This window comes from Nonlabens sp. Ci31 (genome assembly GCF_012974865.1).
GTDB lineage: Bacteria > Bacteroidota > Bacteroidia > Flavobacteriales > Flavobacteriaceae > Nonlabens.
This window is the reverse complement of record NZ_CP043633.1, coordinates 2,264,044-2,321,714: the sequence shown is the minus strand read 5'-3', so window position 1 is coordinate 2,321,714 and position 57,671 is coordinate 2,264,044. Positions and strand designations below refer to the sequence as shown.

Here is a 57,671-nt window from a genome sequence, read left to right as displayed (position 1 = left end):
CTCGCCTTTTCCACAGCAAGCTCGGCAGCAGTGATGCCCATTTCTATGAAAACAGCTGATGAAGAGTTAGGAGTATCTTCACATATCAGTGACTTTGTCGTCCCTATTGGCGCTACCATCAATATGGATGGAACGGCATTGTTCCAATGTGTGACCACTTTATTTATGGCGCAAGCCTATGGTATAGAATTGTCTGTGATGAGTCTTCTATTAATCACCTTTACAGTGGTAGCAGCTTCTATAGGGACACCTGCTATTCCTGGGGGTGGCGTTATTATTCTTGCATCTGTATTACAAAGCGCAGGCATTCCTATTGATGGCCTAATAATCATTATAGGTATTGATCGTATTTTAGGAATGTTTAGGACTGCTGTTAATGTAACCGGTGATTTGACAGCATGCGTGATATTTGACAAGTTTTACGGGACAAAATCAGATACCAACTAATATATATCAGGAACTGTTTTATAGATGTTCAAAATAATTCCTAACAAAAGCAACCTTCTTGTTCTCGGTCATTTTATCGGCCGCTTTAGTTTCTATTTTTATATGCTTAAAACGTAAATCGGCATTCACGTAATTATACAGTTCTGTTTTTGCATTGGTTGGACCAAATAAAAGCACGTGTTCAAATTTTAAAATAACAGCTGCAATTTTCTTGTAGTAAGCTTCATGCATTTGCTGTCTTTTGTTATGCATCAGGTTTTCACTTCTACTCAAGGCCTCTTCTTGTGTGTCAAAAGTAAAATCTGATACTATCGAATGATTGTCTTTTTTAGACTCTAAGTCTATCAAATTTGCAGTAGAATGATCCATCCAAATGCCTAATGTTTTTTGTTTTTTCATTATATAGATATTTAATTTTATACGGAGACATTATCGCTGCACACCTCACGCCTTTTAGGAGTTCGTCCGACTTGATTAGTCTGCGATTTATTTTTCTACAGAGGTGTTTCTAGAGGTGAATAAATAAGTCACATTGAAACGGTAGGAATCAACCCCTAGTTCTATATGCTACTTAGATGTATACTTTATTACTACTTCAACAAACTTCTACGGCCTAGAAATCGTCGTGTGACTAGATGGCTTTTCTTTATTTATAACAGCTCATCTGTAAAACTAGCTGTTACCTAAAGGAATACCAATGACTTAAATCATGAAATTTAAGATGATTCCTATGTATATAGGAGATGTGAAAAAATATGAACTCCTGTAGTATTGTTTGTCTGAACGCTTGGTTCTGTCGTCATAGCAGTGCTTGGTAATTATCTAATAGACTCATCAAAATAATTCCCTCCTGTGTGCAGGTCTTCACTTTCAAAGTAGTAATAAGCTTAGTTGCAATAGGACATAGCTGGAGTAAGAGGTCCATGTTTTTAGCTATTCACCAAATAACATTCTCTTTCCTAAATCTTTCAATGGCTTAAATACTAGGTAGCAGAGGATTGTTGTTTATATCAACATGGAACTACTCCTTATTATTTGTATCATTCAGATATTAAATAAAAACAATGGGAATCATAAAAGTTGAACTTACTACTGTAAAACAAGCTACATTCGTTTCAAATATTCCTTTAGAATTTTCAAATTATGGCAACATCATTTCGACAAAAAATAGCCGCTAAAGCAACGAGCTTTTTCAATTATTTGAAAAAGCATCCATTTAAGTCCCTAGGTTATTTGATGCTTGCAGGTGTTTCTTTTGTCGCGATTTTGTTTTTAGGTACTTATATGGGACTATTCGGTCATGTGCCCAATGAAAAGGAATTGGCCAAGCTTGAAAACCCAGTAACATCTACCGTTTATGGAAGTGATAAAAAGCCTATCGCCTATTTCTATCTTCAAAATCGCAGTAATATTGATTCCTTAGAATTAAATCCATATCTGATAAAGGCATTAGTAGCCACAGAAGATGTGCGATTTTACGATCATTCAGGTATCGACTATAAAAGTTATGCCCGAGTTTTTGTAAAGTCTATTTTAATGCAACAAGGAAAAGGCGGCGGTAGTACCATTACCCAGCAAATAGCAAAAAATATTTTTGGCCGCAAAGAAATGTGGCTATTGAGTACACCCATCAATAAGATGCGGGAACTTATTATAGCAAAACGTTTAGAGAAAATTTATACTAAAGAAGAACTGCTGTTACTGTATTTTAATACCGTATCCTTTGGTGAAAACCTTTACGGGATCGAGAAGTCTGCACAACGATTTTTCAGTAAGACCCCTTCAAATTTAAGCCTTTCAGAATGTGCCACACTGGTAGGAGTCCTCAAAGCACCCACCTATTACAATCCAAGAAAAAACCCTATCAACTCGACAAACCGTAGAAACGTTGTGCTGGCGCAAATGGTAAAAAATAGCGCCATTACTCAGAAAGAGGCTGATGTCGCTACAACGGAGTTGACACTTAGATACAGTCCAGCTCAAAAAAACTCTTCGCTTTCTGGATATTACAAAGATTACGTCAGAGCAGAATTTAACTCTTGGGCAGCAAATCATCCTGCTCCTAATGGAGAAATTTATGATCTAGAATTAGACGGTTTACAGGTTTACACTACGCTGCAACCTAATATTCAGAAATATGCAGAGCAATCCATGGAACGACAAATGCTCAGGTTGCAAAACTTGATGGATAAGAACTGGACCAGTAAAACCACTGAAGGTGGAAAGCAAGCCTTTATGTCAAACCTGATGTCCATTCAGCCAATTGTCAAAAAAATGCTTGCCGAAGGAAAAACAGAAAACGAAATCAACCAATACCTGCAAAAAACTCAAGCGAGAAGGTACTGGAAAATAGGAAAAGGATTTGAGCTGCGACAGCAGACTGTAGAAGACAGTATTATCAGTTCGTTAGTGCGTTTACACACGGGTATTCTCGCTATGAACAGCCGTAGTGGCGCCATTATGGGGTATTTAGGCGGTATTGATTACGGATTCTCACAAATAGATAACATAAAAGGTAAAAATCAGGTAGGCTCTACGTTCAAACCTATCACCTATCTCACGGCCTTAGAGCAAGGAGTTGATCCGTGCACTTATTACGACAACTCCCTTCGTAAGTATAGTAAATACGAAGACTGGCAACCCAAAAATAGCAACGGCACCTATGGAGGCAGCTACAGTTTACACGGTGCACTAGCTAATAGTGTAAATACCGTATCAGCAACATTGCAATTACAAGTAGGTGTTCCAAATACGATCAAAAAAGCAAAAAAAATGGGCATTACCTCTGATATTCCAGAGGTTCCTTCTATAGTTTTGGGAACAGCTCCTATTAGCTTAATGGAAATGGTAACCGCATACGCGAGCATTTCTAATGGTGGAAGTCTTATAAAACCCTACATGATTCAAACCATAACCGATCAAAAAGGAACTATTTTGTACCAAGCAAAGCCCAAATATGAAGGCAATGTGGCGAGTAGACACAGTGTGAAAAAACTTCAACAAATGATGGGAGAAGTTTTGACAAATGGAACTGGTGCTGGATTTAGCAATTATGAGATTCCTTATAACATCATAGGAAAAACAGGTACCACACAAAATAATGGAGACGGTTGGTTTATTGCTTGCTCCCCAGAAATAGTGATAGGTTCCTGGGTAGGCGCTCGAGATAAGCGAGTCCATTTTGAAAGCACTTACATGGGTAGTGGCGCTGGAACCGCAATGCCTATGGTAGCATCTATGTTTAAAAGTTTAAGCAGTTGGAAGAACCCCTTGTTGACTAATTTTGAATACGACCAACCCTACTTTTCCTGTCCTGAATACAGTGAGAAAAACGCTTTAGAGTCTACTAGCTATTATAAAAATGATAGTATATACTTAGAAAGTCTAAGAATCAGAGATTCCTTATTAGCAAATCCACCCATTAAGATAGACAGTGTTTTGATGGATAGCCTTGCGGTCCCTTTACCTGCCGTTGAACCTACTAAGGAGTTGTGATCGACTTTCTAAGAATTGTACCGCTGGATACCTTATAAGCTATTTTTTTACATTGAATAGTAATTTAATAAGTCCAACTGACACCAAATTGAGCATCAAATGTCGTTATAAATTGTTTCTTTTTTATTTTTCTATCGTTGAAAAATAGAACCGTGACAAAGGCTATGCTTGTATTTTTAGCCTTATTAAAACAAAAAAAAATCAATTTATTACACCGACATTTAAAATTCATAATGGTATTATACGGATATAAAAAGACACTTTTTATAGAGGACTAATTTGCTTGTCTGAACATATAATAGTTCCATTTCAGACGTTTAAAATTTATAAAACACTTAAATTTTCTAAGATTATACCCATCATAATTCTGACTGATTTAAATATTTTAAAATTAGTCAGGTTGGATTTTACATTATTCATTTATAATAAAATCAGTTAATTCTTATCTATAAATATCAATTATATTGCTAAATTAATATATTTATGCTAAATTAGTATATATGAAAATTCAAATATGTCCTAATTGCAATTCTGATAGAAACATTAAAAGTGGGATTGTAAATAACAGACAACGATACAAGTGTAAAGAATGTCAATACTTCTTCTCTGTCAATAAGATAGGAAAGAAAATTGATGATTATTACGTAAATAAATCACTTCAGTTATATTTAGAAGGCTTATCCTATCGCGAGATCGAGCGTATTCTAGGAATCTCCCATGTGAGTATCATGAATTGGGTAAAAAAATACAATATCAAACGTCCCTATAATTCTAATTACCATCCCACTTACAAGATCTTAAACGGTATCGAGTTAGGGGAGTATTTTACTAATACCATCAATATCAAAGGTGCTGGTGTTGTTGTTACCGAACTAGGAGATAAATTTATGCTCATAAAATGGGAGCGTTTCAAAGATTAACTATAGGTATTTACCAATTAAGTATATTGATTTTTAATTAACAGATTGTTTTTAGGAGTTTAGCGGTGCATACAAAACCAATTTAGTCATTCACTAAACCTTAAAACTTTATGAGAAAACAAACTTTAATACTGTTGGGATTATCTTTCCTATCCTATCAATTTATGATTGCCCAAGGCTCTCCTGATTATACAGGAGGGCTTACCTATAAATTCAATGAAGATGGATCAAAATACCTGCGTTTCATATCATGGGCACAAGTTCAAGCTAATTATAATACAGATGAGACAGTAGACTCCAATGGTAATGAAAACAGCAAGTTAAATTTTAATTTAAGGCGCGCTCGTGTTTTGATGTATGCACAAATCAACAAGAACTTTTTAATTTTAACTCATTTTGGCCTTAATAATGTAACCAGCTCCACCCTAAGTCCAACAGGAAAAGGAGATGGATCTCAACTCTTTTTTCATGATGTCTGGGCACAATATAGTTTAGGAACTGATCATACCGTAGGTGGTGGGTTACATTATTTTAATGGTATTTCAAGATTAAATAATCAAAGCACTTTAAACATGATGACGTTAGACAACCATCGTCAGTCATGGGCTACCATTGGGCTATCAGATCAATTTGCACGTCATTTAGGAGTGTTTGCAAAAGGTAAATTCGGTAAACTTCAATATAGAGTTGCTATAAATGATGCCGCTGTTTCTTCCTTAGACAGTCGTGTGGCAGCCGCTGGTGGTGATGCTGTTTATAACGGTAGAGCCTCATTGGGTTCAAAGGACGCAGGAAAAACATATTCAGGATATTTTGATTATCACTTTTTTGACTCAGAATCCAATGTTTTACCTTATAAAGTAGGAACCTATCTAGGTGGTAAAAAAATATTCAATGTTGGAGCTGGATTCTTTTTACATCCTAAAGGATCTGTCATCAACACAGGCTCTTTAACTACGCCTGAACTCCAAGGAGAAGATGTTTCCATTTTTGCAATAGATGCTTTTTATGACACTCCATTAAGTGATGACGGTAGTGCATTAACTGCGTACGCGGTTTTTCAATCTAATAATTATGGAAAAAACTATTTATTCAGTGCCTATGGAACTGGAAGTATGTTTTACGGCCACGTAGGCTATGTCTTCAAAGGTGATAAAGCATCAACAAGATACCAACCTTACGTAAGCTATGGTTCCCATAGTTATGACGCAGTAACTGATAATAGAAGCACTTTGGGCCTAGGTGTGAACGCTTATATGAGCGGTCATAATTCCAAACTAACATTAGAATATAAGACCGAAAACTTCGGTGCGATAGAAGATAATATTATTTCGCTTCAAGCGATGATTTATTTATAAAACAAAAACATTATGACTGATAAACAAAAAAACGCAACGGCTTACTGGAAGGAAAACCTGCGGTACTTAACCATATTACTAACCATCTGGTTCTTCGTCTCATTTGTCTGTGGAATTCTATTAGTAGATGAATTAAACTCCATACGGCTGGGCGGCTTCAAATTAGGATTCTGGTTTGCACAACAGGGATCTATTTATGTATTTGTTGTCCTGATATTCGTCTATATAAGATTGATGAATAAACTGGATAAAAAATACGGAGTTGACGAATAAAATAACTTAAAAAAATAAAAATATTATGGGAATATTAACTTGGACGTGGATACTCGTAGGAACCTCATTTGCACTCTATATAGGCATAGCCATATGGGCGAGAGCAGGATCATCAAAAGAATTTTATGTTGCTGGTGGTGGCGTTCACCCTATCGTTAACGGTATGGCAACAGCTGCTGACTGGATGTCTGCCGCATCATTTATATCACTAGCAGGAATTGTATCCTTTGGAGGTTATGATGGATCTGTATATTTAATGGGGTGGACTGGAGGATACGTGCTAATGGCCTTATTACTCGCTCCCTATCTCAGGAAATTTGGGAAATTTACAGTACCCGATTTTATTGGAGACAGATACTATTCTAACCTAGCACGTATAGTTGCTGTAATTGCAGCATTAATTGTCTCGTTTACTTATGTTGCTGGTCAGATGAGAGGTGTAGGAATTGTTTTTTCTAGATACCTAGAGGTAGAAATCGAAACTGGCGTTTACATAGGTATGGCGATTGTACTTTTTTATGCCGTTCTAGGTGGCATGAAAGGAATTACCTATACACAAGTAGCGCAATATTGCGTTCTTATTTTTGCTTTCATGGTACCTGCTATTTTTATATCTTTTGAAATGACCGGTAATGTCATTCCTCAAATAGGATTAGGTCAGGCAGGAGAAGATGGTACCTATCTTTTAGATAAATTAGACGGTTTGCACGCACAATTAGGCTTTAGTGAATATACAACAGGAAGCAAATCTACTATGGATATATTTGCCATAACACTTGCTTTAATGGCCGGTACAGCTGGACTACCGCACGTTATTGTTCGTTTCTTTACCGTTAAACGTGTAAAAGATGCGCGTAAGTCTGCAGGTTGGGCTTTATTATTCATTGCCATTATGTACACCACAATTCCAGCAGTTGCCGTATTTGCAAGAGTCAATTTAATAGAAACAGTAAGCAACAAGAACTACGCAGATTTACCAGAATGGTTTGGTAACTGGGAAAAGACGGGTCTTATAGAGTTTGAAGATAAAAATGGTGATGGCGTTATACAATACGTTGCAGATAAAAGCACGAATGAACTGACTATAGACCGCGATATTATGGTACTGGCAAATCCAGAGATTGCAAGATTGCCTAATTGGGTAATTGCTTTAGTAGGCGCAGGTGGTCTAGCCGCTGCATTATCCACTGCTGCAGGACTTTTATTAGTAATTGCTTCTTCTATCTCTCACGATTTATTCAAAAAAATCTTAACCCCTAAAATTTCTGAAAAAGGAGAACTTATCGCTGCGCGTGTCGCTGCTGCAGTAGCTGTTGTTATTGCTGGTTATTTTGGTATCAATCCGCCAGGATTTGTAGCTGCTGTCGTCGCACTAGCTTTTGGACTAGCCGCCGCCTCATTTTTTCCTGCAATTGTCTTAGGAATATTTGACAAACGCATGAATAAGGAGGGCGCTATTGCAGGTATGATCACAGGACTAACATTAATGCTTTTCTATATGTTGAAATTCAAATTTGGAATATTTGATGGTGGAAAAGAAGCTGTTGAAGGATTAAAATCTAGTTATTGGTTTGGTATTTCTCCAGAAGGGTTTGGAACCGTTGCCATGTTTGTAAACTTTGTAGTATCAATTGTTATTTCTAGAATGACTCCTGCTCCACCCATAAACGTTCAAGAAATAGTAGAAAATATAAGAATACCTTCTAACGCTGGAGAAGCATCTGGTCACTAAGAAACCGTATTTTTAATAGTTAGGAATCAGCATCGCAATATTTGTGATGCTGATTTTCTTAATTGAGCTCCAGCAGTTAAGGAGTTTGTAACATACGAATTGTTGTAGAGAACCTCACTTTCGCGAAAGCGAAACAAACATTCAAAATCTAGAGTCAAGAACTATATTTATCTAAATTAGTAGCCTATATTATACCTTATAAATGAAAAAACGCCACGAGCAAAAACTAATAGTCCTTTCGATAGCTTTATTTTTAGTATTCAATATACCCTTTGTTCTCATTTTTAATTTTGAAGGAGCTGTATGGGGCTTCCCTACCTTCTACTTTTCTGTTTTTTCTATCTGGCTTCTTTCTATAATTATTTCTGGTATTGTACTAAAAAGATATTATGAATAATTATGCACTCATAGTGATCATCGTCGCTTATCTAGCGGTGCTGTTCTTCATTGCGTTTCTTGCAGAAAAAAAGAAAAAAAGCAAATGGGTTAATAATCCTTATGTCTATACTTTATCATTAGCGGTTTATTGCTCTGCATGGACTTACTATGGTAGTGTAGGTATTGCAGCTAACTCTGGAATTGATTTTTTACCTATTTATTTGGGTCCAGTAATTGCCGCGCCACTATGGATTCTGGTACTTAGAAAAGTCATAAGAATCTCTAACCAAAACAAAATTTCTTCGATAGCAGATTTTATTTCTTTACGCTACGGGAACAATAGATTTTTAGGAGCGTTAGTGACTTTAATATGCCTATTTGGTACCATTCCTTATATTTCTTTACAGCTTAAAGCGGTTTCTGAAACCTTTGAAATCATCGCAGACAATACGAGCTATGTTTCCACTACAATATTAGACGATTCTACTTTTTACGTAGCATTACTGCTCGCCATATTTGCAGCTTTCTTTGGAACACAAAATACCGATGCTTCAGAAAAGCACACGGGAATTATTACTGCGGTTGCTTTTGAATCAATATTAAAGCTCGTGTTTTTTCTCATTATAGGGATCTACATCACCTTTTATCTATTTAATGGCACAACAGATATTTATAATCAAGTAGCAGTGATGGATAATTTTAAAGAACTCACCAGCCTTTCTGGATTAGAGGATGGGTTTAACTGGTTCTTTATGATTGCTCTATCTTTTATGGCTATCTTTTTACTGCCACGCCAGTTTCAAGTATCCGTATTAGAAAACAACCGAGAAAAATATTTAAAAAAAGCGATATGGCTATTCCCTTTATATCTTTTGTTGTTCAACGTTTTTGTAATTTTTATTGCTTGGGCTGGTAAAATCACATTTGGAGATAGCGCAAATGCCGAATATTACTCACTGCTCTTGCCCCTAGACAGTGGCAATTCTTTTCTTGCTACACTGGTTTTCCTTGGTGGTTTTTCTGCGGTAATATCTATGGTAGTGGTGTCCACCTTAGCACTATCCATTATGGTAAGTAACAACCTTATCATCCCTTATGGTTTTTTAGATAAGTTTATAAAAAGTCACACAGAGCGTAATGAGAAATACATCAAGAATATTAGGCGCATTTCTATTTTTTCCATTATAATCACTGCTTATTTTTTCTATGTGTCATTTTCAAAACAATTGTCTTTGTATTCTATCGGACTTATTTCTTTTGTAATTATTGCACAACTAGCACCCTCTTTTTTTATAGGCCTTTTCTGGAATCGTGGCTCTTCAAAAGGTGCGATCGTTGGAATTATTACAGGATTTTGCATCACTATATATACCCTACTACTTCCATTTACATTAGAAGCATATACAGGTTCTGACAATTTTACTCAATATGGATTAAACGGTATTGCTGCACTCAAGCCTTATGCCTTATTTGGAATAGACTTCCTGAGTCCACCAGCACACGCTTTATTCTGGAGTATTTTATTTAATCTTTTAAGCTATTTAGTCTTTTCAATTATCTCAAAAGGAAATTACAGAGAACGCAATTATGCTGAAATGTTTGTGGACAGTACAAATTTTACTGCTTTACAAGACAGCGCACTCGTCTGGAAAGGAGAAGCTTATGTGGCCGACATTAAAAATGTGCTGGTTCGATTTCTTGGGGAGAAAAAAGCTGCTAGAGCTTTGAATATATTCTTTACTACATATAAATTACCACAAGACACACAACTAGCAGATGCGAGATTAGTTAATTTTTCTGAAAAACTATTGACAGGAAGTATAGGAAGTGCATCAGCAAAAATTCTAATTGCTAGTGTCGTAAAAGAAGAGCAAATAAGTCTCGTGGAAGTACTTAGAATATTAGAAGAGTCCAAGGAGAATATTGTGAGTAATAAAATACTTCTTGAAAAATCGGTCGAATTATCACATCTGTCTTCAAAATTAAAAAATGCCAATCAAGAATTAGTAGATAAAGACAAGCAAAAAGATGAATTTCTAGACACGGTAGCACACTAGCTAAAAACACCTATTACCGGGATAAGAACAGCCACAGAACTATTAATGGATGATGAAGATGACATGCCTAAAGAAATTAAAAAGCAATTTCTTACGAACATACTTCAAGATTCAGATAGGCTCGGGAGGCTTATCAATAACATATTAGACTTTGAAAAGCTAGAAACTGGAAGACTAAACTTAGATGTCAATTACCTAGACATTCAAGAAACTATAAAAAAAGCTGTAGCAAACACACAACATATAGCCGCAAAAAAAGGAATTACTCTAAGTATTAAAAACAAGCAACGCTTTAAAATGAATTATGATGAAGATAGAATTCTTCAAGTTTTTACAAATCTAATCTCCAACTCCATTAAGTTTTGTGAACCAGAATCAGGACATATAGAAATAGATTACAAACTAGGAAATACCACTTTAGAAATAGCCGTAACAGATAATGGCAAAGGAGTTCCCGCAGAAGATATGGAATATGTGTTTGATAAATTTTACCAGTCTAAACATCAAAACACCATTAAACCCATAGGCAGTGGACTAGGACTTGCTATAACTAAACAAATTATTGAAAAGCATCATGGAAAAATATGGGTAGATAAGACATTAAAATCAGGTGCTAAATTTGTTTTTACCTTACCAATTAGTTAAATTGTACGTCTTATATGGAACACAAGATTTTAATCGTTGATGATGAGCCCAATATTGTCATGTCGCTGGAATACGCCTTTAAGAAAAAGGGCTTTAAAGTATTTATAGCAAGGGATGGAAGTGAAGCTTTAGAGATCATAGAAAATCATATTCCTGACGTGGTATTATTAGATGTGATGATGCCTAATGTGGATGGATATGAAACATTAAAACAAATAAAAAACAAAAAGAATCTAGAAGCTACAAAAGTAGTTTTCTTAACCGCAAAAAATAAAGCTTCAGATATTGAAGAAGGATTAAAACTCGGAGCTGATAAATATTTAACAAAACCTTTTTCAATTAAAAAAGTAGTTTCAGAAATTCTGGAACTCGTGACTTAAAAGCAGTCTTACAAATCTTACTTAAATATTGGTTTTGTATGCAAACAAACTATGTTTAATTAAAGTTTAAAGACATGAATTTTACGATAAACCCAAAAACATCAGATATTGTTATCACCCTATATGCGGTCATCACTCTATTCTGTAGAATAAAATTTGAAAGTGAATCAGGTGTTGGTGTTCTACAATCACTTGTCATAGGCGCATGCCTTGTTGCCCTTCCATGGTCTCTTATAAAATTAAAAATTCTCAATCCCGATTGGTTTTGTCTTTTTACATCTAAAAACTCAAAGCCATGAGTTATGTAGATTTTTATAGAAAAAGTATGGATCATCCAGAACATTTTTGGAAGACACAAGCTGCGCAACTAGACTGGTATAAAATGCCTCAAAACATCCTGTCTAAAAATAAAAGCGACCACAATCAATGGTTTGAAGATGGCAAACTCAACTTGAGTTATCTCTGCATCGATACCCATATCAAAAATGGTTATGGTGAGCAAGATGCCATTATTTACGACTCGCCTGTAACGGCAACAAAAGAGCATATTAGCTACTATAAATTGCACCTAGAAGTTTCAAAATTAGCCGGAGGATTGCAAAGCTTGGGAATTGAAAAAGGAGATACCGTCATCATTTATATGCCCATGATTCCGCAGGCGTTGTATGCAATGCTGGCATGCCTGAGAATAGGCGTTGTACATTCTGTAGTGTTTGGTGGTTTTGCGCCTCAGGAGTTGGCCATACGTATTGATGACTGCAAACCTAAAGCCATTATCACAGCTTCTAATGGGATAGAAATAGATCGCATAATCCCTTATAAACCTTTTGTGGATGACGCTTTCGCGAAAGCGAAACACCAACCAGATCACGTCATTGTATACGACAGGAAACTAGGAGTACAAATTCCTGCAAAACCTTATGATATAGATTATGCACATCTCGTAGAAACCTCCAATTCTATCGAAGCGGTGCCCGTAGCCTCAACGCACCCATCTTACATTCTATATACCTCAGGAACAACTGGAACGCCCAAGGGAATTATAAGAGATACAGGTGGTTATGCTACTGCATTGAAATTCTCCATGAAATACATTTATGGAGTGGATGAAGGAGACAGCTTCTGGGCAGCAAGTGATGTGGGTTGGGTAGTTGGACATAGCTACATTGCTTATGGTCCTTTACTCAACAGGAATACGACGGTTCTATTTGAAGGAAAACCTGTAAGAACACCAGACGCCTCTACCTTTTGGCGCGTGATTAGTGAGCACCGTGTAAAAGTTATGTTTACCGCTCCTACTGCCATTAGGGCCATTAAAAAAGAAGACCCTGATGGCGTGATGATTCAATCATTTGATATCTCTTGTTTAAAATACCAATTTCTGGCTGGAGAACGTTGTGATGTCAGCACATTAACATGGACTCAAGAGAAATTAAAAGTTCCCGTCATAGACCACTGGTGGCAAACTGAAAGTGGCTGGCCCATGTTAGCAAATATGGTGGGCGTAGAATTACAGCCTATAAAAGGAGGCTCTGCAGGTTTTCCTGTTTGTGGCTATGATATACGAATTGTAAACGATGAAGGAAAAGAAGTAACTGCTGGAGTTGAAGGTTATGTTACTGTAAAATTACCATTACCACCAGGAATGTTAAGCAATCTATGGGGTAATCCAGAACGATTCAAATCTGATTATTTAGACCGTTTTCCAGGCTATTATTTTTCTGGTGATGGAGGTTATAGAGACGAAGATGGATATGTATTTATTACTGGTCGCGTGGACGATGTTATCAACGTAGCTGGACATAGACTATCTACTGCCGGAATGGAGGAAGTCATCGCCTCTCATAAATCAGTGGCAGAGTGCGCCGTTTTTGGTGTGCATTGCGATTTAAAAGGACAAAAACCATTAGGGCTTATCGTTTTAAAACCTGAATACCTAGCTGATGAACTTCATATTCCGCAGGAAATTATCCAAGCCTTAAGACGTGAAATAGGTGCTGTTGCCTCTTTTAAAGATATACTTGTGGTGAACCGATTACCTAAAACAAGAAGTGGTAAAATACTTCGTAAATTACTACGCCATATAGCAGACGAACTTCAATACAACATCCCATCTACCATAGATGACCTATCCATAATAGAAGAAATTAAATCCATATATCAAGCCCAAGGCATTGGGATTCATAAATAAAAAAAAAGCCATGAGTAATTATCATATAAAACACCTAGAAGAATATTATCAAGTATATAGAAAATCAGTAAATAACCCTGAAGCATTTTGGGAAGAAATTGCCGAAGAACACTTTCTATGGCGCAAGAAATGGGACCAAGTTTTAAGTTGGGACTTTAAAAAACCAGAAGTAAAATGGTTTGAAGGTGCAAAATTAAACATTACAGAAAACTGCATCGATAGACATCTCGCTACTAGAGGCGATAAAACAGCCATCCTATTTGAACCTAACGATCCTAAAGAAGCTCCTCAACATATTACTTATAGAGAATTATACCATCGTGTCAATAAGTTTGCAAATGTGCTGAAAGCTAAAGGAATTAAAAAAGGGGATCGCATATGTATTTATTTACCTATGATTCCAGAGTTAGCTATCTCCATATTAGCTTGCGCGCGCATAGGAGCCATACATTCTGTGGTATTTGCAGGTTTTTCTTCGATTGCAATTGCTACCAGAATTAAGGATAGCGATTGTAAAATGGTCATCACATCAGATGGATCCTATCGCGGTGCAAAAACAATCGATTTAAAAGGAATTGTAGATGAGGCCTTAAAAGATTGTAGCTGTGTAGAAAGTGTTTTAGTTGCCAAACGCATACATACAGAAATCAGTATGAAAGAAGGTCGTGATGAATGGTTGCAGCCTTTGTTAGACGAGGCTTCAACAGAGCTTGTCGCTACCGTTATGGATGCAGAAGATCCTTTATTCATCTTATATACCTCTGGTTCTACTGGCATGCCCAAAGGAATGGTGCATACCACAGCTGGCTATATGGTGTATAGCGCCTATACTTTTAAGAATGTATTTCAATATAAAGAAAATGATGTGTATTGGTGTACGGCAGACATAGGTTGGATCACTGGACACAGTTATATAGTTTATGGCCCGTTAGCAAACGGAGCAACAACCCTTATGTTTGAAGGCGTACCAAGCTATCCAGATTATGGACGCTTTTGGGAAATTGTAGAAAAACATCAAGTGACTCAATTCTATACAGCTCCTACAGCTATTAGAGCACTTGCAAAAGAAGGTGTGGAACACGTCGAAAAGTATGATTTATCATCTTTAAAAGTTTTAGGAACCGTAGGAGAACCTATTAATGAAGAGGCATGGCACTGGTATGACGATAACATCGGAAAGAAAAAATCGCCTATTGTGGATACGTGGTGGCAAACTGAAACTGGCGGTATTATGATAACACCTATTCCATATGTGACACCAACAAAACCTACTTACGCCACCTTACCATTTATAGGTATTCAACCCGCATTGTTAGATGAACATGGCAAAGAAATAAACGGTAATCAAGTAGATGGCCGTTTGTGCATAAAATTCCCATGGCCTGGTATCGCAAGAACTATCTGGGGAAATCACCAACGTTATAAAGACACTTATTTCTCTGCTTTTGAAAACATGTACTTTACAGGAGATGGCGCATTGAGAGATGAAGTAGGTTATTACAGAATAACCGGTCGTGTAGATGATGTAATTATAGTCTCTGGACATAATCTGGGCACAGCTCCTATAGAAGATGCTATAAATGAACATCCAGCAGTTTCTGAAAGTGCTATAGTAGGTTTCCCACATGATGTCAAAGGAAACGCATTGTATGGATATGTAACCTTAAAAGAAACTGGAGAAAGCAGAAACCACGATAATTTAAGAAAAGAAATCAATCAAATTATTACCGAACAAATCGGGCCCATTGCAAAACTTGATAAAATCCAATTTACGGAAAGTTTACCTAAAACTCGTTCTGGGAAAATAATGCGTCGCATACTTAGAAAAATAGCAGGAAACGACACAAGCGATCTGGGTGACACGAGTACACTATTGAATCCAGAATGTGTACAAGATATTATGGACAAGGTTTTATAATTTACTATTTCTCCTTAACTTTTAAAAAATTATTGCAGCTTATGAGCAACTATATTATTCACGTGGATCAACAAGATTTTTCTGTTACTACTAATGATTTATCATCTCTAGATATACATCAAATTTCTACTACTAATTTTCATTTATTACAAGATCATCAAGCCTATGATGTGGAAATAATTACCGAAAAATTGATTGAAAAAACAATGACCATTATGGTGAATGGAAACAGTTATCGCGTAAAAATTGATGATGAGCATGACACAATGGTTGCTCAAATGGGACTTTTTGAAAAAACAGAAACAAAATCCAATAATATTATGGCTCCTATGCCTGGCTACATTATTGACATAATGGTTAACGCTGGTGATCCTATTGAAAAGGGCACACCGCTCTTTGTATTATCTGCCATGAAAATGGAAAATGTCATTCTTTCTGACGGTAAAGGTATTGTAAAATCAATTGAAGCTAAAATTGATGATTCAGTGGATAAAGGGCAACTTATTATCGAGATGGAAAGTTAGATTTCTAAAAGTTTAATAGAAGAGAAGACCTTAATAATAGTACCGCTTTCGCGAAAGCGGAGTTAAAATAAAAGTATGAAAAAAATACTAATAGCAAACCGTGGAGAAATCGCTATAAGAGTCATGAAAACTGCTCAAAAGATGGGTATTAAAACTGTCGCAGTTTATTCTGAAGCTGACCGTGGTGCACCTCATGTACGTTTTGCAAACGAAGCCGTTTTGCTAGGACCTGCACCTTCTTCAGAATCCTATCTCGTGATGGAAAAAGTGATTCAAGCAGCCAAAGATACTGGCGCTGATGCGATACATCCTGGATATGGTTTCTTAAGCGAAAATGCAAAATTTGCACAATTAGTTGAAGATGCTGGGATCGTTTTTATAGGTCCCAAACCACATGCTATTCAAGTAATGGGTAATAAACTAGCGGCAAAAGAAGCGGTACGTGATTATAATATCCCGATGGTTCCTGGCATTGAAGAAGCAATAACTGACGTAGCACTTGCAGAGAAAGTTGCTCTAGAAATAGGCTTTCCTATTTTAATCAAAGCCTCTGCTGGTGGTGGTGGAAAAGGAATGAGGATCGTTGAAAATATACAGGAGCTGCCAGAACAAATGGAAAGAGCCATAAGTGAAGCAAAAGCCGCTTTTGGAGATGGGTCTGTATTCATTGAAAAATATGTCGGTTCTCCTAGACATATTGAAATTCAAATACTTGCCGACACTCATGGAAATATAGTCCATCTTTTTGAACGAGAATGTAGCGTGCAAAGACGTCATCAAAAAGTAGTAGAAGAAGCTCCTTCTGTGGTTCTTACTCCTGAGATACGAAAAACAATGGGTGAAGCTGCTATAAAAGTGGCTAAGGCTTGCGATTATGTTGGTGCTGGAACAGTCGAATTTCTGCTCGATGAAAATAAGAAATTTTACTTTCTGGAAATGAATACGCGTTTACAAGTGGAGCATCCTGTTACCGAATTGATATCGGGAATTGATCTGGTAGAACAACAAATTAAAGTCGCACGCGGTGAAAAACTAGCGTTTACTCAAGAAGATTTATCTATAACAGGTCACGCTCTGGAAGTAAGAGTATATGCTGAAGATCCACTAGAAAATTTCACTCCTAGCATTGGTAAGCTATCTGTTTACAAGCTTCCAACTGGTGAGGGAATAAGGGTGGATAATGGTTTTGAAGAAGGAATGGAGGTACCTATTTACTACGACCCTATGCTATCTAAGTTGATTACTTACGGGAAAAATAGAGAAGAAGCCATTCAGTTAATGATAAAGGCGATTGATCATTATAAAGTGGAAGGTATTGCCACTACGCTACCTTTTGGCAAATTTGTTTGCGAGCATGAGGCGTTTAGATCAGGGAATTTTGACACTCATTTTGTGAAAAATTATTATTCGCCAGACCAACTAAAAAAACAATATACAGAAGAGCGTAAAATAGCAGCTTTAGTAGGTTTACAACTGTATCTTAAAAATCAGAAAACAGTAAAAGCTCCTTTGAAGATCAGTTCAAATTGGGATAAAAGAAATAAGTAACCATGGAAGATAAGAAGCAAATACTCGCAGATAAATTGACGCTAGCTCTTTTAGGAGGTGGGCAAGAACGTATAAAGAAGCAACATGCAAAAGGAAAGTTAACCGCAAGAGAACGGGTACATTTTTTACTAGATGACGGGTCCTTTGAAGAAATGGGAGCTTTAGTAACGCATCGCACCAAGGATTTTGGTATGGAGAAACAACTATTTTATGGGGATGGCGTAGTCACTGGCTACGGAACCATAAACGGAAGACAGGTTTGTGTTTTTGCGCAAGACTTTACTGTTTTTGGAGGTGCCCTTTCAGAAACACACGCCGAAAAGATTTGTAAAGTAATGGATATGGCGATGAAAATAGGTGTTCCTGTTATCGGTTTAAATGATAGCGGTGGTGCTCGAATTCAAGAAGGAGTGCGTTCCTTAGGTGGCTATGCAGATATCTTTCATAGAAATGTAATGGCATCAGGAATGATTCCTCAAATATCTGCAATTATGGGACCTTGTGCCGGTGGTGCCGTCTATTCTCCTGCAATGACCGATTTTACCTTGATGGTAGAAAACTCCAGCTATATGTTTGTTACTGGTCCTAATGTAGTTAAGACAGTAACAAATGAAGTCGTTACTGCCGAAGAATTAGGCGGTGCCAAAACACATGCGACTAAATCTGGAGTGACGCATTTAACAGCTGCAAACGATATTCAATGTATCCATCAGATCAAACAGATGCTGAGTTATATGCCTCAAAATTGTGAAGATAAACCTGCAGATATGCCGTTTGAATTAGATGACGAAATCCGTCTTGGTCTGGAAGATCTCGTTCCAGAAAATGCCAATCAGCCTTATGATATGAAGCTTGTTATTCAAGAAATTATCGATACCGATTCTTTCTTTGAAATCCATAAAGACTATGCAGATAACATAGTCGTTGGTTTTGGAAGATTAGCAGGTAAAAGTATAGGTATAGTAGCAAATCAACCCCTCAGTCTTGCAGGAGTTTTAGATGTGGATAGTTCTAAAAAAGCAGCTCGTTTTACTCGATTCTGTGACTGTTTTAACATTCCTATTTTGGTATTGGTTGATGTGCCAGGATTTCTTCCAGGTACTGATCAAGAATGGAATGGAATTATCACAAATGGAGCAAAATTATTATATGCCTTAAGTGAAGCTACTGTGCCTAAAGTAACGGTAATTACCAGAAAAGCATATGGTGGTGCATACGATGTGATGAACTCTAAGCATATAGGTGCAGATATGAATTATGCCTGGCCAGGAGCTGAAATTGCTGTGATGGGAGCAAAAGGAGCTAGTGAAATTATATTCAGAAAAGAGATCAACTCTGCCAAAGATCCTGTTGCCAAATTAGCAGAAAAGGAAGCTGAATACGCTGAAAAATTTGCTAATCCTTATAGTGCTGCAGAACGAGGATTTATTGATGAGGTTATATTACCAAAGAATACAAGAAGAAAATTAATCAAAGCTTATACGCTGCTCGAAAATAAGGCAGCTACTTTGCCTAAAAAGAAACACGGTAATATTCCCTTATAAAAGATTAAAAGAGATCATTATAGTTCTTAAAAAAAAACATTTATAATTTTGAGCTTCATTTAAAGCCATTTACTGATTGGAAGACCGGTTCATTTCCAAAGGAATTACCAATTTTAATACTCAATATTCCATAAATTTAAAAAAGACTATTATTGAAAAACTCTAAGTTTATACTTCTAGTGATCGTGCTCTCTCAATTCTGCTGCACGTCACTTTGGTTTGCTGGGAACGCGGTGGTCAATGATCTTGTGATAAATTTTGATCTTAAAGCTAGCGCTTTAGGCCACTTAACTTCATCCGTACAATTTGGTTTTATTAGTGGCACATTGACTTTTGCAATTTTAACTATTGCTGACCGTTTTTCACCGTCAAAAGTGTTTTTCATATGTGCTGTACTGGGGTCGCTTTTTAATTTAGCTGCCATTTGGGACGCTAACAATTTTTTAAGTTTGCTATTATTACGTTTTTTTAACGGCTTTTTTCTTGCAGGAATTTATCCCATTGGGATGAAAATAGCTTCAGATTATTATAAAAAAGGGCTTGGTAAGTCACTTGGTTTTTTAGTTGGAGCATTGGCATTGGGTACGGCATTCCCACATTTACTAAAGGAAACAACAGGAGCATATTCTTGGGAATCTGTAATGATATGGACTTCTTCTCTTAGCGTCTTGGGCGGGGTATTAATAGTTACACTAGTTCCTGATGGACCCTATAGAAAATCCAGCCCTAAAATAGACTTATCAGCTTTTTTTGAGGTGTTTCAAAACCAAAAATTTCGTTCGGTTGCTTTTGGTTACTTTGGTCATATGTGGGAGCTTTATGCCTTTTGGGTTTTTATACCTTTTATGCTAAAAAAGTATAGTTTAGAGCATCCGCAAGTGTTGTTTAATGTTCCTGTATTATCTTTTATAATCATCAGCTTTGGAGGCTTGGCTTGTGTATTTTCTGGTTTTGTTTCACAGAAATTAGGAACTAAACGAATAGCATTTATAGCGCTATCTCTATCTTGCTTATGTTGCCTAATTTCCCCTTTTCTGTTTACTAGTAATTCTGAAGGTCTTTTTGTCAGCTTTCTAATATTTTGGGGAATGGTTGTCATAGCAGACTCTCCCCTTTTATCAACACTAGTAGCGCAACATGCACCTGCAGAAATAAAAGGCACTGCACTCACCATTGTTAATTGTATTGGTTTTACGGTAACTATAATTAGTATTCAGTTCATTTCAAAAATGACAGAATGGACGGATTCCAATGCTATTTATATGATTCTGGCAATAGGTCCTATCTTGGGTTTGACTGCTTTAATGAGAACTAAGTTAAAAGACAGCTTAACTATTTTATAAACCTGTTTTTTAAGCCTATAGAACAGGAATCGATGCTTCTGGAGATATGGAAACTATAAAAAGGATGCAAGCCAAGCATGTAGCCTATTTTATCGAAGGGTACAGAAACAATTAATTAGAGTATTTATTTCAAAGCAGATCAACCAATCTTCTAAAATAAAAAAGATCAATGCATGCTATTTTAAACTAGCCGATACTTTTTATAAAGTGATTTCTCAAGTCAAAGGAATGAAGTCTATCATCAAAGAACAAAAAGAAATGGTTGTAAATACCATCGAGAAAGTTAGAGAACACATCCCTATCAATAAAGCATTAAAAGTATTCAACATTTCCAGAAGCACTTTTGAAAATTATAAATCTATTGTGATTCATAAGTGTGAACCTTCTTATTTTAATTGGTGTGCGCGTAGGTTTTCCCATCAACTTCTATCTACTGAGGTACGGACCATCAAAAAGTATAGGAGTGATGTCAATTATAAATTTTGGTCTAAGTCTTCTGTTTATCTAAAAGCAGTTCGAGATGGTGAGTTACCATGTGGTATGACCACTTTTTATAAATATTGTAGGTTACTTGGTTTTAAGAATCGTCCTAGAAAAAGAAAATCAGATGATTATCAGCCTTTAAAAACATCAACACCTAATGAAGTTTGATGCACTTAACACTGAGTTATTAGGATTAAGCATTGATAGTATTCACGCGCATTTAGGATGGGTACAAAATGTAAGAGAAAATACAGGAGTTTATTTTGACTTTCCTATCATAGCAGATATTGATATGAAAGTATCTAAACTGTATGGAATGCTTCAACCTAACGAAAGTGAGACTGCTGCAGTAAGAGCTGTGTTTTTTATAGATCCATCTAAAAAAATACGTTTAATTATGTATTACCCACTTAATGTAGGTCGTAATATGGACGAAATACTCCGTGCTTTAGACGCATTACAAATGTCAGACGAGCATAAAGTAGCAATGCCACTAGATTGGAAACGTGGAGATAAAGCAATTTGTCCACCACCAAAATCTTTAGACGCGCTAAACGAACGATTAGCAGATGATTCGGTAGAGAAAATCACCTGGTATCTTGCTAAGAAAGATATCTAAAATAAAACTAAGGGCTTTATGTAGTATTACTAAAGCCCTTTTTTAAACTTTAAAACCAATAAAATGAAAAACATAAACAACATTGGGTTAGATGATAAAGTATCACAAACCACCGCAGTACAATTGAATGATTTACTTTCAAACTATCAATTATTTTATATGAACCTAAGAGGATTTCATTGGAATATTAAAGGGAAAAAATTCTTTGAATTACATCTAAAGTTTGAGGAACTTTATAATGACGCTTTGATTAAGGTAGATGAAATAGCAGAGCGCGTACTTACATTAAGTGCAACACCATTGCATTCTTTTAAAAAATATCTAGATACTTCAGATATCAAGCCAGCAGAAAATGTAACTGATGGAGAAATAGCTATAGACAGTGTACTTGAAGCTTTAAAAACATTATTAGGTAAGGAAAGAGCAATTTTATCAATTGCTGCAGAAGCTAATGATGAAGGAACAGTTGCCTTGATGAGTGATTATATTGTACAACAAGAGAAACTTGTATGGATGCTCTCGGCTTACCAGAATTAGCAGCATTAAAATAAATTATATGTCTATGAAACAATATCCAGCACAATTTTGGAATGAGCGCTATGAAAAAGAAGAATATATTTATGGAACATCGCCTAATCAATTCTTTAAGGAGCAATTAGATACTTTACCATCGGGAAGCATTCTTTTACCAGCCGAAGGTGAAGGTCGTAATGCCCTATATGCTGCTAAGAATGGTTGGGATGTTACAGCTTTTGACATCAGTAGTATTGGCAAGGAAAAAGCAATAAAACTCGCAGTATCCCAAAACGTTACGATAGACTATCAAATAGAAAACGTGCTTAATTTTGAATCTGATAAACGGTTTGACACCATTGGGTTGAGCTATGCTCATTTTCCTGCTAATATTCGTAAAAAAGCTCATTTACATCTTTTAAAGTTTTTAAAACCCAAAGGTGTGGTCATTTTTGAAGCTTTCGCGAAAGCGCAACTGGGCAACCCCTCTGGTGGTCCTCAAAGTGAAGAAATGTTATTTTCCATTGAAGAGGTCAAGATCGAATTTCCCGACTTTGATTTTAAAATTCTCAAACAAGAAAGTATCACTTTATCTGAAGGAAATTATCACAAGGGAAATGCAGAAGTTATACGTTTTGTTGGAATGAAAAAGAAATAGTTTTTGGGTTAATTATAAAGTAATTAATAGAAATTATATAAAATGGAAAAGCCCTTTTGAGAATATCAAAAGGGCTTTTCCATTTTATAAAAAATCTTTAAAACGCATACTGAACAAATGCTGAAAAATTTCTTCCAGGGTCATTAATAGGCACTCTTGAAAAGTCAGCTTGATTCACAAAAGAGAAATTTAGGTGGTTATTATACGTTTCATCAAATACGTTAAGTACTGCAAGACCAATGTTCAACTTTTTTACTGGTTTAAAACCGAAACGTAAGTCTAAGGTTTCATAACCAGCTGTCTCTTGTTCGCTAAAACTTAAAGCAATTTCGTCTTGCTTTGATGTGATTTTATAATCTAAACTTGCCCAAAACTTTTCCTTTTCAAAACCTAGCCCTAAACGCGTTGTAAGAGGTGGTGTTAATGGTAAAGATTCATCAAGGTCTTTGTTTCTAGCATATACATAAGAAAATGCTGTGGAAAAATTAAAGTACTTTGCAAAATCTACCGCAGTCTCTGCTTCAAAACCAGTTTTATAGGCCTCATCAAGATTGATAAAACGTTTTACCTCTTGTGGTTGTGCATTAGGCATAAACTTTCTATCAAGGGTTGGGTCTACAACAGCAACAATGTAATTTTCATACAAGGCGTAATACCCAGAAATACTATAACGCAAAGCGTCTATTCCTTTTTCAAAACGCTTTCGTCCTTTTAAGCCTATTTCAAACTGGTTATTAACCTCTGCGTCAAGATTAGGATTACCCACATATTCAAAAGGATCTTGACCTATAGAAAAGTGATTTATATAACGCTCTATCATATTTGCAGACCGTACACCACGACCATAAGCAACTTCTAAAGTTGTATTATCTGAAAGCTTATGTTTCATAGAAACCGTTGCAGATACGTTGTGCTCTTCTCGCTGACCAAGATTGTCATACAGCTCTTGAAAATCTACCTCTGGGTCTTGAATGTCTGAAACGACCAAGTCATAACGTGCACCTGCGGTAAGCATCGTTTTATCAGTTATTGCATATTTGTTTTCTGCAAATACCCCAAAGTCATTTACATAAGAATCTTGCCATATTTTATCTTGAAACACCATAGGTTCTGGTAGTACATCTCCCATCATATTGCGCTTTACTACTCGTGTTCTTCCTCCATCCCGAGCGATAAGCATCGCATCTAGACCACCATATAGAATCCACTTTTCAGTAGGCTTCATCTTAAATTCTATCTTTCCACCAGCGGTAGATGCGTCTATGGTAGACAAAGCCTCGGTCATCATAAAAGATGGTCGTCTATTATTAGCCATAATATGATCTACATAAGAATAATATACTTTTGTATTGACCTCTTTTATAAAACCACTTAAGTCTGTTAATTTGTAATCCAGAGATAAAATGGAGCTGTTATCTTCTTCTGTATCCATAGGTAATCCCGCGTGTAAAACATTACGTCCATAAGACTGTCTCCAGTGAGCCTGAACTCTTTGGTTATCACTAATATTATATCCCAGGCGTAACCCATAGTCCAGGCTTCTAAATGAAGAAGGAATCTCAGTACCATCGCCATCTTCATAATTACCAAAATCGCGATAGCCTATATTTCCCACGATATCATACTTGTCAGTTATCTGATGTAGCTTTAAAGAAGAAACTAGCGAGTTTCCGTTAGACTCATAACCAGAATTCATACTACCGTGTAATCCACTATCCATTGCGCTAGGTTTTTGTGTTACGAGGTTAATAATGCCTCCAAAGGTTGCTCCATAACGCACGGTGTAAGGGCCTTTTATGACTTCTATTCTTTCAATCTCCTCTGGCACAACGTGGGTTGTAATGGGGTCCATCCTATTTGGACAAGCGTGTACTGCCTTTGTACCTCCATCAAACTGGATATTTAATTGCTCATATTGAGACGCTCTAAATGATGGATCTATGGCATAGTTCCCTCTTTTAATTAATGAAAAACCATTAAAATCATTAAATAGATCGGCAACGTTTTTGGGCTGAACTACTTTTTTGAGAAGGTCTGTTTTTACAGTTGTGAGCACTGGATCAGTTTTTCCTTGACCAGTTACAATAACAGTATTTAATTTTATAGGTTTTGTTTCAGTTGTATCTTTTTTTATTGTTTCCTGTGCAAATAATGACACAGGAATAAGTGCGCATAAAAGCGCTAGTCTTTTTATTTTCATTTTTTTTATTTTCAAAATTGAACCGCAATAATCTTGAGAGAACTAATTAAAGTTCTCACTTTGAGTTGTATTGTATGTAAAAATCATACCCGCGGAGGATGGAAAATAGAATGAAGATAAGTTTCTGTAGAAGTTATTAAATAGTAAAAGTCTTTCTGACCTAAAATAGCGGTAACATTTTGATGCTCTACACTTAATTCAGTATCACAAAACACTAATTGATCCCATTCTAATACTGGAATTGTTTGTTCTTTTTCTGATGAAGTATCGTTACTCACTTTACTTAAGTAACATTTACCATTGCATTGTAATTGAGGCTTGTCTTTATTCTCACATAATTGCTCAATAAAACTCTCCACGTCTAAAGTATACCAGCCATAAACAAGAGATACCCTAGCGCTATTGCTCAATAATAAAATGGATAATATAACTACGCTAAATAGCTTCACAGTGCAAAAATAAGAGATGTTTTGAAGTAAAAAACTGATAAAAATCACTTAGAGCTATTGATACATTTTTCGCTTTCGCGAAAGCGATATCTCCTTAGTGCTAACTTATCTAAGTCTTTACTTAAGCAAAAATAAAACTGAAATACTATTTTTAAAGCTACCTAGGTTACACAAATAAAAAAATAAAAAAAATATGCCTATATGTAACCTGTGTTACTCACATAAGTGGGATATATTTTTAACTTTGTTAAGAAAATATTTTACGACTATGGATACAGAAATTCTTGCTAGAATCCAGTTTGCTTTCACCATTGCTTTTCATTATATCTATCCACCATTAAGTATTGGTATAGGTCTAATTATGGTTATAATGGAAGGGATGTATTTAAAGACTGGGAACAAACACTACGAGATATTAACTCGTTTTTGGTTAAAAATATTTGCCATCACCTTCGGAATTGGTGTAGCTACAGGTCTTATAATGGAGTTTGAATTTGGTACCAATTGGGCCGTATACTCAAGATATGTTGGCGATATTTTTGGAAGTGCTTTAGCAGCAGAAGGTTTATTCGCATTCGGTTTAGAAAGTGCCTTTTTGGGAGTATTACTTTTCGGTTGGAATAGAGTTTCTCCAAAAGTTCACTTTATATCCACGATTGGAGTCTTTCTAGGTTCGATGTTTTCTGCAGTCTGGATTGTTGTAGCTAATAGTTGGCAGCAAACGCCTTCAGGTTATCATATAGTTGGTGAAGGCTTTAATGCAAGAGCAGAAGTCACAGATTTCTGGGAAATGGTTTTTAATCCTTCTAGTGTGGATAGAATTATTCACGTATGGCAAGGTGCATTTTTAGCAGGTGCATTTTTAGTGTTAAGTGTACACGCTTATTACCTTATTAAAGGACGATACGTAGAGATATCTAAAAAGGCATTTAAAATAGCTTTAGGCTTAGCAACTATAATTTCATTAACGCAACTACTTTCAGGACACAGTTCTGCAGAAGTCGTTGCTGAACATCAGCCGGCAAAATTAGCTGCGATGGAAGGGCATTATGATGCTAAAGGAGCAGCAGATATGTATTTATTTGGTTGGGTAGATGATGAGTCACAAGAAGTTACAGGACTTAAATTACCTGGTGGATTATCCTTTTTATTACATCAAGATTTTAATGAACCTGTAATAGGTTTAAACGCATTTCCAAAAGAAGACAGGCCAGGCCAAGTAAATGCAGTATTTCAATTCTATCATATTATGGTAAGCATTGGTATGTTTTTGATAGGGCTAACATTATATGCTAGTTTTCTATGGTGGCGTGGAACACTATTTGATAAAAAATGGCTGCTCAAGATTTTCGCATTCTCTGTGCTTTTACCGCAAATAGCTAATCAAGTAGGTTGGTTTGCAGCAGAAATGGGGAGGCAGCCTTGGATAGTTTATGGCCATTTAAGAACAAATGAAGGCTTCTCACAAGAAGTGTCGTCTAATCAGATTCTGTTTTCGTTAATATTATTTTTAGTGGTCTACACAATACTCTTTCTTTTATTTATCTATTCAGTAAATAAAAAGATAAAAAACGGTCCTTATGATGAAGCTAAAAATCCATTAGAAATTATTTAATAAAATGAATATGGAATATTTTTTAGGTATAGATTATCCCACACTTTGGTTTTTAGTTGTTGGTTTACTATTCTCTGGTTATGCTATTTTAGAAGGCTTTGATTATGGTGCTGGAGCGTGGCATTTATTTTTCAGAAAAGATTTAAGCAGACGTATTGCTATTAACGCAATTGGGCCTTTATGGGATGCTAATCAAGTATGGTTAGTTATAGGAGCTGGCGCATTATTTGCTGGTTTCCCAGTAATGTATGCTACAATGTTATCGTCTATGTACGTACCATTTATGCTTTTTCTAATGTTATTAGTACTTCGCTCTTCTGCTATTAAATTTAGAAGTGCAGAAAAAATGCTGTGGTGGCGCAAAACGTGGGACATTACCTATTTTATATCTAATGTGTTCATCTCATTTTTATTAGGAGTTGTTGTAGCTAATATTTTACAGGGCCTTGAAATAGGAGAAAACCTAAGCTATAAAGGCGGTATGTTTTTCTCATTCTTAAATCCTTATGCTATTATGGTTGGATTGACTACGGTATCCTTATTTATGACGCAAGGTGCTATATTTTTATTATTAAAGACAGAAGGTCGTTTGCACGCTAGATTAACCTTTTTGCTTAAAAAGGGTATGATTTTTTTCATTATTAGTTTTGCAGCAACATCCTTATATACATTAATATTTTTACCTGGAGTTACAGACAGGTTTAAAGAATATCCAATACTATTTATAGTTCCTGTTTTAGCATTTTTAGCAGTTGCAAATGTGCCAAGATTGGTCTCAAAGAAAAAATACGGAACTGCCTTAATTTTTTCCTCATTAACAATGGCGTTTTTGTTGATGTTAGTGGCTGTTCAATTATACCCAGTTTTACTGCCATCATCTATAGATCCAAAATATAGTGTTACTATTTATAACGCAGCATCATCTCAAAAGTCTTTGGGTATTATGTTGACAATTGTTTGTATTGGAGCACCTCTTTTAGGTGGTTATTTCTTGTTTTTATATAGAACATTTCACGGTAAAGTAAAATTAGATGACACTAGTTATTAGTAGTAATTAAATTAAAGAATAATCAAACAAGTAAAGGTTTGATTATTTTTTGTAGATTTATTAACCATTTGGTTAAACTATATAGTTAATATGAAGAAAAGTAAAAACGAAAAGACAGAAGTTCAAATACTGGAGGCTGCAAAAAAAGTGTTTCAATCTAAAGGTATGGATGGAGCACGTATGCAAGAAATAGCAGATAAAGCTGGTATTAACAAAGCAATGCTACATTACTATTATAGAAGTAAGCAATTACTTTTTGAAGCGGTTTTTAATCAAGCCTTTTCGTTACTCGCTCCTCAACTTAACGTGGTTTTGAATGATGATTCATCTATTGAGGAAAAGGTGAAAAACTTCACTTCTAATTATATCACTTTTATGATAAAGCATCCCTATTTACCAAATTTCATCATTCAAGAGTTAAATAGAAACCAAGACTTTATTAAAAAACTAAAAGAAAATACAGGTTTTCCAAATCTTGAAAAATTTAAAATTAAAGTGGACGAAGAAGTTAATAAAGGGTTATTAAAACCTATTGAAGCTGATCAATTGTTTGTCAACATTATCGCTCTCAATATTTTTCCCTTTCTAGGAAAACCACTTATAAAAGCCTTTACAGATAAAGATGAAAAGGCATACTTAAAATTTGTAGAAGATCGTAAAACCGAAGTCGCAAATTTTATAATCAATGCAATAAAAAATACATAAAATGAAACGGTACATACTTTTATTACTAATGCTATTTACGCTACCTAGTTGGGGACAACATGTCATAACCTTACAGGAGTGTTATGAGCTGGCTATTACTAACTATCCTCTTGCTAAACAGTCACAGTTACTACAAACACAAACACAACTGGATAAAGATGCGATTTCTACTGCAAAATTACCGCAGTTTAGTCTAGATGCACAAGCTACTTATCAATCTGATGTGATTGAAGTTCCTATTCCAAATTCAAATATTGAACCTTTAAATAACGATCAGTATCGCGCGACCTTGTCTGTTAATCAACTTATATATAATGGAGGGACAATAGAGGCTTCTTTAAACTTAAAAACTGCCCAACTCAAAACCAAACAGATGCAAGTTGAAGTTAATTTGAATCAGCTCAAGCAACAAATAAACCAACTTTATTTTTCGATTTTATTATCTCAAAAAACGGAGCTGTTATTAAATGCCAAACGAGAAGAATTACAAACCAAACTTAATGAGGTAAGTTCTGGTATCAAGTATGGTATAATACTACCAGTATCAGATAAAATTATTAAAGCCGAAATCTTAAAACTAAATCAGCAATTAACTGAAGTTAAAAGTAACAAAACAACTTTAGTTAAGACACTTTCACAACAAATAAGTCAACCATTAAACACCACTACATTGTTCGAGAATCCTGTTATAGAGATACTGTTAAACAGTGATTTAAAAAGACCTGAACTGGAACTGTTTAAGCTTAAAAAAGAAGAGATAGCATACAACGAAACTTTAATTTCTAAACAAAATTCACCCAAATTACTTGGTTTTGCAACAGGTGGTTATGGTAATCCTGGTCTTAATATGCTGGACAATTCTTTCCAACCATTTTATATCGCTGGTATTAAATTAAACTGGAATGTATTTGATTGGAATTCTAACAAAAAGCAACGTCAGTCCTTAGCCATTAATAAGGATATTGTGGATACAGAGACCGAAACTTTCAAGTTAAATACTAACATAAAACTGAATCAACAACAAGAGGAAATAGAAAAGATAGAAACCTTTATAATCACAGATAAAGAGATTATAGGACTTAGAAAAGACGTATTAAAATCTTCAGATTCTCAGCTCAAAAATGGTGTAATTACCTCGTCAGCCTACATTACAGAACTCACTAATTTATATGAAGACGAAAACACTTTAATACGTCATAAAATTCAATTACAACTCGCAAAAGCAAATTACAACGTCATAAAAGGACAATAACTTATTTAGAATGAAAAACTACCTCTATATATCAATTATAAGCATCACTACACTAAGTCTATTTTCTTGTAGTGATTCTAATGGAAAAGCAGATGGCTACGGAAATTTTGAAGCTATTGAAATAACGATTTCAGCAGAAAATAACGGAAAACTTATGCAGTTTAAAGTTAACGAAGGTGATGTGCTTCAAAAAGAGCAATTTATAGGCTATATCGATACCATTCCACTAGCATTAAAACGAGAACAATTAGAAGTGTCTAAAGCTGTGATTAGTTCAAAATCTAGAGGTGTTTTATCACAAATCAATGTGTTAAACGCGAAATTAAAAACGGCAAACACGAATAAAGTACGCGCTGAAAATCTCATTAAAGATAATGCAGGAACACAAAAACAACTAGATGACGTTCAAGGTGAAATGGATGTCATCAAAAGTCAAATTAGAAGTGTTGAAATTCAAAACGCTCCTGTCGTTAATGAACTTAAATCTATTGACGTTCAATTAAAACAAATTGATGACCAAATCAAAAAAAATAAGATTATAAATCCTGTAGACGGAACTGTTTTAACCAAATACGCAGAACCAAATGAAATTACTGTATTTGGCAAACCGCTTTATAAAATTGCCGATTTAAGCACGATGCAATTACGAGTTTATATAAGTGAGACACAATTGGCTAATTTAAAAATGGGTCAGGAAGTAGCTGTTAAAATTGATAAAGATGATGCTATGAAATCTTATAAAGGTACAGTTAGCTGGATTGCTTCGGAAGCAGAATTCACACCAAAAATTATTCAGACAAAAGAAGAGCGTGTTGCTTTGGTCTATGCTGTAAAAATTGATGTGATAAACGATGGAAGTTTAAAAATTGGTATGCCAGCAGAAATGTGGATATCATCTAATAATTAATATAAATACATATGAAAAAATTAATTTTTTTAATAGGAATACTCGCTTTTATAGGATGTAAAAACGATGAAAAGACAACTACACAGCAATCTACAAATACCTATCCTAAAATGAATTTAAAAAGCTTACATACTGAGGACAAAGCTGTTCAAACAAAGCTTTTATTACAAGCCGAAGAAGGTAAAGTTATGTCATTACAAATAGCAAAGGGAAAAGAATTAAAAGAACACGTTAGTAACGTACAAGCGATTTTAATTTGCGTTTCTGGTAAGGCTATCTACAAAGAACAATCTGGTGAAACTAATTTAGAAGCTGGCGACTATGTTATGATTGAAAAAGATGTTAAACACGAGGTTATGGCTTTAGTAAATAGCAACTTTATTTTAGTAAAATAATGAGTATTATCGTTACCAATATATCGAAATCTTACAAAAATATAAAAGCTTTAGAAAGCATTTCTTTTGATGTAAAACCAGGTGAGCTTTTTGGGCTTATTGGACCTGATGGTGCAGGAAAAACAACGCTTTTTAGAGTTTTAACCACGCTTCTAATTGCAAACGAAGGTACTGCAACTGTTGCAGGTTATGATGTTGTTAATGATTATAAAAGCATTAGAAATAGTGTTGGTTATATGCCTGGCAAATTTTCACTTTATCAGGATTTGACCGTTGAAGAAAACCTAAATTTCTTTGCTACCATTTTTGGCACAACAATAGAAGAAAACTACGATTTAATAAAAGATATATATATTCAAATAGAGCCTTTTAAAGATCGTCGTGCTGGAAAGCTGTCGGGCGGTATGAAACAAAAACTAGCTTTATGCTGCGCATTGATTCACAAACCCAAAGTCTTGTTTTTAGACGAACCAACAACAGGAGTAGATCCAGTGTCAAGAAAAGAATTTTGGGAAATGCTAAAACGCTTGCAACAAAAAGACATCACTATTTTGGTATCTACACCTTATATGGACGAAGCGGCTTTATGTGATAGAATTGCACTAATTCAAGATGGAAAAATCTTGGAGATTGATACACCTGAAGCTATTGTAAAACATTACCCAAAACCAATTTATAATGTACGCGCAAATAATATGTATCAGCTCATTAACGCTTTAAATGCCTATGAACACAATCATAGTGTATATCCTTTTGGAGAATTTGTGCATTACACAGATAACAGAACAGATTTTAATCCGAAAGATTTGAAAGTGTATTTAGAATCGAAAAACCTATCCAATATAGAAATAGAAAAAACTGTAGCGACTATTGAAGATACTTTTATGGAATTAGCAAAATAATGAGCAACGAAAGAGTCATACAAGTAGAAGGATTAACCAAAATGTTTGGGGATTTTACAGCTGTAAACGCCATTACTTTTGAGGTTAACAAAGGTGAAATATTTGGTTTTTTAGGCGCAAATGGAGCAGGAAAAACCACAGCTATGAAAATGCTAATTGGTATTTCTAATCCAACTTCTGGAAAAGCTAATGTAGCTGGATTTGATGTATTCACACATGCTGAAGACATCAAGAAAAACATTGGATATATGAGTCAGAAATTTGCTTTGTATGACGATTTAACGGTTAAAGAGAACATTATGTTTTTTGGTGGCATTTACGGTTTGTCGAGAAAACGAATAAAAGAAAAATCAGCTATTTTGATTCAAGAATTACGATTGGAAAAAGTTGCAAATAAGCTGGTAGGTTCATTACCACTGGGCTGGAAACAAAAACTGTCTTTTTCTGTGTCTTTACTTCACGATCCTAAAATTGTGTTTTTAGATGAACCAACAGGAGGCGTTGACCCAATTACCAGACGCCAATTCTGGGAAATGATCTACAAAGCAGCCAATCAAGGCACCACCGTTTTTGTAACCACACACTATATGGACGAAGCTGAATATTGCGACAGAGTATCTATTATGGTTAACGGAAAAATTGAAGCTTTAGATACACCAAAGAAACTCAAAGAACAGTTTAAAGCAGATAATATGAATGATGTATTTCTAAAACTAGCGAGAGGATGAAAAGGTTTATAGGCTTCATAAAAAAAGAATTCTACCATATCTTTAGAGATAGACGCTCGTTGTTTATTCTCTTCGGAATGCCAATTGCACAAATTTTGTTGTTTGGCTTCGCCATAACTAATGAAATCAATAATGTAGATATTGCTATTTTAGATCATTCTAAAGATGCAACTACAGAAGAAATTATTAATAAAATTTCAGCTTCAAAATACTTTAGTGTCAATCAATTTATTGAAAAAGAATCTGATATTGAAACCATTTTTAAAAAAGGAAAAGTAAAAGCAGTTTTAAATTTTGAAAAAGATTTTAGTAAAAATCTAATCAAAGATCACAATGCAACCCTACAGATAATTACAGATGCTACAGACCCAAATACCGCAAACACCATTAGTAATTTTGTAAATGCGATTCTTACACAGTATCAAAAGGAATTAAACAAAGATATTACCATTGAATATCAAATAGTTCCAAGAACGCGCATGGTTTACAACCCAGAATTAAAAAGCGTGTATATGTTTGTTCCAGGTGTTATGACCATTATTTTAATGTTAGTTTCTGCAATGATGACCTCAATTTCTATCACCAGAGAAAAAGAATTAGGAACAATGGAAATTTTACTGGTTTCACCATTAAAACCGCTTCAAGTAATTATAGGTAAAGTGTTTCCTTATATTTTCCTATCCATTATTAATGCATTAGTTATTATTGTACTAAGCATTTTTATCTTTAAAATGCCAGTTCAAGGTAGTTTAGTTTTATTAGGATTGGAGAGCATCTTATTTATTATTTCAGCTTTGGCTCTAGGAATCTTAATCTCAACTATTTCAGCAACACAACAGACAGCGATGATGATTTCACTTATGGGACTAATGCTTCCTGTAATTTTATTATCTGGTTTTATTTTCCCTATTTCCAGTATGCCAATACCGTTGCAAGTTATTAGTAATATAATTCCTGCTAAATGGTTTATAATCATTATTAAAGGTATAATGCTTAAAGGTGTAGGTCTACAATACGTATGGAAAGAAACCCTAATCTTATTTGGTATGACTGTATTTTTTATTGGATTAAGTGTAAAGAAATATAAAATCAGATTAGAGTAATGAAAATAATTCTATATATCATACAAAAAGAGTTTAAACAAATCTTTAGAAATAAAGGGATGCTTCCTATAATTTTTATTTTGCCTTTATTGCAACTCATTATTCTATCTAACGCTGCCACTTTTGAAGTTAAGAATATCAAATTTGGGTATATTGATAGCGATCACACATCAACATCAAGAGCATTAATAGAAAAATTTAATGCCTCAACTTATTTTGAAGTGTCGACAGATTTTCCATCTGAGCGATTAGCAAGTGCTGCGATGCTTAAAGGAGAAGTTGATGTTCTATTAGAAATTCCAAACTATTTTGAACGTGATTTACAAAAGGAAAAACACAACAATTTAGGAATAACCATTAATGCGATTGATGGAGCAGCAGCTGGTGTTGAGAATGTATATTTAACTCAGATCGTGCAACGTTTTAATAAAAATTTAAAAGTTGATTTATTTCAAGTTTCAGACAAGCAAATTCAGCCAATAAATATTGAAACCGTCCCTTTATTCTGGTATAATGAAACCTTAAATTACAAAACCTTTATGGTTCCTGGGATTTTGGTGTTGTTGGTAACTATGATTACGTTGTTTCTTTCAGGGATGAATATTGTCCGCGAAAAAGAAATTGGCACATTAGAACAAATAAACGTTACACCTATCAGAAAAAGCCAGTTTATAATTGGCAAACTATTTCCGTTTTGGGTCATTGGGATGGGTATACTAACAGTTGGACTTATTATCGCAAGAGTTATCTTCAATGTGCCTATTGTAGGAAGTTTACCCTTGATGTATTTATATACTTCCATTTATATATTAGTTATTCTAGGCATAGGCTTGTTCATTTCAAACTTTACAGACACACAACAGCAAGCGATGTTTATTGCTTGGTTTTTTACAGTGATTTTTATCTTGATGAGCGGTTTATTTACGCCTATTGAGAGTATGCCTGAATGGGCTCAGATTCTTACAGAATTTAACCCTATTAAATACTTTGTAGAAGTAATGCGTATGGTTATGCTTAAAGGTTCTGGTTTTATGGATATTCTACCGCAATTATCCAAAACACTACTGTATGCTTTTATAATGAATGGATTAGCGGTTTGGAGTTATAAAAAAACAAATTAATATTAATGTTTTATATGTAACCTATGTGACTGTAGGCGCATTAATTATTCCTCAGATTTGATCTGAATTTAAAAAATAATAATATTATGATATATCTAAAAGTAATTAAGAAAATAGGATTCGTATTAATTTTAGGATTAATGCTAGTTTCTTGTAACAAAAACGAGAAAAAAGTTAATGTCTCAGAAACTCAAAAAAGTGTTGCAGTAGAAAAATCAAAAGCGGATAAAAAACTTAAAATTGAGGACTATTTCTCTGGTCCAAATTATATGCGTTATATGGTTTCTGAAAAAAATCAATTGGCATTAACAGACAAACAAGAATCAGCATTTAAGATTTGGAGAACTGAAAATCATCCAAAGATTGAAGCTAGAATGGAACAAATAGATGAAATTAATTCTGAAATAAAATCGCTTTCAAAAGAACAAGCAAGCTCAGAGAAAATTTTGCAAAAACTGGATGCTACTAATAAACTACGATTAGAAATTGCAGAGATTAAAATTCAATGTAGAGATCACATCATTGAAGAGTTAGACGACAAACAATGGAATACTTTGGTAGAAGATTATAAAAAAGAATATCCTTTTATGGAAAGAGAAGAAATGATGGTGTTGATTTCTCACGTAAATCCGCTTCCCAACTATATGCAAACCATAAATGATAATACAGAAAAATTCAAAATATCTGAGGAAGAACAAAAAACATTAGGAAACTGGAGCAGTGAAAACCATCCAAAAATGATGCAAATGGCACAGCAAGTTCAAAACCTAGAAAAAGATATCTATCAAGCGTCTCTTAATAAGGAGCCAAGAGCAGGAATATTCAATAAGATAAATGAAATTGGAAAACTAAGAGTAGACGTAGTTTCAAAAAAAACAAATTGTAGAGACTTGGTTATAAAAACACTATCGCCAGAGCAATGGAATCTTTTAATAGAAAAAAGTTAATGTAAAGCGAGCTAAGGATAATAGGTATTTTTAATTACTCATCATCCTTTTTTTAGTGAGTTTATAAGCTAACCAGATAAAGCCTACTAAAAAATGAAGTATAATAATTGTCGCAACTATATAAATTGTGGTATTTGAATTTCCCATCGCGTGTAATACATTTTAGTGTTTAAGCAAAGGTAGAATTTGAATGGAATATAAAAAATGACATTTGTTACCTTACGCTTTCGCGAAAGCGGAATAAAAAAAGCACTCTTAATGTTAAAGAGTGCTTTTTTAGTTATGTAACATAGGTAACTGTAGCACTCAATTTTATTACGGAGATTAGTAGTAAATAAATACAAGTAATTATGAAAAGGTTTATAAAAATAACAGCGACTACAGCAATCGTTATATTAACTGGTCTGGTTTCTCTAACCTCTTGCAGTAATGATGATGACACAGATCAAATTACAAATAGTATAGTACTTACTCAAGCAGATAAAGATGCTTTATTGTTTATGCTAGAAGAAGAAAAATTAGCACGTGACACTTATGAGTATTTAGATAATTTATGGTCAATAAATCAATTTGGTAATATTAAAAATAGTGAACAATCTCATATGAATTTAGTTGCAAATTTATTGACTCAAAGTAATGTGCCATTTGAGATTTTACCATACGGAGAGTTTACTAATACAGAAATACAAACTTTATATGACCAATTTGTAGTTGACGGATCAATCAGTATGAACAATGCGCTTACAATAGGGGCTACTATTGAAGATTTAGACATTCGTGATTTACAAGACTATATAGACGTCACATCAAATGTTGCTCTTATATCAGTTTTTGAAAACTTACAATGTGGATCGCGCAATCATTTAAGAAGCTTCTTCACTGCAATTGAAAACTCTGGAGAGAATTATGTGCCACAGTACATATCGCAAGAACAGTTTGATACTATTGTAACATCAGGAAGCGAACAATGCAATTAACTATAAACCTTATTAAACACACTTTAAATCAAAATAGATGAAACTAAATATCATTTTTACTTTTTTAATAGCCTTTACACTTTCAAGCTGTAATTCGTCTGCACAAGAACAGTTTACAATTCAAATAGAACCATTTTCCATTAATGAGGCTCCTGGCATTCAATCTTACTCATTAGGTAAGACTAGCGATGGCAAATGGTTAATATTAGGTGGTCGCATAGATGGGCTTCATAAACGTAGACCCTTTGAAGCTTTCTTAAAGAAAGAAAATAATACTAAAGTATTTGTTATCGACCCAGAAACAAATAAAACTTGGGAAACAGATTTAAGCGTCCTACCAGCTTCAATTTTTGAACAATTACAATCTACAAATCAAGAGTTTCAACAAAGAGACAATACACTTTATGTAATAGGCGGATATGGTTATAGTGATACTAAAGGTGATCACACAACATACTCAAATTTAACAGCAATAGATATAGATGGGCTTTCTAAGGCTATTATCGAAGGATCTAATATCTCGAGTTTCTTCAGGCAGATAACAGACTCAAATCTGGCAGTAACAGGCGGACAATTAGGTTTATTGAATGATACTTTTTATTTGTGTGGTGGACAATACTTTGAAGGGAGATATAATCCAATGGGACCAGGTCACGGTCCTGGGTTTACTCAAGAGTATACTAATGAAATAAGAACGTTTAAAATAGAAGATGATGGTGTTAATTTATCAATTAGTGATTATTCGGCAGAAAAAGACCCTGAAAATCTTCATAGGAGAGATTATAATATGGTACCGCAGATCTTTCCAGATTTAACAAAAGGCTTTACGATGTTTAGTGGTGTTTTTCAATATGACGCCAACATTCCTTGGCTAAACTCTGTAGATGTAAATGAAAATGGCTATAAAGTTAATAGCGATTTTAATCAATACCTAAGTCAATATCATAGTGCAAAAGTCCCTGTTTATAATTTAGAGAAAAACGAAATGATAACGATATTTTTTGGAGGGTTGAGTCAATATCAATACGAAAATAAAGGCGATTTAATTAAAGATGACCAAGTGCCTTTCGTCAAAACAATTAGTATGGTTACACGCCATCAAGATGGATCTATGACCGAAAAGGATTTAGGTATAAAAATGCCAGCCTTTTTAGGATCAGGAGCAGAATTCATTCCATTGTCAAACGAAGCTATCTATTTAGAAAATGAAATTGTCAACTTGAATAGCTTAAAACAAGAAAAAACATTAATTGGTTACATATACGGAGGTATTGAAAGTTCTGAAGAAAATATTTTCTTTAGAAATAATGGAACCCAAAGTACAGCTAGCAATCAGGCCTTTAAAGTTTATTTAACTAAGTAAAACAGTTTAATGTAACATAGGTTACTGACCACCACTATTTATTGGCATTTCTTTGTCAAAAATAAAATTATTGAGTTACACACTTAGCATCTGTTTTATATCTTTATGATAAATTGGTTTAGCTATTACCATTCTTTCTATTGTTTTATGGAATATGCTCTGTTTGGATTGAGATCGATTAATTCTAAAACAGAATTCGTCAAAGTAGCTTTGCACATGCCATTTACTAACATGTGTAGGTATTGCTCTCAACCAAGATTTTAACTGCATAATTACAACATGTAGTTCTTTAAAATTACTTCCGTTATTACTTAGTTTCTGCTCTATATCATAATTCTTTTTAAGTGGAGCATAACCTCTCCATTTATCGGTAACTATTTTTGCAGAGGGATCTATATGTTCTTCAAATATTGGAGTTAGTGATTTAGCTGAGTAATCATCTATAGACTTCACATAAACTCTTTTGATTTTATGTTCGGCGCTCAGTTCTACCGCTATCACTGCTTTTTTCTTTTTTGAATCGTAACTTCTACCTTGCTTGCCTTGTTCTTTTCCCCCTACGGTAAATTCATCAACATGAACTATTTCAGTTAGAGGATATTTTTGACTGCTTTTCATTGACTTTCTAACTTTCTGCATGAAATACCAAGCGGTACCTTGACGGATATCAAATCGCTTTCCCATTTGAACACTGGAAACACTCTTGGTACTAGTACTCATTTCAAACACAACGCAGAATGCCTTTTGCAAACCAAATTTAACCTTATGAAACAAGGTGTTTGCAGTGGCGCTTTCAACGTGATTGCAACTGTAACAGTGATATCTATAACCAGATTTTTCACAGCCCTTAGTGTGACCACATTTTGTACATGTAAAACCATCCTGCCATTTTATTTTTGCTAAATATGCTTTACAAGCATCATCATCTGGCAGTTCTTTCACAAAACTCAGTATATTTTGACCTTTAAATACTTCCATAACCCGTGTTATTAATGATAACAAGATACGGAAACTATATGACTAACTCAAAAAATTTATTTGACTGATACAATAAGTCACACAAGCTTAATATAAGTATAACATTCTAAATATTAATTAATTAATTAACTTAATAATCAATTTTTGAATTAGAAAATCTGGGTTATTTTGGAGCTGACTTTTATTAAAAAAATCATAAAAAGACTATCATATAAGGTTTACTCTTCAAAAAAGAGTGCCGAAATTAATTTGTAGAATTAAAGGTTAGCTACGGATAAATTTTGTTTTTTTTAAGATCTTACTTCAACTAAATTTTATCGATCAAATGTTACAATTTCAAATTGTAGTAAAATATGTTAATTATAAAAGTTACGACGACTTAAGCAGAAGTATGGGGAGAGCCAAGTTCAATAGGTCAGACATATCTTTATGGAGATTCATGATTTTTGGTAAATGTTATATGGAATAATGTTACACTAGAGGGTCGACCAATGCTTATAAGATTCGAAAATTCGGATGATGTTAGTAACGTTAGCATAGACGGAAATATTTATGCAAGACCAATTTTCCCAGAGATGATAATGATTGGAGGAACAGGGTACGGTTTAAAATGAAACCAATCATATAATTTTTGTCATGAGACGATTTACGTTTTGAAATTCAAGCCAGAACAAAAAATTAAACCCGCCTGTTTTTTAGGCATTTAAAAGCATATTTATTTCTATATACACCACTTCACAAACCTACTTTAGAGCTACTCGATTAAAAACAGAAAGATATTTTAGAATGCTATGCAACATAACTATTAACCGCAAAAAAAAAATAATTAAGCTACGTATAATTTAAAAAGTTGGCTAAAATGTCTACCAACTAAAAAATAACTTATTCCTATTTAAGTGACACAAAATGTGACACATATAAAATATAAAATCCGCAATAACTTATTTATCAGTTATATGCGGATTTATTTTGTGACCTCTGTAGGACGAATTTTATTGATCCTGAGTGAAGTGCCTTTTGCAAATACAACTGCCAGCTTTTGCAAGTCTAGTGTCTTAAAACAAAAAACCTTGATCAAGCGAGCTTGTCAAGGTTTCTATGTTTTAATTCACAACGCAGTTGTGAGTGATGGTGACCTCGGCAGGATTCAAACCTGCAACCTCCACAGCCGTAATGTGGTGCACTATTCAGTTATGCTACGAGGCCCAATAAACAAAAGACTTGTTGCTTTTGCGGCTGCAAATATACGAGAATTTAGAATAATGCCAACTTTATTCTATAATAAACTCATAATTATTTCGCACTGGAAATTATATTAAAAATTTGCTTCTTCAAATAGTCAACTAACACTTGCCTTTTCTATATTTAACCCATGAACAACCCTTTCTTAGAACAACACGTCATAGACATCCCTGATTTCCCAAAACCAGGGATTGTTTTCAAAGATATCTCACCATTATTGGCATCTCACGAGGCTAGAGATTTAATGACTCAGGCATTAATTGAGCCTTTTCAAGATCAAAAAATTGATGTTGTAGTGGGAATAGAATCACGAGGCTTTCTTTTCGGAATGCTCATGGCAAAAGCGCTCGATGCAAAATTTATTATGATACGCAAGCCTGGCAAACTGCCAGGAAAGATCATGAGTCAAGAGTATGAACTAGAGTATGGCTCTGACACTATTGAAATGCAAGAAGGTGCTATTAAAAGCACCGATACCGTTCTTATTCATGATGACGTGCTAGCAACCGGAGGTACTGCTGCAGCTGCATACTCATTAATCAGTGAAACTAAAGCTGCTATAGCAGGTTTTAGTTTTATCATTGAACTTGATTTTTTAAAAGGAAGAGCTCTTTTATCAGGACATGACCTTCACGCTATACTCCACTATTAGTCCTATCGATGGCTGATACTCATCGTATAAGAGTACATCTGTTATCGGTTTTTAATTTTCTTTTGATCATAGAAATTCTTTATGAAATGGACTCCCTACAAAAGCGTGGCTTTCCTTAGGATTCGTTTTTTTCTAATAAATCAACAGCCCAATTCATTGCTTCTTCAATAGTAGAGGCTACCAGGAATTCTTTTGCATAGAACTTACTTTCAAATAGGGCAGTACGTTTCCCGATTTCCTTATCTGTAACTATAGACATCCCTATTAGGTTGGGAATTTTTGAGGCTTCTAAGTAAATAACCGGACTCACATTATAATCAAAAAAACGATTTGCTATATAAACAAAATTTTTACCTTCAAAGTGTTTTTGAGCAATAGCATTGAGTTCATTATTATTTTCTGGTACTAGAATGATTCCCGACTTCATTTGCGCAAACATGTATTTAGGAAACACAAAAAGCTCCGCATACGATAAGTCGTAATAGGTTATAGGTAACATAGTGGGTTTTGATATTTTTTTTTGCAAAATTAGAAGTTTATTCTGAAATAAATCACCGTAAAAATCTAAATAAATCTTATTTATTTAGATTTTTCTTTTCAATGATGCGATCCATGCAGTTAATTCCATCAATCGCTGCGCTAATAATACCGCCAGCATATCCAGCTCCTTCGGCACAAGGGTATAAACCTTTGATTTCTATGTGTTCCAATGTTAATGGATCTCTTGGAATGCTTACAGGAGAACTTGTCCGACTTTCTGGTGCATGAAGAACTGCCTCGTTAGTATAATAACCTTTCATCTTTTTACCGAAGGACACAAAAGCAGCACTTAATCGGGTGGCTAGCATTTCTGGAAGCACTTTGTTTAAATCAACACTTGTTAAACCAGGGAAATAAGAGGTTTTAGGAAAATTTGTAGATACTTTTCCTTCCACAAAGTCCTGCATACGTTGCGCGGGAACTTTTTGAGTTTTTCCAGCAGCAACCCAGCAATCGTATTCTACTTTTTTCTGAAAATTGAGAGATACAAATGGATCTTCGGGATCGTAATTAGGTAAATCTTCTGGTGATACACTGACCACAATACCGCTGTTTGAATAAGGATTATTGCGTTTGCTTGGACTCCAGCCGTTAGTGACCACCTCATCAGTGTCTGTGGCACATGGTGCGATAATACCCCCAGGACACATACAAAAGGAGTACACCCCCATTCCATCCACTTGCTCTACAAGACTGTAACTGGCCGGCGGTAAATATGGGTTTTGATCATCACCGTGGTATTGAATCTGATCAATCAATTCTTGTTGGTGTTCTATCCTCACTCCTATCGCAAATGGTTTTGCCTGCACTTTTATACCTCTTTTATGAAGTAGATAAAAAATATCTCTAGCTGAATGACCAGTTGCTAATAGAAGGTTGTCATAGGCTATCCATTCCGTATCATTAATCTGAATGGCCTTAATTTGTTGATTCTCGTGACCTATATCAGTCATTTTAGACTCAAAATGCACTTTTCCACCAGCTTTTTCAATCGCTTCTCGCATAGAAGTAATGATCTGCGGTAGTTTATTGGTTCCTATATGAGGATGCGCATCTACCAGTATATCTGGTGTAGCGCCAAAATCAACAAACCACTCCAAAGCTTTAAGTACATTACCTCTTTTCTTAGACCTGGTATATAACTTACCGTCGCTATAGGTTCCTGCTCCGCCTTCTCCAAAACAATAATTAGACTCTGGGTTAACGATATGATCTTTATTAATAGCAGCAAGATCACGTCTTCTAGAGCGTACGTCTTTACCACGCTCATATACTATGGGCTTTAACCCGCCCTCAATAGCTCTTAGTGCTGCATATAATCCTGCTGGCCCAGCTCCTATAATTGCTACTTCTTTTGATTGAGAAACATCTTGGATTTGATAAACCTCTCTTTCAAGGATATCTTCTCCTTTAAGCCATAGTTCTATTTGTAAATTGAATGTTACTTTCTTCTGTCTTGCGTCGATAGAACGTTTTCTGATATTCCATTTCTGAATATCATCCATACGCAAATCGATTTTTTCAAAAACCTTTCCTAGAATATGATCTTCATCTTCTAGATAATGTGGTAGAATAGAAATTTGTACGAGTTGACTCATGCGACAAAGGTAGTTAGAAAAAAATCTCAAATCTGTAAATGAAATTCCAAATTCCAAATTCCAAAACTTCCTGTTCTTCATTCATAACTAGGAGTTTGAATTTTATTTTACCTATTTCTGACCATGAATTTCTAAAGCTGAAATTACGACAGGGTAAAACAGATTTCCAAATCCCCGAATCGAGAAGTTTTTAAACCATCAAATTATACGATGTAACAGTACTTCTTCAAATTTTCTATTTGCTTTTCTATAGCCGCTTTAAATTCTGCTTTCATTCGGTCTATAAGTGCTGCAGTTGGCATACTGTCTTTTACAGTAGCGCTACCTTGTCCCGCACTCCAGATGGTTTTCCAAGCTTTAGCTTCGGTATCCATTTCCTTACCAAAGTCAACTTTTGCTTTAGCCTTCATTTGCTCTTCTGTAATTCCCGCTGCTTGCAAACTAGCGCCTAAAAAATTAGCACTTACTCCAGAAATAGCAGCAGTATAAACGATATCGCTACAGCCGGCATTGATAATCATATCGCGGTACTCATCGGTAGCTTTAGATTCGTCTGTATTGATAAAACGTGTTCCCATATAAGCGAGATCTGCGCCCATCTGTAAAGCACTAGCCACGTCCTGACCAGAACTCATGGCGCCTGCAAGTAATAGAGTACCGTCAAAAAATTCACGAGTCTCTCTTATAAAAGGCATAGGATTATTAACACCAGCATGTCCACCTGCACCTGCACAAACTAAAATCAATCCGTCTACTCCAGCTTCTTGCGCTTTCTCTGCATGGCGTTTTTTAATCACATCATGAAATACGACTCCACCATAACTATGTACAGCGTTCACCACATCGCTCACTGCTCCTAAAGAGGTGATGATCAAGGGCACTTTATGTTTCATGCACAACATCAAGTCTGCTTGAAGACGAGGATTACTTCCATGGACAATAAGGTTTACTCCATAAGGCGCTGCTTTTTTACCCGTTTCTTCTTCCCATTGCGCCAGTTCTGTTTTGATCTGTATCAACCATTCTTCAAATCCTTGGCTAGAACGTTGGTTCAACGCTGGAAAGGTACCTACTATTCCGTTTTTACAACAAGAAATGACGAGCTCTGGCCCAGATATTAAAAACATAGGCGCTGCCACCACAGGCAAAGAAAGTTGGTCGGTAAGTTGTGCTGTTGTCATGGAAATAGTTTTGACCAAAGTTACTAAAGTGATTTATGATGTGTGCACCGTAGATTAAAAAGATATTAAATTAAATGTAAAGGTTAGCTTTGGAAAGCTTTTCAACTTTACTTTTACCAGATATAGTTAGTTACATCATTAATTTTCAAGACCTAATACCTGCCCATTGAAAAACATTGTATTTATAGGAGTTTTTACCTTTCTCGCTTTCGCGAAAGCGTACTCACAAAAAGCCACGCTCTCAGGAACCATCATCGAGGATGGAACTGGTGAAACTTTGCTCAACGTTACTGTAAACATCATCGAATTAAAAACCGGAACCATAACCAATGCCTACGGTTATTATTCCATCACCCTACCTACAGGAGTTTATACCGTGCAATATTCCAGTATAGGATATGCGACCATAGAGAAAAAGATCTCCCTCAACGAAAACGTAAAACTAGACCTCTCCCTAAAAGAACAAGGTGAAGAACTAGACGCCATCATCATCACTGCAGATGTGGAGAAAATGAGCACTAAATCACCTCAAATGAGTGTGAACGCACTTTCTATAGAAACAATTAGAAAAATCCCTGTGGTACTGGGAGAAACTGATCTGATCAAAGCTCTTACGTTACTCCCAGGAGTTAGTAATGCTGGTGAAGGATCTGCCGGTTTTAATGTAAGAGGTGGCTCTGCAGACCAGAATTTGGTCCTACTGGATGAAGCTACTCTTTATGGAAGTGACCACTTATTTGGCTTTTTCTCGGTTTTCAACCCAGATGCCATAAAGGATTTAAAACTCTACAAAGGCGGTATCCCAGCCAGATATGGTGGTCGTGTTTCTAGTGTACTGGACATTTATCAACGCGATGGAAACAAACAAAAATTTAGTGGTACAGGAGGAATAGGAGTTGTAGCAAGTAGATTGCTATTTGAAGGTCCTATTATCAAGGAAAAGGCCTCCTTTTTAATAGGTGGACGTAGTAGTTATGCGCATTTATTCTTGCCCTTATTTGACGTAGATAATGTTGCCTATTTCTACGACCTCAACGCCAAAGCCAGCTTTAATCTAGATGATAACAACCGGCTTTATATGTCCAGCTACTTCGGTAGAGACGTCTTTAATGTGAACAATCTTTTTGGTAATACCTTCGGTAACAGTTTTGTAAATGTCAGATGGAACCATCTTTTTAGTGAAAAATGGTTTTCCAACGCTTCTGTCATTTATAGTGATTACAACTATGGGCTGGAATTACAATTTGTCGAGTTTACCTTTGATAGTGGTATTACTAATATGAATCTAAAATACGACCTTACCAATTTTGTAAATGATAAGGTAAAAATGAAATACGGAATCAACTCCATTTATTACGAGTTTGATCCAGGAAGAATAAAGCCTACAACAGCTACAAGTGGTATCAACGATACACAGCTGATTAAAAAATATGCTTGGGAAAACGGCGTCTATGCAGATGGCGAATTTAAAATAAGCGATCAAGTCAATATCAATGCCGGTTTACGAATCAGTAGTTTCAATAGATTAGGACAAGAAAGTCTTAATATCTATGAAAATAACCAACCCCTCTTGTATAATGAAGATTTAGAAGTTTATGAAAGCGCAGCACCTACAGCCTCTTTTTCTAGCAGTCGCAGTGAAACCCTAAAGTCCTTTGTCAACTTAGAGCCTAGGTTTTCCATCGCTTACTCCTTAGATGAGGATACGAGTATCAAGGCGAGCTACCAGCGTATCAATCAATACATTCACTTGATTTCTAACACCAATGCTCCTACTCCATTTGATCTTTATGCACCCAGTGGAACCTTTATAGAACCACAAAAGGGAACTCAAGTCGCTGCTGGTTTCTTTAAAAACATAGGGAACTATTCCATAGAAACCGAGGCCTTTTATAAAACGGTAGACAACCGATTGGACTACATCGATGGTGCTGATTTGATTGCAAATGATGCCGTAGAGCAAATTTTACTAAAAGGAGAAGCTAGAGCTTATGGTCTGGAGTTTTTACTGAGAAAAAATAAAGGTAAACTTCAAGGATGGATCGCTTATACCCTTTCTAAAAGTGAACAACGCACACCGGGAAGAACAGCTCTGGAGCCTGGAATTAACAATGGAGAGTGGTACAATGCGGCTTGGGATAAAACACATGATCTTACCCTAACCGCAAATTACGACTTGAATAAAAAGTGGGACCTAGGCGCTAATTTCACTTTACAAACTGGACAGCCAGTTACCTATCCTAATGGTCAGTATCAATTTGATAGCTTGTTTATCCCTACTTATGAATCTAGAAATAGCAGCCGCCTGCCTATTGTGCACCGACTAGATTTCTCTGCTACCTACACGCCTAAACCGGATAAGAAAAAAGGCTGGCAATCCAGCTGGGTGTTTAGTTTATACAATGCTTACAACCGAAGAAACGCAGTGAGTATCTCCTTTGCAGAGAATGAAGATACCAATAGAAATGAAGCGACAAGGCTTGCCATATTTGGAGTAATTCCTGCGGTCACCTATAATTTTAATTTTTAAGAGATGAAGAAGTTTTTTATATACGTAGTTACTCTATTAATGATCTCCTCTTGCTCTGATGTAGTTCAATTAGATCTCAATAATTCAGATCCGCGACTGGTCGTAGATGCCTCCATGGAGCTAAACGATTCTGGGACTACATTTACCAGAGTACAACTTACCAGATCTGCGGGGTTTTATGATGAAGAAATCGTTTTTGTAAATGACGCAATAGTCAGCATCACTGATGCCGATGGCGCCCTAATCCCTATTCCTTTTGTAGCAGATGGAGTGTATAGCTCTGGCTTTCCATTTATAAGAATGAGCAATCCTACTGAAAATAACTACACCCTTACTATTAATGATAACGGAGCTGTCTATACAGCTACCGAAAGTCTAGAGCCTACGGTACCATTTACAGATGTAGAGCAGGGAACGATAAGCGGTTTTGGAGATGATATTACGGAGGTCACTGCTTTCTTTAACGATCCTTCAGGTCTTGGTGATTTTTACCTTTTTGAATACCAAGATGTTGATAATGTTCAAGTCGACATTATTGATGATGAATTTACTGATGGCAACCGTTCTCAGACGACTTTTTTTATCGAAGAGATTACTCCAGGAGCCACAGCAACCATACGTATTCTAGGAATAGACCAAGGTTGTTTTAATTTCTATGAAACACTACTACAGCAAGCGGGAGATGGCGGTGGCGGTCCCTTTGGAACCCAACCAGCCGTGGTAAGAGGTAACATCATCAATACCACAGATTCAGAGCGGTTCCCTTTTGGGTATTTTAGAATTTCTGAAGCTTTTGAAATTGAATATACGATACAGTAAAACAGGCTTTTCTTAAGTTTTTAGAAAAAGGAAGTTGTATGGTATTTTATTTTCTTGTCCTCTTTGTTTAAAAAGCGTCACATAGAAGGGACTATTCTCTTATGGAAAAAATAGGTATCCCTAGACAGGGGAATACCGGTATCCTAAACACCCGTTGTCCTGACTGCATTTCCCTGAAAATAAAACTCATAAAGTAGCTCTTCGATAATCCCTATAGAGGACCTGTTCCCTACTGGGAACATTCTAAAGGCTATTAAAGGTATTTATTGCCGCTACAAAAATGAAACCATTTCTTGTTGTGGTCGGCGTACCTTTTTTAATTGAGACATCAAGTCGTCAATTGCTCGGTAACCCACGGGAAGTAGTAAGGTGCTTTTTAAACCTTTGGCTTTTAAATCTAGCAACTCATCTATTTTTTCAGGTACAAAACCTTCCATAGGACACGAATCGATTTGCTGCTGTGCGCAAACGGTAAGTAGGTTGCCTAAAATCAAATAAGCTTGGTTCTTTGCCCACAATTCAATCTCTTCAGACTCTTTCTTGGAAAAAGTACTTGTCAAGAAATCTTGAAAAGGTTGAATCACCTCATCTGGTGTATTGCGCTCTTTTTTAACGATAGAGAAATAATCTTTTACGTATTGTTCATCTACAACAGTCGTGCATATCACTAATACAGCACTGGCATCTTTAACTTGCATCTGACCATAAGAATGAGGTACCATTTTCTCCTTAAGATCTTGATCTTGAACAACAATTAACCTACAAGGTTGTAAACCGTAAGAAGTAGCGGTAAGATTAAAGGCTTGTGCAAGCAGCTCCAATTGGCTTGTTTCTAGATTTTTTTCAGAATCAAATTTTTTAGTGGCATATCTCCATTGCAAACTTTCTATACTATCCATAGTTATGATACGTTATCTTTGTGGTTGAGGATTTGGTAGGTATTCTGCTTTCGCACTGAATCAAGTTCCGTATAAAGTTCTATTTTCAAAAGAGAACAGAAAGCGAGATCAACACCAATACCTTTCTAATTAGTACGCAAAAATAACGTACACCTCATGCCCATTAAGGGCTTTACTATAAGATTTTTCAATGAAGGACATCGATAAAAGAATTAAGGAATCTAAGACGAGCATTTTCAAGGCCGTTTTTCCTAATACGACCAATCATTACGACACGCTTTTCGGAGGTATGGCCTTACAGCTTATGGATGAAGTTTCTTTTATTTGCGCAACTCGATTCTCTAGAAAAAAAGTAGTGACTATAAGCACTGATAAAATAGATTTTAAAAAACCTATCCCACAAGGGAGTATTATTGAGCTGGTAGGACATATTTCTAAAGTGGGCAAGACCAGTTGTGTGGTAGAAACCAGTATTTATATGGAAGATATGTACAGCTATTCTCGTGAAAAAGTGGTGACAGGAATCTTTACTTTTGTAGCCATAGACGACGACAAAAAACCTACATCTATTATTTAATGCGCAGGATATTAAACATACTCGTTTTTAGTGTCATCTTATGTGTAGTAGGCATTCTCTTTCTGCAATTGCACGTGAAGCGTACCTCTAGAGATGTTATTGTAACAGATATAAGCCAACTTAAAGTAGCTTATACAGGTATAGTTCTAGGTGCTAGTGTAAAGCCAGATAAAACCCTTTCACTTATCCTACAAGATCGTGTGGATGCAGCTTTACTAGCTTATGAAAACAAAAAGTTTAAAAAATTCCTTTTAAGCGGTGATCACGGTGAAAAAAACTACGATGAAGTAAACGCCATGAAGAGTTACCTCAACAACAAAGGGGTGCCAGACGAAGATATTTTCTTAGATCATGCCGGCTTTGATACGTACGACACTATGTATAGAGCTAGGGATGTTTTTCAGGTAAAAAACGCGATTGTATTTACACAAGAATTTCACCTCCCTAGAGCTATTTATATTGGTAAAAATATGGGGTTAAATGTACAAGGCTATGTAGCAGACAAGCATGAATATCCTGGCAACAGTCACTTTACAAGAAGAGAGTGGCTGGCAAATATGAAAGCTTGGATAGAACTGAACATTAAAAAAAAACCTACCTACTCTGGTAAGGTGATCCCCATTACCGGCGACAGTAAACTATCTCACGACAAAAGTTGATTTGTAAGATATTAAGAGTTAGAAGTTTTAAAATTACATCTACCACATATAGTTAAGTAAACATTGTTTTTCCAAGACTTATCAAATTATGATTTGGTTTTTGAAATTCAGATTGTTTTTTTTCTTTGAGCTTTAAAATAGAATTCGGCGTGTTTTTTTTATTATTACAATCAATTTTTAAAGAATAATTGTATATTTGCAACCGCTAAAACAAAAAGTAATTTTTGTAGCGGGACTAGGAGAAGTGGCAGAGTGGTCGAATGCACTGGTCTTGAAAACCAGCGAGGGTTACACCTCCAGGGGTTCGAATCCCTTCTTCTCCGCACAAACCCTGATAATCAAATGATTATCAGGGTTTTTTATTTTACTATCAGTTGTATTTTGCTTGATGGAATACTATATGTCATTTACTGGTATCCGTTGTTGAAAATAATACAGGACTCCAACATAGGGTTTAACCTCTTTTACTAATTAATTTTCCAATAAGCAGCTCGCTGAGGTAGTCTATAACTGCAGTTAAGGTCTTCTGACCGGAAGCAATCCAACACGGGTGACCTATAACAAATCCTAAGTCTTGTGCTTTTATAGAAGGTAAGGATGAAATTTTGTGCCACTGACCATCACGACGACTAAAATTAAAAGCGGAAATCTCAAAGCCTCGCTCGCTAGCAAACTTACCCATCTTATTCAAACCTTCTTTGCCTTTCCGGGCGTTTTTACACCTATAGAAATAGATGGTACGTAATTTTTTGATAGTGGCATTATATAAGATTTCCGTTTAGAATATTTGATGAATTCTTGTGGTTTTTCCAGCGGTTCTTATGCAAATCCGTTGAGTGAAATAGTAATGAATTCTCTTAAACATTCCTATCAAATTATCCATAGCGCTTATGAAATAAATCTCCATCAAAAAACTCCCTCCATATGACCTATTGATTCGTCCTCCAGAAATAAGATAATCCACTAGCTTTTGAATGTAAATTGATCGCTCCGGTATGTATTTGTAAAATTCTTGATTTGGTCATTATGCATCATTCTATTGTCCACTAGTAACCCTTTAATAACTGACAAAAATAGTGCTGTACGTTTTTGATTTTGCTGTAAAATACCTGAGTAATAAAATGTTTTTCATCTTGATTCCATTTAGTCAACCAAAATTTAAGGGAACAGATCAAGTAAACTTTGACTTATGTCATTGCATTTAAATGATTGAGCATGTAGATTTTAAATGTTAGATTTTATACCGTTTTAAAAAACTGAAAGTGGAATGAACATTTTACTTGAAAAGTCTTATCGAAAATTAAATCTCATTATCGTATGATTTTCTAATCAATTCTGCTTTGCTATTAATTTCTAGTGTTTTATAAATATTTTTGATATGACTGCGCACGGTGTCTAGCGATACAAATAAATCTGCTGCAATCATTTTATAGCTTTTACCATCAACGATTCCACTGACTATATCTTTTTGTCTAGATGTGAGCAGATTTTTCTTTGCAGTTTTCGGTAAAAAGTGATTAGCGATTTTTCTAGCAATGGATGGTGACATATAGGAACCTCCTTCATAAACCACCTCAATGGCTTCTTGTATTTTTTTTAAGGGTGTTCTTTTGGATAAATAAGAACAAGCTCCTAAACACAGCGCATTAAAGATACTTTCACTGTCCTCAAAAGTAGTGAGCATGATAATATCCAGATTTGGTAATTCATTTAATATCAAAGGAATCCCTTCTATGCCAGACATTCCTAATAAATTAATATCTAACAATAATACATCTGGTGTTCTAACTAAAGTGCTGTAATCTTTCAAAAAAGTTTCCACTGAAGAATAGATAAATAAGCATGTAATCTCCGGCACGGTTTCAAAAAAATCATGAAGACTTTCCTGAATGAGTACCTCATCTTCTATAATTGCTAATTGAATTTGTTTCATACCAGAGCCATCCCTATGATGATTTTATATGTATTTAATAGTTAGCTTTAAAGTTAGTACAGTTATAAGTGCCGTCCAATCACATTATAATGTGGTTTATACAAATTTAACCTCTCACTGATATTATAGACTAAATGGTAAATGAAGAGATACACTAAAACCATTCACTTTTTTAAAAGTAAAACTTGCTTTTATGGCTTCTGCTCGCAATTGCATATTGGCTAGTCCCAAACCTGTTGATTTATAGCATTCTTTTTCACTTCCATTATCGCTTATGACAAATTCACAACCAGTCTTGTGATTGCTTATAGATATCTCCACATGAGTTGCGTCAGAATGACGTAAAATATTTGTGATAGACTCTTTATAAATTAAAAATAGGTTTTGTCTCACTTGAGAAGCTAACTTTCGATTAGGGTATTTTATATTATTATGGTGAAATTCAAAAGATATATCCTTAGGCAATAAAAGCTCCTCTGCCATCTCTTGTATGCGTTCTATCAAGTCATTTGTGGTTTCACGCCTGCTATCTATGCTCCATACTAAGTCACGCATCTGTGAAATGGCATTCCTACTAATACCCGCGATTTTTTGAAGCTTGGTTTTATCGGCTTCACTTGCATTTATTTCCATCAGTTCAGTTTGCATAGCAAGGCCTGACAGCAAAGAACCTACATCATCGTGTAAATCACTAGATATTTTAGTACGCAGTCTTTCCATTGCTAGGACTTGTTGAAGCCTATATCTAAAAATCAGATACGTGATTCCAATTATAGATAAAACCACTAAAGCTAGAAACCACAGTTGCTTATAAAATATTTGCTTTACAGTAATAGGAATAGATAGTATATTCTCGGATTGATTTCCTCTTGAATCTTTACCTTTTACTTTTAAAATATAGTCTCCCGCTGGCAACTGGTTGTAACGTATGGATGAATTATTACCTTGATAAAACCAGCGATTTTCAAAACCTTCTAGTTTTGTGCTATAGGTGTTTTTTTGATTTTGAAAGTAGCTGGGCATACTCCAATTGATTTCAAAATACTGGTCATAAGGTGATACTTGTAAATTTGTAAATTCTTCTTGACTATAATCTTTATAGAATCTATTTTGATCCTTAGTATTATAACCTGAAACTCCTAGCAATCGTAAATTAGGTGATTCAGATTCTTTTAATACTTCAATAGGCTTATAGGCATTAAGACCATTCATACCTCCAAAATAAAAATTGCCTTTGCTATCTTTAAAAAAAGAGTTGTAATTAAACTCATAGTGTGTCAGACCATCTTCCATATAAAAATTTTGAAAAACTTGAGTTGAAGTATCAAAATGAGACAACCCATTATAAGTGCTTATCCACAAGTTATTGTCTTCGTCATTGATAATTCCAACAATATTATTATCGGGCAAGCCTTGTGATTTTCTGTAGGCTATTACCGACTTTTCATCTTTAGAAATGAAATTGAGTCCTCCACCATAGGTACCTACCCAAAGATTACTATTCTTATCTTCTTCAATAACCAGTATATAATTTCTTGAGATACTAGGTTCTGTTTCTGTTGTGATCTTATTTTCTATGGTACCATTGAGATGTATTTTTATTAAGCCATCATTTTGTGTTCCTATCCAAACGATACTATCGGTTTTACTTTCTTTAAAGTATCTAAAGTCTGCAATATCAGTTTCAATTTTAGAATCTTCAAAAACGAATTTACTTGTTTCTGTTTCTGGATCAAAAAGTACTAATCGCTTTAAAGTTTGACCAAAAAGAAGTCTTCCGTCCTTTAGTTTAATAATAGGATTTTGCCCTTTAAATGTTATAAACTGTTTGAACTCATTGTAACTTTTAGTAGTACCATCCTTAAGATTTATCTTTAATAAAGTCTCCCCTAAAGTAAATACATGATGTTTTGTAGAATCTAAAACAAAAAAAGTAGCCGTATACTGAAAACTTTCTAATGCTTGTTTGCTCAGTTTAATTTGAAGCGTATCCACTTTACCGTTCATCGTTTTATAATAAAGCTTGTTTTGGTTTTCACATTTTGTATAAATAGTTCCGTTTGCATCTTCAAAAATGCCCCTCATGGTATTTCCCCAACCTTCATTTACAGATTTAAAAAGTGGTTCAAAAAGCTTCTCTCCTATACGGATCTTAAACAACCCGTTATCTGTGGCTACCCAAAGTAAATTGTTAGCATCAATAAAAAGAGCATTGATTTTTGAATACTCTAGCCGCGCTTTTAATTGAGCTGTGTAATCTATAAATTGACCATCTGTATTCATAAGGTACAATTCTTCAGTACCCGCAAACCATATTTGCTGTTGATGGTCTTCTATAGCAAAATAAAACTGGTGATCACTTTCAAAAATACGCTTTGATGATAGGTCTGTTTCATTAAAAGTAAAGATGCCCTGCTTTTTTTGCGGAAAAAAATAATGATTGGTATCACTAGCATAAAAAGAGACCGTAAACTGCGTTTCCACTCCATTCCAATTAAAATTTGGAAAATGTAAAGTAGATAGTTTATTTCCTTGAGCATCAAATTTGAGACTACCCTGCGGTGAGCTCCACAAGACATGACCCTCTTTATCGTTAACTAAGCCAGCAGCGCGGTTTATATCAGACGTAACAGAATGTATTACTTTAAATTTTCCATTTTCTAATTTTTGAAGGTATTGTCTGGCTTTTCCAGATTCAATAGTTAAAAAATCATTTGTAATGATCCATATACTGTCGTCCTGATTTTTTAATAATTGCAATACTTGCCCTTTGATATTATGAGAAGCATTGAATGCCATTACATGATCTGTAGAAAGCTGAAGTTTAAACAATTTCTCATTAGCCATATACCATAGTTCGTCAGCATTTTTATCAAATACCAGTTCTCCATTCAATAATTCTTCTTCAATAAAGAAAGGATTGTTTTTGTCAGAATTATACACCTTAAAGTTATAGCCATCATAACGAACTAGACCAAGGTCTGTACCGATCCACATAGCATCACTTGCATCTTGTGTTACAGAGGTAATATCCCTAAACAACAAGCCTTGATCTGTAGTAAGCACATCTATCTGAGATGAATTTTGAGCATACCCATTACAGCTCACCAAAAGTAAACCTGCTATGAAAGCATGAGCAAACAGCGTTTTTAAGAATTTCAAAGTAAGAAATGGTATAACGGTCAAGTTTCAAATATACAATAATAAACATCTCAATACCAAACCTTTATGTGATTGACAAATCAGGGGCAGCAGTGTAATTTGTGACCCTACTAATCAGCTTTTATCATTAAAACTGATTATAAAACTAAACCATATGAAAGTTTTAAGAGCAAGCGCAATTGTATTATTAATACTGATAGGTCCAGTCAGTTGGGGCCAAGAAAAAAGCTACACTGATAATATGATGGTAAACCCTAGTGGCAAAGAAGACATAAAAGTTGTCACCAATTATATAGATGCCCTAATGGGTCATAAAATGGACATAGCTGCTGACTTACTTTCCGACAGTTATGTAGGTAGTGGTCCTAGCTTTGGAGAAACAGAAACTAAAGCAGAGTATATTAATTTCTGGAAAGAAGCCCATGCAGTTAGATCTAATCAAAATAAGGATTTTGTTAGTCACAGTTTCCGAGTAGTAGATGGTAATTTAAAAGGAGACTGGGTATCTATTTGGGGCACGTACACGTTTACCCAAAATACTATTGAGGTGAATCTACCCTATCCACTTACCGCAATGGTTACCAATGGGAAAATAGCTAGATCTAACATATATTATGATAAGTTAGCTATTAATACCGCAATGGGGTACGAGCTAACAATTCAGAAAACAATTGAACCCTATTTAAAGGCATGATTTCCTATTTTTTACACATTTTTACTTCTGCCTTTATAAGTTGAATTATCCATAGGCTCCAACTAAAATTTACCACTAAGCGCATTACAACTTAAAGGATTCTTTTAATTGGGGTTTGTTTCGCTTTCGCGAAAGCGAAATTAAAACACACTTTTAAAAGTCTGATTATAGTAGGAAACTTGGGTATTTAACTAAAAACGTCGCTGTTTTAATCAACTTACAAGAACTACAAGCCCAAATATACAATTATGAAAAAAAATATCACCATCAGTTTTTCCATCTTATTCCATCTTATTCCATTGCAACCTAATCAGAATTACAGATAATGAAAACCAAAAATTGATTTCAATCAAACGGTTATCATTACTAAGGATTTGAATAGCATTATCCCATCCAGCAAAAAGATTAAAATTCTAGGAAGTTCAAAAATTACTAGGCTTAAGTATATTTTTTACAATAACAGAACCACATGAATATGTGATTGACAAATGACAAAATGTTAAATACTTTGCAATAGTTAAATCAACAAAACAATTAACAATTTAAAATATCCAATTATGAAAAAAGCACTTATTATTTTGATGGTGTTACCGCTATTTGCGGTGGCACAAATGACCGAGGGACTTCTAGACCTCACAGAAATTACTGTAAAACAGGGACATAATGCACAATTCCTAGATGGCGTTAAACAATGGAAAGCCTGTTACAACGAAGAAAATGGCACAGACAATTGGTCGTTCTGGTCTAGGGTCCAAGGTGAAGGAAGCGTGTACGGTATTTCCAGTAATATGGTTAATTGGGCCGAAATGGACAAGGAAGATACGGCTGGTAAGACTTGTAATATGATCGTAATGAACTTCATAATGCCTCATGTTGAAAAGATCGATTACAATATCACTAAAAATCTCACTGACTGGAGTAAGAAGAGTGAAAGTACCGATACAAAACTTGTCTGGGTTACCTATTTCAGGGTCAAAAACAACATGTTATTTAATGAAATCATTAAAGAAATGACTGATGTTATTACTACGGTAGAGGGTGAACCTAGAGGGCAATGGTACAGTTTTATGGGTGGTGGTGAAAATACACCTAATTATATGGTCAGCGATTTATTTACTGGTTATGCAGGAATAGATGAGGATGAGAAGCGAGATGGTCCTTTTGCCCTTTATAAAAAAGTAAAAGGTGATAAGAAAGCAAGCCAATTGATGGATAAATGGATGAATGCCGTGGATGGACAGTGGTCGTATCTCTGGAAACTTAACGAGGAGTTATCTAATTAATCGCATGATGCCATTGTAACATCATTATAATAGGTCAAGCAAATTTTTCAATTTGTTCGACCTATTTTTTATAATTTATTATTCCTGTTTTGTGTCCAGGAACACATCTATAGAATAAAACCATTTACCTCACTAAGAAAGGGAATATTCAGAACATAACTGCTATGAGTTAACAAAACAAACTAT

At 35.1% G+C, this 57,671-nt stretch carries 47 protein-coding genes, 2 tRNA genes and 2 pseudogenes (1 of these 51 running past the window's edge); 39 read left to right on the top strand and 12 right to left on the bottom strand.

Features of this window, described 5'->3' with window-relative positions:
• Positions 1-447, top strand: the 3' portion of a protein-coding gene (locus tag F0365_RS10245) for a dicarboxylate/amino acid:cation symporter (RefSeq protein WP_169933598.1). The gene continues 864 nt to the left of window position 1, outside the view; only the last 447 of its 1,311 coding nucleotides appear in the window; its start codon lies beyond the left edge, outside the window; its stop codon occupies positions 445-447.
• A gap of 18 nt (positions 448-465) precedes the next feature.
• On the opposite strand, the gene F0365_RS10240 is transcribed toward F0365_RS10245, so the two are convergent.
• Positions 466-846, bottom strand: a complete 381-nt coding sequence (locus F0365_RS10240) for a hypothetical protein (protein ID WP_169933597.1) — start codon at positions 844-846, stop codon at positions 466-468.
• 744 nt (positions 847-1,590) lie between these two features.
• Between F0365_RS10240 and F0365_RS10235 the strand changes: the two genes are divergently transcribed.
• The 17 genes and pseudogenes from F0365_RS10235 (at position 1,591) to F0365_RS10155 (ending at position 23,026) form a co-directional block, all read left to right on the top strand.
• The gene (locus F0365_RS10235) at positions 1,591-3,942 is read left to right on the top strand and encodes a transglycosylase domain-containing protein (protein ID WP_169933596.1); all 2,352 of its coding nucleotides are present in this window, start codon (positions 1,591-1,593) and stop codon (positions 3,940-3,942) included.
• Positions 3,943-4,442: 500 nt separating this feature from the next.
• Positions 4,443-4,862, top strand: coding sequence for a terminase gpP N-terminus-related DNA-binding protein (locus F0365_RS10230; protein ID WP_169933595.1), 420 nt, complete (start codon positions 4,443-4,445; stop codon positions 4,860-4,862).
• A 110-nt stretch (positions 4,863-4,972) separates the two neighbouring features.
• Positions 4,973-6,220, top strand: a complete 1,248-nt coding sequence (locus F0365_RS10225) for a hypothetical protein (protein WP_169933594.1) — start codon at positions 4,973-4,975, stop codon at positions 6,218-6,220.
• 12 nt (positions 6,221-6,232) lie between these two features.
• Positions 6,233-6,493 (top strand): DUF4212 domain-containing protein, encoded by a 261-nt coding sequence (locus tag F0365_RS10220; RefSeq protein ID WP_169933593.1) that lies wholly within the window; start codon positions 6,233-6,235, stop codon positions 6,491-6,493.
• A 25-nt stretch (positions 6,494-6,518) separates the two neighbouring features.
• The gene (locus tag F0365_RS10215) at positions 6,519-8,225 is read left to right on the top strand and encodes a sodium:solute symporter family protein (RefSeq protein WP_169933592.1); all 1,707 of its coding nucleotides are present in this window, start codon (positions 6,519-6,521) and stop codon (positions 8,223-8,225) included.
• 389 nt (positions 8,226-8,614) lie between these two features.
• Positions 8,615-11,305 (top strand): annotated as a pseudogene (locus tag F0365_RS10210) (sodium:solute symporter family transporter).
• A 14-nt stretch (positions 11,306-11,319) separates the two neighbouring features.
• Positions 11,320-11,685 carry a response regulator transcription factor gene (locus F0365_RS10205; RefSeq protein WP_169933591.1) on the top strand — a complete coding sequence of 122 codons (366 nt, stop codon included), beginning with the start codon at positions 11,320-11,322 and terminating at the stop codon, positions 11,683-11,685.
• Between the two features lie 295 nt (positions 11,686-11,980).
• On the top strand, positions 11,981-13,876 hold the full coding sequence (locus F0365_RS10200; RefSeq protein WP_169933590.1) for an AMP-binding protein: 1,896 nt from the start codon (positions 11,981-11,983) through the stop codon (positions 13,874-13,876).
• Positions 13,877-13,886: 10 nt separating this feature from the next.
• Positions 13,887-15,794 (top strand): acetate--CoA ligase, encoded by a 1,908-nt coding sequence (gene acs / locus F0365_RS10195; RefSeq protein WP_169933589.1) that lies wholly within the window; start codon positions 13,887-13,889, stop codon positions 15,792-15,794.
• A gap of 41 nt (positions 15,795-15,835) precedes the next feature.
• Positions 15,836-16,318, top strand: coding sequence for an acetyl-CoA carboxylase biotin carboxyl carrier protein subunit (locus F0365_RS10190; protein ID WP_169933588.1), 483 nt, complete (start codon positions 15,836-15,838; stop codon positions 16,316-16,318).
• Positions 16,319-16,393: 75 nt separating this feature from the next.
• On the top strand, positions 16,394-17,866 hold the full coding sequence (accC, locus tag F0365_RS10185) for an acetyl-CoA carboxylase biotin carboxylase subunit (RefSeq protein ID WP_169933587.1): 1,473 nt from the start codon (positions 16,394-16,396) through the stop codon (positions 17,864-17,866).
• Positions 17,867-17,868: 2 nt separating this feature from the next.
• Entirely contained in the window at positions 17,869-19,410 is a 1,542-nt protein-coding gene (locus F0365_RS10180; RefSeq protein ID WP_169933586.1) for an acyl-CoA carboxylase subunit beta, read from the top strand.
• Between the two features lie 152 nt (positions 19,411-19,562).
• On the top strand, positions 19,563-20,753 hold the full coding sequence (locus F0365_RS10175) for an MFS transporter (RefSeq protein ID WP_169933585.1): 1,191 nt from the start codon (positions 19,563-19,565) through the stop codon (positions 20,751-20,753).
• Positions 20,754-20,981: 228 nt separating this feature from the next.
• Positions 20,982-21,404, top strand: coding sequence for a hypothetical protein (locus F0365_RS10170; RefSeq protein WP_169933584.1), 423 nt, complete (start codon positions 20,982-20,984; stop codon positions 21,402-21,404).
• Positions 21,397-21,855: pseudogene (locus F0365_RS10165) on the top strand (redoxin domain-containing protein); the annotation flags it as partial. The gene F0365_RS10170 and the pseudogene F0365_RS10165, both read left to right, overlap by 8 nt.
• 63 nt (positions 21,856-21,918) lie before the next feature.
• Positions 21,919-22,392, top strand: a complete 474-nt coding sequence (locus F0365_RS10160; RefSeq protein ID WP_169933583.1) for a Dps family protein — start codon at positions 21,919-21,921, stop codon at positions 22,390-22,392.
• Between the two features lie 25 nt (positions 22,393-22,417).
• Positions 22,418-23,026 carry a class I SAM-dependent methyltransferase gene (locus tag F0365_RS10155; protein WP_169933582.1) on the top strand — a complete coding sequence of 203 codons (609 nt, stop codon included), beginning with the start codon at positions 22,418-22,420 and terminating at the stop codon, positions 23,024-23,026.
• Positions 23,027-23,123: 97 nt separating this feature from the next.
• Here F0365_RS10155 and F0365_RS10150 read toward each other — a convergent pair whose 3' ends face one another.
• Positions 23,124-25,226 carry a TonB-dependent receptor domain-containing protein gene (locus F0365_RS10150; RefSeq protein WP_169933581.1) on the bottom strand — a complete coding sequence of 701 codons (2,103 nt, stop codon included), beginning with the start codon at positions 25,224-25,226 and terminating at the stop codon, positions 23,124-23,126.
• An 83-nt stretch (positions 25,227-25,309) separates the two neighbouring features.
• Positions 25,310-25,675: a hypothetical protein gene (locus tag F0365_RS10145; protein ID WP_169933580.1), complete on the bottom strand. Its 366-nt coding sequence runs from the start codon at positions 25,673-25,675 to the stop codon at positions 25,310-25,312.
• Positions 25,676-25,943: 268 nt separating this feature from the next.
• On the opposite strand from F0365_RS10145, the gene F0365_RS10140 reads away from it, so the two are divergent.
• The 13 genes from F0365_RS10140 to F0365_RS10080 all read left to right on the top strand — a co-directional run bounded on the left by F0365_RS10140 (position 25,944) and on the right by F0365_RS10080 (position 38,738).
• Positions 25,944-27,290 carry a cytochrome ubiquinol oxidase subunit I gene (locus F0365_RS10140; protein WP_169933579.1) on the top strand — a complete coding sequence of 449 codons (1,347 nt, stop codon included), beginning with the start codon at positions 25,944-25,946 and terminating at the stop codon, positions 27,288-27,290.
• Positions 27,291-27,300: 10 nt separating this feature from the next.
• Complete coding sequence (cydB, locus tag F0365_RS10135; RefSeq protein WP_169933578.1) at positions 27,301-28,338, top strand: cytochrome d ubiquinol oxidase subunit II; 1,038 nt, start codon at positions 27,301-27,303, stop codon at positions 28,336-28,338.
• A gap of 90 nt (positions 28,339-28,428) precedes the next feature.
• Positions 28,429-29,043, top strand: coding sequence for a TetR/AcrR family transcriptional regulator (locus F0365_RS10130; protein WP_169933577.1), 615 nt, complete (start codon positions 28,429-28,431; stop codon positions 29,041-29,043).
• A 1-nt stretch (position 29,044) separates the two neighbouring features.
• Entirely contained in the window at positions 29,045-30,295 is a 1,251-nt protein-coding gene (locus F0365_RS10125; RefSeq protein WP_169933576.1) for a TolC family protein, read from the top strand.
• A gap of 10 nt (positions 30,296-30,305) precedes the next feature.
• Positions 30,306-31,202 (top strand): HlyD family secretion protein, encoded by an 897-nt coding sequence (locus F0365_RS10120; protein ID WP_169933575.1) that lies wholly within the window; start codon positions 30,306-30,308, stop codon positions 31,200-31,202.
• An 11-nt stretch (positions 31,203-31,213) separates the two neighbouring features.
• Positions 31,214-31,597 carry a hypothetical protein gene (locus F0365_RS10115; protein WP_240961598.1) on the top strand — a complete coding sequence of 128 codons (384 nt, stop codon included), beginning with the start codon at positions 31,214-31,216 and terminating at the stop codon, positions 31,595-31,597.
• A complete protein-coding gene (locus tag F0365_RS10110) occupies positions 31,597-32,499 on the top strand; it encodes an ABC transporter ATP-binding protein (protein ID WP_169933574.1) in 903 nt (300 codons plus the stop codon). Before F0365_RS10115 ends, F0365_RS10110 begins: the two co-directional genes overlap by 1 nt.
• Entirely contained in the window at positions 32,499-33,227 is a 729-nt protein-coding gene (locus F0365_RS10105; protein WP_169933573.1) for an ABC transporter ATP-binding protein, read from the top strand. Before F0365_RS10110 ends, F0365_RS10105 begins: the two co-directional genes overlap by 1 nt.
• Positions 33,224-34,330 carry an ABC transporter permease gene (locus F0365_RS10100; RefSeq protein WP_169933572.1) on the top strand — a complete coding sequence of 369 codons (1,107 nt, stop codon included), beginning with the start codon at positions 33,224-33,226 and terminating at the stop codon, positions 34,328-34,330. The genes F0365_RS10105 and F0365_RS10100 overlap by 4 nt, the downstream gene beginning before the upstream one ends.
• The gene (locus tag F0365_RS10095; RefSeq protein ID WP_169933571.1) at positions 34,330-35,451 is read left to right on the top strand and encodes an ABC transporter permease; all 1,122 of its coding nucleotides are present in this window, start codon (positions 34,330-34,332) and stop codon (positions 35,449-35,451) included. Before F0365_RS10100 ends, F0365_RS10095 begins: the two co-directional genes overlap by 1 nt.
• A gap of 86 nt (positions 35,452-35,537) precedes the next feature.
• Entirely contained in the window at positions 35,538-36,398 is an 861-nt protein-coding gene (locus tag F0365_RS10090; protein WP_169933570.1) for a hypothetical protein, read from the top strand.
• Between the two features lie 350 nt (positions 36,399-36,748).
• Positions 36,749-37,375: a DUF2202 domain-containing protein gene (locus F0365_RS10085; RefSeq protein WP_169933569.1), complete on the top strand. Its 627-nt coding sequence runs from the start codon at positions 36,749-36,751 to the stop codon at positions 37,373-37,375.
• A gap of 37 nt (positions 37,376-37,412) precedes the next feature.
• Positions 37,413-38,738 (top strand): T9SS C-terminal target domain-containing protein, encoded by a 1,326-nt coding sequence (locus tag F0365_RS10080; RefSeq protein ID WP_169933568.1) that lies wholly within the window; start codon positions 37,413-37,415, stop codon positions 38,736-38,738.
• 75 nt (positions 38,739-38,813) lie between these two features.
• Here F0365_RS10080 and F0365_RS10075 read toward each other — a convergent pair whose 3' ends face one another.
• Together F0365_RS10075 and F0365_RS10070 are read right to left on the bottom strand one after the other, a co-directional pair.
• Entirely contained in the window at positions 38,814-39,716 is a 903-nt protein-coding gene (locus F0365_RS10075; protein WP_169933110.1) for an IS1595 family transposase, read from the bottom strand.
• 1,129 nt (positions 39,717-40,845) lie between these two features.
• Positions 40,846-40,922, bottom strand: a tRNA-Arg gene (locus F0365_RS10070).
• 166 nt (positions 40,923-41,088) lie between these two features.
• Here F0365_RS10070 and F0365_RS10065 point away from each other — a divergent pair.
• Entirely contained in the window at positions 41,089-41,610 is a 522-nt protein-coding gene (locus F0365_RS10065) for an adenine phosphoribosyltransferase (protein ID WP_169933567.1), read from the top strand.
• 115 nt (positions 41,611-41,725) lie between these two features.
• Here F0365_RS10065 and F0365_RS10060 read toward each other — a convergent pair whose 3' ends face one another.
• From F0365_RS10060 to F0365_RS10050, 3 genes are all read right to left on the bottom strand, one after another.
• Entirely contained in the window at positions 41,726-42,136 is a 411-nt protein-coding gene (locus tag F0365_RS10060; RefSeq protein WP_169933566.1) for a hypothetical protein, read from the bottom strand.
• A gap of 49 nt (positions 42,137-42,185) precedes the next feature.
• Complete coding sequence (locus tag F0365_RS10055; RefSeq protein WP_169933565.1) at positions 42,186-43,748, bottom strand: NAD(P)/FAD-dependent oxidoreductase; 1,563 nt, start codon at positions 43,746-43,748, stop codon at positions 42,186-42,188.
• 203 nt (positions 43,749-43,951) lie between these two features.
• Entirely contained in the window at positions 43,952-44,929 is a 978-nt protein-coding gene (locus F0365_RS10050) for an NAD(P)H-dependent flavin oxidoreductase (protein WP_169933564.1), read from the bottom strand.
• A 166-nt stretch (positions 44,930-45,095) separates the two neighbouring features.
• Between F0365_RS10050 and F0365_RS10045 the strand changes: the two genes are divergently transcribed.
• Positions 45,096-47,459 (top strand): TonB-dependent receptor, encoded by a 2,364-nt coding sequence (locus F0365_RS10045; protein ID WP_169933563.1) that lies wholly within the window; start codon positions 45,096-45,098, stop codon positions 47,457-47,459.
• Positions 47,460-47,462: 3 nt separating this feature from the next.
• The gene (locus tag F0365_RS10040; RefSeq protein WP_169933562.1) at positions 47,463-48,278 is read left to right on the top strand and encodes a DUF4249 family protein; all 816 of its coding nucleotides are present in this window, start codon (positions 47,463-47,465) and stop codon (positions 48,276-48,278) included.
• A gap of 272 nt (positions 48,279-48,550) precedes the next feature.
• Here the strand turns inward: F0365_RS10040 and F0365_RS10035 are convergent, their stop codons facing one another.
• Positions 48,551-49,177, bottom strand: a complete 627-nt coding sequence (locus F0365_RS10035; protein WP_169933561.1) for an NAD(P)H-dependent oxidoreductase — start codon at positions 49,175-49,177, stop codon at positions 48,551-48,553.
• 190 nt (positions 49,178-49,367) lie between these two features.
• On the opposite strand from F0365_RS10035, the gene F0365_RS10030 reads away from it, so the two are divergent.
• The 3 genes from F0365_RS10030 to F0365_RS10020 all read left to right on the top strand — a co-directional run bounded on the left by F0365_RS10030 (position 49,368) and on the right by F0365_RS10020 (position 50,736).
• Positions 49,368-49,754 (top strand): acyl-CoA thioesterase, encoded by a 387-nt coding sequence (locus tag F0365_RS10030; protein WP_169933560.1) that lies wholly within the window; start codon positions 49,368-49,370, stop codon positions 49,752-49,754.
• A complete protein-coding gene (locus F0365_RS10025; RefSeq protein ID WP_169933559.1) occupies positions 49,754-50,413 on the top strand; it encodes a vancomycin high temperature exclusion protein in 660 nt (219 codons plus the stop codon). The genes F0365_RS10030 and F0365_RS10025 overlap by 1 nt, the downstream gene beginning before the upstream one ends.
• A gap of 238 nt (positions 50,414-50,651) precedes the next feature.
• Positions 50,652-50,736: transfer RNA gene (locus F0365_RS10020), tRNA-Ser, on the top strand.
• 131 nt (positions 50,737-50,867) lie between these two features.
• Here F0365_RS10020 and F0365_RS10015 read toward each other — a convergent pair.
• The 3 genes from F0365_RS10015 to F0365_RS10005 form a co-directional block, all read right to left on the bottom strand.
• Positions 50,868-51,095 carry a hypothetical protein gene (locus F0365_RS10015; protein ID WP_169933558.1) on the bottom strand — a complete coding sequence of 76 codons (228 nt, stop codon included), beginning with the start codon at positions 51,093-51,095 and terminating at the stop codon, positions 50,868-50,870.
• Between the two features lie 618 nt (positions 51,096-51,713).
• Positions 51,714-52,346 carry a response regulator gene (locus tag F0365_RS10010; RefSeq protein ID WP_169933557.1) on the bottom strand — a complete coding sequence of 211 codons (633 nt, stop codon included), beginning with the start codon at positions 52,344-52,346 and terminating at the stop codon, positions 51,714-51,716.
• Positions 52,347-52,469: 123 nt separating this feature from the next.
• Positions 52,470-55,508, bottom strand: a complete 3,039-nt coding sequence (locus F0365_RS10005) for a sensor histidine kinase (RefSeq protein WP_240961597.1) — start codon at positions 55,506-55,508, stop codon at positions 52,470-52,472.
• 154 nt (positions 55,509-55,662) lie between these two features.
• Here F0365_RS10005 and F0365_RS10000 point away from each other — a divergent pair, with 154 nt between their 5' ends.
• A complete protein-coding gene (locus F0365_RS10000) occupies positions 55,663-56,202 on the top strand; it encodes a nuclear transport factor 2 family protein (RefSeq protein ID WP_169933556.1) in 540 nt (179 codons plus the stop codon).
• A 557-nt stretch (positions 56,203-56,759) separates the two neighbouring features.
• Complete coding sequence (locus tag F0365_RS09995) at positions 56,760-57,485, top strand: hypothetical protein (protein ID WP_169933555.1); 726 nt, start codon at positions 56,760-56,762, stop codon at positions 57,483-57,485.
• Positions 57,486-57,671: the final 186 nt, after the last annotated feature.

Coding starts and splice junctions, on each gene's coding strand:
- F0365_RS10000 (WP_169933556.1), top strand. CDS start 55,663: ATGAAAGTTTTAAGAGCAAGCGCAATTGTATTATTAATACTGATAGGT.
- F0365_RS10015 (WP_169933558.1), bottom strand. CDS start 51,095: ATGGGTAAGTTTGCTAGCGAGCGAGGCTTTGAGATTTCCGCTTTTAAT.
- F0365_RS10115 (WP_240961598.1), top strand. CDS start 31,214: ATGAAAAAATTAATTTTTTTAATAGGAATACTCGCTTTTATAGGATGT.
- F0365_RS10240 (WP_169933597.1), bottom strand. CDS start 846: ATGAAAAAACAAAAAACATTAGGCATTTGGATGGATCATTCTACTGCA.
- cydB (WP_169933578.1), top strand. CDS start 27,301: ATGGAATATTTTTTAGGTATAGATTATCCCACACTTTGGTTTTTAGTT.
- F0365_RS09995 (WP_169933555.1), top strand. CDS start 56,760: ATGAAAAAAGCACTTATTATTTTGATGGTGTTACCGCTATTTGCGGTG.
- F0365_RS10100 (WP_169933572.1), top strand. CDS start 33,224: ATGAAAAGGTTTATAGGCTTCATAAAAAAAGAATTCTACCATATCTTT.
- F0365_RS10085 (WP_169933569.1), top strand. CDS start 36,749: ATGAAAAGGTTTATAAAAATAACAGCGACTACAGCAATCGTTATATTA.
- F0365_RS10050 (WP_169933564.1), bottom strand. CDS start 44,929: ATGACAACAGCACAACTTACCGACCAACTTTCTTTGCCTGTGGTGGCA.
- F0365_RS10080 (WP_169933568.1), top strand. CDS start 37,413: ATGAAACTAAATATCATTTTTACTTTTTTAATAGCCTTTACACTTTCA.
- F0365_RS10160 (WP_169933583.1), top strand. CDS start 21,919: ATGAAAAACATAAACAACATTGGGTTAGATGATAAAGTATCACAAACC.
- F0365_RS10010 (WP_169933557.1), bottom strand. CDS start 52,346: ATGAAACAAATTCAATTAGCAATTATAGAAGATGAGGTACTCATTCAG.
- acs (WP_169933589.1), top strand. CDS start 13,887: ATGAGTAATTATCATATAAAACACCTAGAAGAATATTATCAAGTATAT.
- F0365_RS10040 (WP_169933562.1), top strand. CDS start 47,463: ATGAAGAAGTTTTTTATATACGTAGTTACTCTATTAATGATCTCCTCT.
- F0365_RS10215 (WP_169933592.1), top strand. CDS start 6,519: ATGGGAATATTAACTTGGACGTGGATACTCGTAGGAACCTCATTTGCA.
- F0365_RS10105 (WP_169933573.1), top strand. CDS start 32,499: ATGAGCAACGAAAGAGTCATACAAGTAGAAGGATTAACCAAAATGTTT.
- F0365_RS10200 (WP_169933590.1), top strand. CDS start 11,981: ATGAGTTATGTAGATTTTTATAGAAAAAGTATGGATCATCCAGAACAT.
- F0365_RS10220 (WP_169933593.1), top strand. CDS start 6,233: ATGACTGATAAACAAAAAAACGCAACGGCTTACTGGAAGGAAAACCTG.
- F0365_RS10025 (WP_169933559.1), top strand. CDS start 49,754: ATGCGCAGGATATTAAACATACTCGTTTTTAGTGTCATCTTATGTGTA.
- F0365_RS10205 (WP_169933591.1), top strand. CDS start 11,320: ATGGAACACAAGATTTTAATCGTTGATGATGAGCCCAATATTGTCATG.
- F0365_RS10140 (WP_169933579.1), top strand. CDS start 25,944: ATGGATACAGAAATTCTTGCTAGAATCCAGTTTGCTTTCACCATTGCT.
- F0365_RS10065 (WP_169933567.1), top strand. CDS start 41,089: ATGAACAACCCTTTCTTAGAACAACACGTCATAGACATCCCTGATTTC.
- F0365_RS10075 (WP_169933110.1), bottom strand. CDS start 39,716: ATGGAAGTATTTAAAGGTCAAAATATACTGAGTTTTGTGAAAGAACTG.
- F0365_RS10190 (WP_169933588.1), top strand. CDS start 15,836: ATGAGCAACTATATTATTCACGTGGATCAACAAGATTTTTCTGTTACT.
- F0365_RS10125 (WP_169933576.1), top strand. CDS start 29,045: ATGAAACGGTACATACTTTTATTACTAATGCTATTTACGCTACCTAGT.
- F0365_RS10130 (WP_169933577.1), top strand. CDS start 28,429: ATGAAGAAAAGTAAAAACGAAAAGACAGAAGTTCAAATACTGGAGGCT.
- F0365_RS10120 (WP_169933575.1), top strand. CDS start 30,306: ATGAAAAACTACCTCTATATATCAATTATAAGCATCACTACACTAAGT.
- F0365_RS10110 (WP_169933574.1), top strand. CDS start 31,597: ATGAGTATTATCGTTACCAATATATCGAAATCTTACAAAAATATAAAA.
- F0365_RS10030 (WP_169933560.1), top strand. CDS start 49,368: ATGAAGGACATCGATAAAAGAATTAAGGAATCTAAGACGAGCATTTTC.
- F0365_RS10035 (WP_169933561.1), bottom strand. CDS start 49,177: ATGGATAGTATAGAAAGTTTGCAATGGAGATATGCCACTAAAAAATTT.
- F0365_RS10180 (WP_169933586.1), top strand. CDS start 17,869: ATGGAAGATAAGAAGCAAATACTCGCAGATAAATTGACGCTAGCTCTT.
- F0365_RS10155 (WP_169933582.1), top strand. CDS start 22,418: ATGAAACAATATCCAGCACAATTTTGGAATGAGCGCTATGAAAAAGAA.
- F0365_RS10235 (WP_169933596.1), top strand. CDS start 1,591: ATGGCAACATCATTTCGACAAAAAATAGCCGCTAAAGCAACGAGCTTT.
- F0365_RS10055 (WP_169933565.1), bottom strand. CDS start 43,748: ATGAGTCAACTCGTACAAATTTCTATTCTACCACATTATCTAGAAGAT.
- F0365_RS10225 (WP_169933594.1), top strand. CDS start 4,973: ATGAGAAAACAAACTTTAATACTGTTGGGATTATCTTTCCTATCCTAT.
- F0365_RS10095 (WP_169933571.1), top strand. CDS start 34,330: ATGAAAATAATTCTATATATCATACAAAAAGAGTTTAAACAAATCTTT.
- F0365_RS10170 (WP_169933584.1), top strand. CDS start 20,982: ATGAAGTCTATCATCAAAGAACAAAAAGAAATGGTTGTAAATACCATC.
- accC (WP_169933587.1), top strand. CDS start 16,394: ATGAAAAAAATACTAATAGCAAACCGTGGAGAAATCGCTATAAGAGTC.
- F0365_RS10150 (WP_169933581.1), bottom strand. CDS start 25,226: ATGAAAATAAAAAGACTAGCGCTTTTATGCGCACTTATTCCTGTGTCA.
- F0365_RS10090 (WP_169933570.1), top strand. CDS start 35,538: ATGATATATCTAAAAGTAATTAAGAAAATAGGATTCGTATTAATTTTA.
- F0365_RS10230 (WP_169933595.1), top strand. CDS start 4,443: ATGAAAATTCAAATATGTCCTAATTGCAATTCTGATAGAAACATTAAA.